This is a genomic window from Neptunomonas sp., assembly GCF_041601355.1.
GTDB lineage: Bacteria > Pseudomonadota > Gammaproteobacteria > Pseudomonadales > Balneatricaceae > Neptunomonas.
The window spans coordinates 1-41,962 of the sequence record NZ_JBFIIH010000015.1 but is presented as its reverse complement, the minus strand read 5'-3'; the positions used below and the strand labels follow the sequence as shown (position 1 = coordinate 41,962).

Genomic DNA, 41,962 nt, shown 5'->3' with positions numbered 1-41,962 from the left:
CAACACCAACAACATTGATGAAACGCTGTTTCGCGGCAAATTACGCATAGAAGCAAGCGACTATCATATGATTGATCTGACTGCTTTTTATGCCAATATTGATAACGGTTATGATGCTTTTTCACTGGATAACACCCGCACGACATTATCTGATGAGCCAGGACATGACCGCCAGGAGACATCTGCTTTTGCGGCTAAATCCACCTGGACCGGGCATGATGCATTTACGCTTGAAACATCACTGAGCTACTCAGATTCTGATCTTGAGTATGGTTACGATGAAGATTGGACAGATGGGGGTTACTACAGTTCATTTGACAATTACATCCGAGATAATAAAACAACTACAGCAGAAGTACGTTTGATTTCTGCACCCGGTGCTGAGATATTTGATGGCACAACCACATGGGCAACCGGTGTTTATTACTACAACCGCTCTACTGATCTGCACCGTGAATATACTTATTTAGTTAATGACTTCACTAGCCAATTTGATACCACTCGGATATCGGCTTATGGACAACTGGAGTCTAAACTTTCTGAACAATATATTCTGTCTAGCGGTCTGCGTATTGAGCATGCTGAATCAGAATACAAGGATAACGATGGCGCATCCTCTAACCCCGACGACATACTCATAGGCGGGCGTTTGGCGCTTGAGTACCTGGCCAATCAAAATACAACCTTGTATGGCTTAATTTCACGTGGTTATAAAGTCGGGGGATTCAATGCCGATATTTCACTTCCTGCAAACCTACAAGAGTTTGATACTGAAACTCTATGGAACTATGAAATAGGTACTAAAGGGAATTGGCTGAATAATCAGTTACAGACACAAATAGCTCTCTTTTATCAACAGCGGGATAATGCTCAGATCAAAGGCAACCGGACTATAACTAACGCTGGTGGCGGTACCAGTTTTTTCGATTACGTCGGTAATGCTGAAAATGCCTATAGTTATGGGTTAGAAGCTGAAGCTCAATGGATGCTCAATTCAAACGTATCTCTATTTGGTTCTCTAGGGCTGCTGAATACTAAACTGGAAGATCCCAAGCTAGACACACCCACTGTAAAAGTAAATGGACGTGATGCGGCTCAGGCACCTAGTTATCAATACACAATCGGTGCCAACTTCAACCATGGCAAAAACTGGTTTTCCGGTATTGATGTAGAAGGAAAAGACTCGTTTTACTTCTCTGACAGTCATAATGAAAAGTCTGAAGCCTACACTTTACTGAACGCTCGTCTGGGCTATAAAACAAAAGACTGGAGTGTCACCTTATGGGGTAAAAACCTCACAGATGAAGATACCTATGTACGCGGTTTTTACTTTGATAATGACGGCCTAGGAAACAAACTTTACACTCAGCTAGGCGCGCCACGTCAACTCGGCATTACCGCAAACATGAGTTTTTAAGATTTAACAGTAAAGCCATTCAACAAAAAACGCCGCTTATATTAGCGGCGTTTTTATCACACGGTTAATCTTAATTAGTACTCATCAATCAGATCATTTCAACCGCTACCGCAGTAGCCTCGCCCCCACCGATACACAGTGAAGCAACACCTTTCGACTTACCTGCATTTTTCAGTGCATATAACAGCGTAACCAGAATACGGGAACCACTCGAACCAATGGGATGGCCCAGCGCACAGGCGCCACCGTTTACATTGACTTTATCAGCATCCAGACCTAGTTCAGAAATAGCCAGCATAGACACCACAGCGAAGGCTTCGTTGATCTCGTAAAGATCGACATCATCTTTGCTCCAGCCTGCTTTTTTCAGCACTTTCTGAATAGCACCAATCGGTGCAATCGTAAATTCTGCCGGCAATTGTGCGTGCGTAGAGTGCGCCACAATGCGTGCCAACGGCTTCAAACCACGCGCTTTTGCATCAGACTCTTTCATCAGCAGTAACGCAGAACCACCATCAGAAATTGAGCTTGAATTGGCCGCGGTAATAGTGCCGTCTTTTTTAAACGCCGGATTCAACGAGCGGATTTTATCCATGCGAGCATTTCCCGGCTGCTCGTCTGTGTCAACAATCCTGTCACCTTTACGTGACTTTACGGTAACAGCGGCTATTTCATCTTTGAAAGCCCCCGTCTCAATCGCTTTTAATGCTTTATTCAACGAACCAATAGCGAAGTCATCCATCGCTTCACGGCTCACATTAAAATCATCGGCACTTTTCTGAGCAAAAGCACCCATCAAACCACCTTCATAGGCATCTTCCAGACCATCAAAGAACATATGATCAATAACTTGCGCATGCCCCATTCGCATTCCGGCACGTGCTTTAGGTAATAAATAGGGTGACTGGCTCATATTTTCCATACCACCCGCCAGCATTATATTCACCTGGCCTGCCATAATCTGGTCATGCGCCAACATCACTGCTTTCATACCAGAACCACACATCTTATTAATAGTGGTCGCACCCGCTGCATCAGGTATACCCGCGGCTCTGGATGCCTGGCGTGCAGGCGCCTGGCCTAAACCAGCAGACAAAACGCAGCCCATAATCACTTCATCAATATCAGCCGCATTGATGCCCGCTTTTTCTACTGCTGCACTGATAGCCGTTGCACAAAGATCCGGGGAACGGACATCACTAAAAACCCCCATCATACCGCCCATTGGTGTTCTGGCAGCACTGACGATAACGACTGAATCCTGACTCATAACTAAACTCCAGCTTACGTAAACGTTAACTATAATAATTAAAAAACCTCGCTATGGATAGCGAGGCTCAAATTGTTTAACTGAAATTGCGTTTAACAATTTTCTGAATTTCACCAACAATACCGCCGCGAAATGCCAGTACACAAACAATAAAGATCAACCCCATGATGATATGCACATAATTGCCAAGCTCGCCTCCAGACAGGAAGTTCTGTAGCCCGACTACTGCAGCCGCACCCACCAGAGGACCAAATATTGTGCCCATGCCTCCTAACAAAGTCATTAATACGACTTCGCCTGACATATGCCAATGTACATCAGTCAGTGATGCCAGCTGGAAAACCAACGTTTTTGTTGAACCTGCCAACCCGGATAGCGCTGCTGAAATTATAAATGCAACCCACTTATAATCATTTACGTTATAACCCAATGATGTGGCACGCGGCTCATTTTCACGGATCGCCTTTAAGACCTGACCAAAAGGTGAATGCACCGTTCGGTTAATCAACCAGAAACCAAACAAGAAAACAGCCAACACGAAGTAATACATATTCAGGTTATCAGAAAGATCGATAAGTCCGAACAAGTAGCCACGGGGAATCCCCTGCATACCATCCTCACCGCCGGTGAAAGGCGCTTGTAAGAAGACGAAAAACATCAACTGGGCCAGCGCCAACGTCACCATCGCAAAGTAAATCCCTTCACGCTTAACCGACAACTTACCGTAAATTGCACCTAACAGAGCAGCAGCAGCAGTCCCCCCGAGAATACCTAACTCAGGAGTAAGACCGGTGTTCATCATCAGGTAGCCGGTCACATAGCCGCCCGTTCCGAGAAATACTGCGTGACCAAAAGACAACAAGCCAACAAAGCCTAACAACAGGTTAAATGCACAGGCGAACAATGCAAAGCACAAGATTTTCATCAACAAAACAGGATACATTACGAACGGAGCAACCAGAGCAACGCCGAATAAACCAATATACAACTTAGATATTTTCATGATCGGGTTCTCCTCAGGCTTCTTTACCAAATAAGCCCGCAGGCTTGATTAACAGAACAATGACCATGACAAGGAAAATGACCGTGTTAGATGCCTCGGGATAAAAGTATTTCGTTAAACCTTCAACAATACCCATACCTAAGCCTGTAAGAATGGCACCACCAATTGAACCCATCCCACCGATAACAACGATAGCGAATACAACAATCAGTATGCTTGAGCCCATGTCTGGAGATACCGAATAGACAGGTGCCGCCATTACACCAGCGAACCCCGCTAACGCCACACCGAAGCCAAATGTAAGTGTCACCATTAACGGCACATTGATACCGAAAGCCTGCATCAGAGCGGCGTTTTCAGTGCCTGCACGCAGATAAGCACCCAATTTAGTCTTCTCAATCATCCACCACGTGGCAAAACAGACAGTAAGCGAAGCAATAATGATCCAGGCGCGATAACTAGGCAGATACATAAAAGGTAATTTAGTCCCCCCTTTCAATGCGTCAGGAATAGCATAAGACAGCCCCGAAGAACCAAACATGTGAGTGAACAAACCTTGTAACACCAGTGCCACTCCAAAGGTGAGCAACAATGAATAGAGATGGTCTTCATTGGCTATCGGGCGAATCAGGAAACGCTCCATCAGAATACCCAAAAGGCCGACCACCAGCGGTACCACGATCAGCGCTGCCCAATAACTAATGCCAAGATAATGCAACCCCAGATAAGCCCCGAAGGCTCCCAGCATATAGATTGCACCTTGCGCAAAATTGATGATCTTCAGCAATCCAAAAATAATTGCCAAACCAAGACTCAGCAAGGCATAAAAAGATCCGTTGATTAAGCCAACCAAAAGCTGACCAAATAAGCCAAACAGGTTGATTCCCAGAAACGTCGCCATATTTCTACCTCAAAAATTCGACCTGAATTACAAAACAGATGCGAACACGTGCCCGCCCCCCATCCTGACTTATGCGTCTTGATGGGGATTCAGTGACATCACTGGCAGGCTATTTTTTATTATTTAAAGTCACATTCAGGCAGGACAGGGGCAAATGCCTTATCACCCGGGATAACGCTTTGAATAGCGAAAATATCATCTGCTGATGTACGCTCAGATCCTTTTTTAATTTTTATCAAATACATATCATGCACCATACGACCGTCAGAGCGCAGTGTTGCATTCTTCGCAAAGAAATCGTCCGGGTTATTTGCCTTCATATGCTTCATGACCGTATCAGAATCATCCGTACCTGTTGCTTTTACAGCATTCAGATAATGCATCGTTGCTGAGTATGCACCGGCATGCGGCATGGCAGGAATTGCACCGTGACGTTCTTTAAAACGAGCGCTCCACGCACGTGACTCATCATCACGATCCCAGTAGAAACCTGTTGTGGCCAACATGCCACCCGCGATTGCCGGATCCAGCGCCTGCGCGTTTGGCGTAAACACCAACAACCCGGCTACGTCCATCATATCTGTTAAGCCAAACTCAGCCGCCGTCTTCAGAGAGTTTACAAAGTCTGCACCGGCATTTGCCAGACCCACTACTTCAGCACCTGATGCCTGGGCCTGAAGGATATACGAAGAGAAATCTGTCGTACCCAAAGGTGCACGTACCGCACCGACAACTTCACCACCTTCGTCCTCAATCACTTTAGTAGCAATATCTTCCAGAGCATGACCAAATCCATAATCGGCGGTAATGAAGAACCATTTTTTCTTACCAGATTGCACCATGGGCTTAACAGTACCATTCGCCAGTGCTGTTACGTTATATGTCCAATGCGCATTGTAAGGAGAACACGATTTAGTAGTAAAAGCATCGCTGGCAGACGCTGCAATCAAGGCTATTTTTTTAGCATTTGTTGTCACTTCAGTAACCGCTCCGGTTACACTGGAAGCAACTAACCCATTGATTACATCAACTTCTTCGTTTTCAACCCACTTACGAACAATGGCAGAACCGACATCAGGTTTGTTCTGATCATCAGCTGACACGACTTCAATTGGCTTACCTAATACAGTACCACCAAAATCTTCAACAGCCATCTCAACAGCTGTCACACAACCTTTACCGCACAGATCGGCATAAACACCACCCATATCCGCCAACACACCAATCTTAACCTTGTCATTTGACAGGTCAGCATGTGCAGCTGTGGAGGTTAATGCCACCGCCATTGCAGCGGATAAAAGTGTTTTGTTCATTGATTTCATTATGACTCTCCTGGTTAGAGCATTTCTTATTGTTATAACTTTAAATAGATATCTGATTAATATCAGACACCCAAATACGTGTTCAGAAGTTCTGTTTTTTCTTTCAGTTCATGCGCATGCACTTGTTCGACGATATGCCCGTGTTCCATCACGTAGTGGCGGTCTGCAATCGGAGCCGCAAAACGAAAGTTCTGTTCGACCAGTAAAATGGTTAAACCACGTTCTTTAAGGGCCATCAGCACTTCTGCTAATTTTTGAACGATAACAGGTGCCAAACCTTCCGTTATTTCATCAAGTAGCAAGATGTTTGCTCCGGTGCGCAATATACGCGCTAATGCCAGCATCTGCTGCTCCCCACCTGACAAACGTGTTCCCTGACTGAAACGTCGCTCATACAAGTTTGGAAACATCTCATAGATTTCTTCAACACTCACACCATCAGAACGCACTGCGGGCGGCAACATCAAATTTTCTTCAACATTCAGGCTGGAAAAGATGCCACGCTCTTCCGGACAAAAGCCTATACCTAAATGTGCTATTTTATGCGCTGGCATATTGATAGTTTCAGTACCATTAATCACAATCGAGCCGGTACGTCGGCCCACCATGCTCATAATAGCTTTGAGGGTTGTTGAACGCCCTGCACCATTTCGACCCAACAAAGTAACAAGTTCACCCTGCCCGATAGACATGTCGATACCATGAAGAATATGAGACTCTCCATAAAAAGCGTGCAAATCATTAATACGGATTTTTTCAGGACGTGTAGTACTCATGCTTGCACCTCATCAGCGGCAACGCCTAAATACGCTTCCTGAACACGGGGGTCAGCAGACACTGATTCATAATCACCTTCGGTCAGAACGGCTCCACGCTGCAGTACCGTTATCTGATCCGCCAGCTTGGAAACGACATGTAAATTATGCTCAACCATCAAAATGGTGCGGTCTTTAGAGACTCGCTTAATCAGGTCAGCAACCACATCAACATCTTCATGACCCATCCCCTGTGTCGGCTCGTCCAGTAACATCAACTCAGGCTCTAATGCGAGTGTAGTCGCAATCTCCAAAGCACGTTTACGGCCATAGGAAAGATCAACCGTTTTCGCACCCGCAAAACCGCCCAGGCCAACCGACTCAAGCAACTCCACAGCCCTGTCATCCAGGCGATCAAGCACTTTATCTGACTTCCAAAAGTGAAAACTATTACCCTCTTTGCGTTGCAATGCGACACGCACATTTTCCAACACACTCAGATGAGGAAATACAGCCGATATCTGGAACGAGCGAACGACACCTCTTCGTGCAATCGCAGCAGATTTCATTGACGTAATATCATTACCATTAAATAGAATCTTGCCTGATGTCGGTGTCAGGAACTTAGTTAAAAGGTTAAAAACGGTGGTCTTACCAGCCCCGTTCGGACCTATCAGCGCATGTATATGACCTCGCTGAATCTTAAGACTCACATCATCTACGGCGGTAAAGCCTTTGAATTCTTTTATGAGATTCTGGGTCTCCAGAACGTAATCTGCACTCATGCGGTACTATGCCTCTTTTGTTCTTATTGTGCATCTTTCGCTGCGCTGAATACTTACTTTTACGTAAGCGCTGTATAGAAATTAGCAATTTCCCTTACTGGAAGCCAAGTAGTACTTTAGTCTAACAGGCCCTGATAAGGGCTCAATTATGATGCTTTAATCAATTAAAAACAAACACTTAACCATTTTAAAAATAATCATGTATAATTTTATTATGACCTTTTTTACTTTACGTTTACGTAAACTTCCGCTAAATTAACTTAAAAGAAAATGTGATACGGAACTATGAACAATAAGGCAACATACTCAATCAGCGAACTGGCAACCGAATTTGATATTACGACACGCAGTATTCGGTTTTATGAAGACCAGGGCTTGCTTTCTCCTCGACGCCGGGGACAAACACGCATTTACAGCCGGCAGGACCGGGTGCGCCTTAAATTAATTTTACGCGGCAAGCGATTAGGCTTTTCGCTTGCTGAAACACGGGAGTTATTTGACCTTTGGGATGAAACCTTGTCCGGTAGCGAGAAGCAGCTAAATCTGCTATTGAATAAGATCCTGGAGCGTAAAGCAGCTCTTGAACAGCAACTCAACGATATCGCAATGGTTCGATTAGAACTTGAAAGTGCCGAAAACCGTTGTAACGAAGCACTTAGGGAACTAACGGACAAAAAACAAAAAAAAGCGAACCTGGGCTGAACACCATCAGACAGGAATAAGCAAAACTAAGGATGTGACAGATGATTTCTCAATACACAGAGTTGAACTTCGGACTTGGCGAAACAATCGATATGCTACGCGAACAGATCAATAGCTTTGCGGCTAAAGAGATTGCACCTCGCGCAGAACAGATTGATCACGACAACGAATTTCCAAACGACTTATGGCGCAAATTTGGTGATATGGGTCTGCTGGGCATTACCGTTAGTGAAGAATACGGTGGTGTTGGCATGGGTTACGTTGCCCATATCATTGCAATGGAAGAGATCAGCCGCGCATCGGCGTCTGTTGGTTTATCTTATGGCGCTCATTCAAATCTCTGTGTAAACCAGATTCATCGCAACGGCACTGAAGAACAGAAACCCAAGTACTTGCCTAAACTGATCAGCGGTGAACACATTGGCGCGTTAGCCATGTCTGAGCCAAACGCAGGTTCTGATGTTGTTTCCATGAAACTCAGCGCACGTGACAACGGCGACCACTATCTGCTGAACGGCAACAAAATGTGGATTACCAACGGCCCTGATGCCCATACTTATGTCATCTACGCAAAAACCGATATCAAAGCAGGCCCTCGTGGTATTACCGCTTTCATCGTTGAACGTGATTTCCCCGGCTTCTCCCGTCACCAGAAACTCGACAAACTAGGGATGCGCGGCTCCAATACATGCGAACTGGTTTTTCAGGACTGCCCTGTTCCAAAAGAAAACATTCTTGGCGAATTGAATGGTGGCGTGAAAGTACTGATGAGCGGTCTGGATTATGAACGCCTGGTCTTATCGGGTGGCCCACTGGGTATTATGCAAGCCGCAATGGATATCTGTGTTCCATATATTCGTGACCGTCAGCAGTTTGGCAAGCCTATTGGTGAGTTCGAGCTGGTACAGGGAAAAATTGCCGACATGTACACCCTGATGAACGCCTCAAAATCTTATGTCTACCTGAACGGTATGGCGGCAGAACGCGGCGAAACCTCACGTAAAGATGCTGCTGGCTGCATACTCTTTACGGCAGAAATGGCGACCAAAATTGCTCTGGATGCTATCCAGTTACTTGGCGGCAATGGTTACATCAACGAATTCCCTACGGGTCGTCTATTACGTGACGCCAAGCTATATGAAATCGGCGCGGGCACCTCTGAAATCCGCCGTATGCTAATCGGACGTGAGCTTTACCTTAACAAGTAACAGCGTTCTGTTAATTAGCTAGTATCCCATCAAATTGAACTAAACAGATTCAGGTGATCATGCATCATCTGAATCTGAAGAGGACAGGATATGTCGATCATCCAATCCAAGGTAAACACACGTGCTGAAGATTTCGTCGCCCGTCAGGAATCGATGCAAACTGCCGTTTCAGATTTACGTGAAAAAGTAAGTGTTATCGAACAAGGTGGTGGTCCCTCTTATCAGGAGCGCCATACGGCGCGCGGCAAGTTACTTCCCCGCGATCGTATTAATACATTAATTGATCCGGGTTCAGCTTTTCTTGAGCTGTCACAAATGGCCGCTTATAAAGTCTATGAAGACAACATTCCAGCAGCCGGCATTATTACCGGTATTGGCCGTGTATCTGGCCAGGAATGCATGATCATTGCCAACGATGCTACGGTAAAAGGCGGAACTTATTTCCCGCTGACGGTTAAAAAACATCTACGTGCACAAGAGATTGCAGAGCAAAATCATCTGCCATGCATCTACCTGGTAGATTCAGGCGGTGCCAACCTTCCGCAACAAGATGATGTCTTCCCTGATCGCGACCATTTCGGACGTATTTTTTTCAATCAGGCACGTATGTCTTCTAAAGGCATACCACAGGTTGCTGTTGTAATGGGCCTGTGTACTGCCGGTGGTGCTTATGTACCCGCCATGGCAGATGAGTCTATTATCGTTCGTAATCAAGGCACGATCTTTCTGGCGGGCCCGCCTCTGGTTAAAGCAGCCACGGGCGAAGTGGTCAGTGCTGAAGATCTTGGAGGCGCTGATGTTCACTGCAAAGTGTCAGGCGTTGCCGACCACTATGCAGAAAACGACCAGCACGCACTACAGATAGCACGTACGTGCGTTGCTAACCTGAACCGAAAGAAAGAGATCAACCTGAACATTAAGCCTTCTGTAGAGCCTCTCTACCCTGCTGAAGAGCTATACGGCATTGTCGGTACTGACCTTAAAAAGCCTTTTGATGTTCGTGACGTGATTGCACGCATTGCTGATGGCTCTGACTTTGACGAGTTTAAAAAGAACTACGGCACCACACTGGTCACCGGCTTTGCACATATCTATGGCTACCCTGTCGGCATTATTGCGAACAACGGTATCCTCTTCAGCGAGTCTGCACAAAAAGGCGCTCACTTCATTGAGCTCTGTTGTCAACGTAAAATACCTCTGCTGTTCCTGCAGAACATTACCGGATTTATGGTAGGCCAGAAGTATGAAGCGGAAGGTATTGCCAAACATGGAGCCAAGCTGGTTACAGCGGTTGCCTGCGCAGAAGTGCCAAAGCTAACCGTATTGATCGGTGGCTCATTCGGAGCAGGCAACTACGGCATGTGTGGTCGGGCATACAGCCCTAACTTCTTATGGATGTGGCCAAATGCACGCATCTCCGTCATGGGTGGTGAACAAGCCGCTGGCGTTATGGCGACGGTTACACGCGACGGCAAAGAGCGTAAAGGTGAAACCTGGTCTGCAGAAGAAGAAGCCAATTTCAAAAAGCCAATTGTGGACACCTACGAACATCAGGGGCATCCTTATTATGCCTCAGCGCGTCTATGGGATGACGGGGTGATTGATCCTGCACAAACCCGCGCCGTTATTGGCATGGGGTTGTCAGCCGCGCTGAATAAGCCCGTTGGTGAAACCCGCTTCGGCATATTCCGGATGTAATGGAGTGACTATTATGAACAATAATAATCGTGTACTCCTGAACATCAGTGAAGACGGCATCGCCGAACTGACACTGAACCGTCCGGAAGTACATAATGCTTTTGATGATGATGTAATCGAACAATTGATCGCTCAGCTTGAAAGCGTTGCCAATAATGAGACTGTTCGCGTATTAGTCTTGCGCTCAAACGGTAAAAATTTTTCTGCCGGTGCCGACCTTGGCTGGATGCGCCGCATGGCGAAAAACTCCCATCAGGAAAACCTGCAGGATGCAGGTCGCCTTGCCAAACTAATGCAACTGCTTAACGATCTGAACAAGCCGACTATCGGCCTGGTACAGGGTGCCGCTTATGGTGGTGCAGTGGGACTGGCAGCCTGTTGCGATATGGTTATCGCGTCTGAAGACGCGCAATTTTGTCTGAGTGAAGTAAAGATCGGACTGATTCCTGCGGTGATCAGCCCCTACGTTGTACGGGCTATTGGCGAGCGTCAATCTCGTCGCTACTTCCTGACGGCTGAACCCTTTTCTGCGGCTATTGCGCAGAATTTCGGATTGGTACACGAAGTCGTTGCTTCTCCTGAGCTTTTTGATGATGCCTGTGCTCGCATTACTCGCACACTCAGCAAAAACAGCCCACAAGGAATGCGTGCAGCAAAAGAACTTATCTTTGCTGTGAGCCATAAAGTTATTGATCAAACCGTTATCCAGGATACGGCCCAACGCATTGCCAATATACGTGTCAGTGCTGAAGGACAGGAAGGCTTGAGTGCTTTTCTTGAAAAACGTAAATCCAACTGGATTCAGGAGTAAGTCACTATGTTCAGCAAGATTTTAATTGCAAACCGTGGCGAGATTGCCTGTCGCGTCATTCAGACAGCTCACCGCCTTGGTATCCGTTGTGTCGCTGTTTATTCTGAAGCCGACCGCAATGCCCGCCATGTAGCCATGGCTGATGAAGCCTTCTTATTAGGCCCTGCACCCAGCAGCGAGAGCTACTTACGTGCTGATAAAATATTACAGATCGCCTTAAAATCAGGTGCACAAGCAATTCACCCTGGTTACGGTTTCTTGTCAGAAAACACAGAATTCGCCAACGCTTGTGAAGCAAACAATATTGCTTTTATCGGCCCTCCTGCATCCGCTATCGCGGCAATGGGTTCTAAATCCGCGGCGAAAGATATCATGCTAAAAGCGGATGTTCCGCTGGTGCCTGGCTACCATGGCGCTGATCAAGACCCCGCCCTACTGAAAGCCGAAGCTGAAAAATGCGGCTTCCCTCTTCTGCTTAAAGCAATTGCTGGCGGCGGTGGTAAGGGGATGCGTGTCGTCACTCATATCGGCGAATTTACTGAAGCACTGGCGGCCGCTCAACGTGAATCACAAAATGCATTCGGCAACCCCGACATGCTGATTGAGCGCTATCTGACCAAACCGCGCCATGTTGAAATCCAGGTATTCTGTGACAAGCAGGGTAACGGCGTTTATTTAGCTGAGCGCGATTGCTCTGTACAGCGTCGTCACCAAAAAGTCATTGAGGAAGCGCCCGCACCAGGTCTCTCAGATGAAACGCGTAAAGCAATGGGTGAAACAGCCGTTGCTGCAGCAAAAGCAATCGACTATGTCGGTGCCGGAACGGTAGAGTTCCTGTATGACGAAGATGGCTCCTTCTACTTTATGGAGATGAACACTCGCTTGCAGGTAGAACACCCTGTAACTGAAATGATCACAGGCCAGGACTTGGTTGAATGGCAGCTACGCATTGCTGATGGCGAGCCCCTACCGCTTCAGCAGGATCAGATTCAGATTCGCGGTCATGCGCTGGAAGCACGTGTTTACGCAGAAGACCCGGATAATGACTTCCTGCCGGTCACGGGTACCCTACACTATCTGCGCACACCGGATGAAAACGCGCATGTACGTGTCGACACGGGTGTTATCGAAGGTGATGACGTCAGCGTTTACTATGATCCGATGATTGCAAAATTGATTGTCTGGGATGAAGATCGTGAACAGGCGATCAATCGTATGGTGCATGCGCTTGAGTCTTATCGCATTGGAGGCATGAAAACCAATATCCGCTTCCTGCGTCAACTCGCAGATAGCAAGCCATTCCGTGATCAGGAACTGGATACCGGCTTTATCGAAAAGCATAACGACCTGCTCTTTCAAAAAGACAAAACCGACATTCAAAGCCAACTCGCACTTGCCACCAGCTATGTACTTGAAACCGAGCGTCAGACTCAGCCTAACAAAGACGATCCTGACTCCCCCTTCAATTTACAAACCAGCTGGCGTTTGAATGCTAACTACTCGCGTCCGATGGAATGGGTAGTCGGCGAAGACCATTATCAGGTCAGCATAGTTGAGCAACAAAACGGTTATGATATCACTGTTGATAACGTCACCTTCAAAGTCTCTGCTACCTTAAGTGATGACCATCTTCAGGTTGTTATTAATGGTCACCGCCTGAGTATTCACGGACATCTGTCAGGTAATGATATGACCCTGTTCCGTGAAGGCCACCAGTTCCAATGCCAACTATTCCGTCATACCTTTGATGAAAGTGATCAATCGGCAGGCGGTTCACTGACTGCACCAATGAACGGCGCTATCGTTGCAGTATTCGCTGAAGCAGGTCAAATTGTTAAACAAGGCGAAACCCTCGTCATCATGGAAGCTATGAAAATGGAACATAGCATCCGGGCACCTCATGACGGCACCGTCACAGAAGTGTACTTTGCAGTCGGCGACTTAGTATCTGATGGAGCAGCACTGGTGGCTGTTGCACCGGTCGAGGAGGCATAAAATGGGATTACCCACCAAAGCACGTATTGTTGAAGTCGGCCCACGCGACGGACTGCAAAATGAATCGGGCCCGGTGATTGCCACGGCAATTAAAGTCGAGCTGATCAACCGCCTTGCTGATGCTGGCATTAATCATATCGAAGCGGCCAGCTTTGTTTCTCCAAAATGGGTTCCGCAAATGGGTGATGCTGCCGAAGTGATGGCAGGTATTACGCGTAAAGCGGGGGTGACCTATGCTGCCCTCACGCCTAACCTGAAAGGCGCCGAGGGAGCAATTTTAGCCGGTGCGGATGAAGTGGCTATTTTTAGCGCCGCTTCTGAGTCCTTCACCCAAAAAAACATCAACTGCTCGATTGCTGAGAGCCTCGAGCGTTTTGTACCGGTTATTGAAGCTGCCAAGAAAAACAACGTCCGTATTCGCGGTTATGTGTCTACCGTACTCGGCTGTCCTTATGAAGGCGAAATTGATCCGGCTCAGGTCGCTGCAGTCGCCCGTGAACTGCTTGACATGGGCTGCTATGAAATCTCATTAGGCGACACCATCGGCGTTGGCACACCGGTTAAAGCACGAAAAATGCTGGCCCGGGTTGCCCATGAAGTGCCTGTGAAGCAACTCGCCGCGCATTTTCATGACACCTACGGTCAGGCATTAGCCAACCTGTATGCTGTCATGCAAGACGGCATCAGTGTTATCGATACCTCCATTGCAGGCCTGGGTGGCTGTCCGTATGCGAAAGGAGCCTCAGGCAATGTTGCGACAGAGGATGTGGTATACATGCTGAATGGATTAGGTATCGAAACCGGCATAGATCTGGAAAAACTGGTACCGGTAGGTAACTGGATTACACAGCAAATCGGACGCGCCAACGGCTCCAAAGTTGGGCTCGCCCTTGGCTGTGAAGAATAAAAATATAAAAAAGCATGAGGCAAAGTAACATGAGTCAACCAAAGCAGATTACCGCACTTGACCTGCCGATTCCCGAGCATAAAGACCTACCGGAAGAATTTCAGAAATACTTCGCAAAATGCGAAGAAAAACTGGGCATGGTTCCTAACGTGCTGACCGCTTATAGCCAGAACGTTGCTCAACTTGACATATTTGCACGCTTTTACAACGAACTGATGTTTGGCGAAAGCGAACTTACCCCGCTGGAAAAGGAGATGATAGCGGTGGTTGTCTCTTCACAAAACCATTGTTACTACTGCCTTACTGCGCATGGGGCTGCTTTACGCGAGTACTCTGGTGATCCGGTTTTAGGAGAGCTTATGGTAATGAATTACCGTGCAGCCGACTTGCAACCCCGGCACCTCGCCATGCTCGATTTTGCTTATAAACTCACCTGCCAGCCTGACCAGATTATTGAATCGGACCGGCAAGCACTGCGTGAGGCAGGATTCAGTGATCAAGGCATCTGGGATATTGCTAATGTTACCGGCTTCTACAATATGACCAACCGAGTGGCCAGTGCAACGGAGATGCAGCCTAACCCGCAATACCACGCCAGCCATCGCGGCACCCGAAACTCATGAACTACCTGATAACAACAAGATTGCAGGGATTTTATTATGACTATTAAATTGCCAAGTTACACCAGCGGCATTTCCAGCAAACCTCTGCTGGGAATGACTATCGGTGAAAAACTTGATGAGATTGCAGCGACCTATCCAGACAACGATGCATTGATTGTTCGTCATCAAGGGCTACGTTACTCATACAGCCAATTAAAAGAAGCTGTCGACCAGGCAGCCCGTGCTTTTATCGCCATCGGTGTTGAACGGGGTGACCGCATAGGCATGTGGGCACCGAACTGTGCCGAATGGACTATTACCCAGTTTGCTACCGCCAAAGTGGGTGCAATTCTGGTCAACATCAATCCTGCTTATCGGCTTCACGAACTGGAATACGCGTTAAATCAGTCTGAAGCCCGCTTCATCGTGACAGCGAATACCTTTAAAAGCTCAAATTACACAGAAATGCTATTTGAACTGGCACCAGAACTGAAGGCATCTGCAGAAGGTAAGCTCAAATCAATGAAGCTTACAAGCCTTGAAGGCGTCATCAATTTAGCCGATGAAAAATTTCCCGGCATGTGGCGTTGGACTGACTTTATCGGCATGGCTGACAACGTCAGTATTGAGCAAGTTGATGAAGCACAAAGCCAACTGCAGTTTGATGATGCTATCAATATTCAGTACACCTCCGGCACAACAGGTTTCCCTAAAGGGGCCGCCCTCTCTCATCACAATATTCTGAATAACGGATATTTTGTTGGCGAAAGCATGAACCTGACCGACAAAGACCGCATTGTTATTCCTGTGCCTCTGTATCACTGTTTTGGTATGGTGATGGGTAACCTGGGTTGCATGACTCACGGCTCTGCGATGATCTATCCAGATGAGGCTTTTGACCCTAAAACTGTGCTGGAAACCGTTTCCGAAGAAAAAGCCACAGGGCTTTATGGTGTACCCACGATGTTTATCTCAGAACTGGACCACCCGGACTTCAGCCAGTATGACCTGAGTTCGCTTCGCACCGGCATCATGGCTGGATCTATCTGCCCTGCTGAGGTCATGAAAGCCGTTAACACCAAGATGAACATGAAAGAAGTTCAGATCGCCTATGGTATGACCGAAACCAGCCCGGTTTCATTGCAGACCTCTGCTGATGACCCGTTCGATAAACAGGTAACCACTGTTGGCCGTACTCAACCACATTTGGAAAGCAAGGTGATTGACCCTGCCACCGGTAATATCCTTGCGCGTGGTGAGATTGGTGAACTTTGTACCCGCGGCTACAGCGTCATGCTCAAGTACTGGAACAATCAAGAAGCCACAGACAAGGCGATAGACGCTGCCGGATGGATGCACACTGAAGATTTAGCAACAATGGATGATGAAGGCTATGTTCAGATTGTAGGCCGTATCAAGGACATGGTGATTCGCGGTGGTGAAAACGTTTATCCCAAAGAGGTTGAAGAGTTTTTGTACACCCACCCTGACATCTCAGATGTACAAGTAACCGGCGTACCGGATAAAAAATACGGTGAAGAGCTGATTGCCTGGATTAAATTACATCCAAAGGCAGATACCGTCACTGAAGAACAGTTACGTACTTTTTGTAAAGGAAAAATCACTCACTTTAAGATTCCGCGTTACTTTAAGTTTGTAGATGAGTTCCCGATGACGGTTACCGGGAAAATACAGAAGTTCAAAATGCGTGAAATATCTATCGCGGAGCTGGGTCTGGACGACATCTGACATCTGACATCTGCCGAAAAAAAGCCCCGAATAATCGGGGCTTTCACATTTATACAGGTGATTTATCATTAATAGATAGAAAGTTATAAGCGTCTTGCGCGATACGAACGGCCTTTCATCTTTCCTTCGCTGATTTTTTTAAGCGCAACTTTTGCAACATCCTGATTCACAGCCACATAGGATTTATTATCCATCACCTGGATTTTACCGACCTGTTTGCCATCAATGCCGTTCTCACCGGTCAATGCACCTAAAATATCTCCGGCACGAATTTTCTGTTTTTTACCGCCATCAATCTGGATCGTCGCCATGGCTGGTTTAAAAACCGGCTTATCCAAGACGCTATCAGAGGGCAAGGATTCGACGCTGATGCGCTGTCCGATGTAGTCTTCAAGACGAGCAACTTTATGCGTTTCTTTATCGCTGAACAAGGTACAGGCAAAACCCTTGCGCCCTGCACGCCCGGTACGACCAATACGATGTACATAAACTTCTATATCACGTGCTATCTGATAATTAATAACGGCATCCAACGCGTCAATATCCAAACCCCGTGAAGCCACATCAGTCGCCACAAGAATTGATACGCTTTTATTCGAGAAGCGTATCAATGTCTGGTCACGATCACGCTGCTCTAAATCCCCATGCAATGCTACCGCGCTAAAACCGTAATTGCAGAGTTCGTTAGCGACTTCCTGAGTTTCTATTCTGGTATTACAGAAAACCACGGTCGATTCAGGACGATGTTTTAATAACAACAAACGCAGTGCTAACATTCGCTCGGATTCATCATTGATCTTAAACAGATGCTGCTGAATACTGCTATCGTCATGCGTAGACGTCACCTGAACCATTTCCGGATCAGTCATGATGCGCTGCGCAATAGACTCAATCTTTTTAGGGAAAGTGGCACTAAACAACATCGTTTGGCGCTGGGCAGGCATCTGATCAATAATCGCATCCAGCGCATCCTGGAAGCCCATCTCGAGCATTCTGTCTGCTTCATCCAGTACCAAAGTTTCAACATGCTCAAGATTGAGTGTTTTGCGGTTGATATGGTCCTCAATACGGCCCGGTGTTCCTACGATAATATGTGCACCATGTTCTAAAGACCCTATCTGCGGGCCTAACGGAGTACCGCCACACAGCGTCAGTACTTTAATATTGTGAATGGTACGTGCCAGCGTACGCACTTCCTGAGCCACCTGATCCGCTAACTCACGCGTAGGACAAAGCACCAGTGCCTGAATTCTGAAGCGTTTAACATTGAGCTTTTCCAGCATACCTAACACAAAGGCAGCTGTTTTTCCTGAACCGGTTTTTCCCTGCGCTATAACATCCTTGCCTGCCAGAATATGCGGCAGACTCTGTTCCTGTATCGGCGTCATTGCCGTATAGCCGATTGAATCAAGGTTCTGAAGTAGTGCAGGTTTTAACTTAAGGGTCGAAAATTCTATTGAGCTCAATGTGCTGTCCTGTACAAGGTCGGTTTTGTAGTAAAGATGACCAAAATGACGCGTATAATAACAGATCCGCAAATCTTCCGCTGACTAATAGATTTCCCTGTTAGGTTTTAATAAAAAGATACTCATCCATAAAGTCTCCGTCTCTTTGTTCTGAGCGATAATATTGAAGGGACAAATCAGCAGATAGCCCCAGATACTCCTCTGGTTTGAGACAAAAACGTTCGGAAAATCCTTTCTCCTTATGTTGCAGCAGATTAAAACTATTCAGCATCAACCGCCCTCCTCTGGTCAATAACGCGGGCAGGCACAGAAAAAGCGCCGGCGTTGGACGAAATCGATTGATCACTATGTTGTCATACTGACCTAAAGCAGCCAACGAGGCTGTGACATCAAGGTCAAATTGAACAGTCCGAATGCTCAACTGTTCGGCTTGTGCGCAGGCATTCAGACGCTTAAGTCCCTCTTCTGCAATATCGACAGCGGTAACTGCAAAGCCTTGCCTGGCTAAAAACACAGCAGAACCTCCATCACCCGACGCAAGGTCCAGGACCGAACCCGGTTTTAACGAAGACCAGCCGAGTTCCAGGGCTACCGGGATTGATGATAACGCCCCTGATTTATCCGCATAGCGACGGTTCCACTTTTCCCGTACTGATGTCATAGTTACTCCTGAGTTGAGCTGCCTTACGACTAATTTTGAGTGACTAATTACACAATTACTAATACACAGTTACTCAACTGTAATTTTCGTAATCTTATCTTTAATCAACTGCCCGAGTTGTTGGGTGCCTGGGCCTGCATAATGACCATCACGATAGATAAGATAAAGTTCTACCGAGCGCTCTCCACCTGAAACCAGTGATAAGGGTTTTAACACCCCTTGCTCAAGCTCATTCTGAATTTTCAGCACCGGATACCAGGCGTACCCTAACCCCAATACTGCACAGCGAACCGACGTATTAATATGACTTAAGGTCAAACGCTGCTGCGCGCCCAACCAACCCGCGTCCGTACCCCGGCTACCCGAATCCTTAACCACCAGTTGACGATGTAAACGTAAATCCTGGTAATCCAGTGTCCGGCCAACCTGATGCAAGGGATGATCAGGTGCCGCTACCGCTCTAAAGGTCACTTGCATCAATGGATCACCTAAAAAACCCGGCGGAATGCGCCCACTGATAACAATATCAGCTTCTTTTTTTAATAAAGCCTCATCTGAACCGCTAAGCACGGTTTCCCGCAACTCCACTCGCGTCATCGGATTCTCAGTCATAAATGCCTGCACTGCCTCCAATAACAACCATTCCGGAAACAGTGTATCCATCGCAATCTTAATTTCTGCCTCCATGCCCGCTGAGAATTTCAGCGCCATTGACTCCATCTGCTGCGCCTCTTCCAACAACACTTTTGCCCGACGATAAAGCGTCTGACCCACCGGGGTTAACACAGCCTTGCGTCCTGCTATCTTAAACGCACGCAGGCCCAGACTAGCTTCCATCTTTTGAATCGCATAGCTGATAGATGATTGGCTCTTATTCAAGACTTCAGCGGCAGCGGCATAGCCACCACTCTCAACGATTGCGACCAAACATTGCCATTGCTCAAGCGTTACCATTTTATAAGCGTCGTATAAATATGCGTCATAGATATATCTATTAATTAGATTGAATTGAACTGATTTTACCTGTTTTTAATCTTTTTATTAAATATAAAATAGACGCTATAACGTAAAACACTCTCATTAGACAGTACGAGAGCTTTGCACAAGCCGACATTAATATAGGGATAAACATCATGGCAACACTTCTACATATCAAAAGCAGCATCTTTGGTGACGGCGGAAAATCCAGCCAACTCGCAGCAGATTTTATTAAAAAATGGCAGGAAACAGAGCCTCAGGGCCAGGTGGTTACCCGCGATTTAATCAACAACGCCACCCCGCATCTTGATGCGGATATTGTGACTGCATTGATGACTGCTGAAGCAGACCGTTCAACAGCACAACAAGAAGTAGCAACGCATTCTGACCAATTGATCAATGAAATCCGTCAAGCCGACCTGATTGTAATAGGCGTGCCTATGTACAATTTTGGTATCCCTTCTCAAATGAAAGCTTATCTTGACCAGTTAGCTCGTGCCGGTGTTACCTTCAAGTACACCGACAAAGGCCCAATTGGCTTACTGGATGACAAACCCGTCTATCTGTTTGCCACGCGTGGCGGACTGTATCGTGATTCAGGCGCCGATTTTCAGATCCCATTCATGACGCAGTTTCTCAACTTTATTGGTCTGAAAGATATCGACATTATTTACGCTGAAGGTCTTAACATGGAGGCGATGGCGGATACTTCGCTGGCGGCAGCAAAACAACAGATTGCTAATGCGATCAATTAATTAAACAGGAGAACATGATGGGACTGTTGATTAACGGTACATGGCACGATCAGTGGTATGACACAAAAACAAGTAACGGTGAGTTTGTCCGCAAGGAATCACAGTTCCGTCACTGGATAACGTCCAACAGTTCTTCTGATTTTCCTGCAGAGGCAGATCGTTATCATCTGTATGTTTCACTCGCCTGTCCTTGGGCGCATCGCACGCTTGTGATGCGCGCCTTAAAAGGCCTGCAACATATCATCACTGTCGATATCGTTGATCCTTTAATGCTCGAAAACGGCTGGAGCTTTAGAAAAGATTCGCTAGCTGACGGAGATACCCAACTAAGCGCTAACTATCTTTATCAGATCTATACCCATGAAGATCCTGACTACAGCGGTCGCGTTACTGTACCGATCCTCTGGGATAAAAAACAACAGCGAATTGTAAATAACGAATCTGCCGACATTATTCGGATGCTTAATTCAGCCTTCGATAATCTGGGTGCAACAAAAGGCGATTACTACCCTCTTGCTCTCCGCTCCCGGATTGATGAACTTAACAGCTGGATATATGAGACCGTTAATAACGGCGTTTACAAAGCTGGTTTTGCGACGACACAGGCGGCCTATGACGTGGCCGTAAGCGCACTTTTTAAATCATTAGATAGTTTAAATGAGCGCCTTAGCACACAGCGTTATCTTCTTGGTGATCAGATGAGCGAAGCGGATATTCGCTTATTCACCACATTAATACGCTTTGATCCGGTGTATGTCAGCCATTTTAAATGCGACCTCAAACGTATCGCCGATTACCCGGCCCTGTCGGGATATTTAAGAGATATCTATCAGACAGCGGGTATTGCTGAAACGGTCGATTTTGATCATATAAAGCAGCACTATTATTGCAGCCATACGATGATCAACCCGACGGGCATCATCCCCATCGGACCAGCCTATGACCTCAACGCAACACATGGGAGAGCTTCATTATGAATACCTCACTACAAACAAGGGCTGTAGCCCGACTTATCCAGGCCATTGATAGCCAGGATGGAGCAGGTGTAAAACTCAAACGCAGTCTGGGCCGCGGTGCTACGACGCGTGTCGATCCTTTCCTGATGCTGGATGCCTTTTCGTCGGCTAATCCTGATGATTATATTGCAGGTTTTCCGCCACACCCGCACCGCGGCTTTGAAACGGTTACTTACATGTTAGATGGCCACATGATCCATCGCGATCACATGGGCAACGAAGGCGACTTGCGTGCCGGTGGCGTACAATGGATGACGGCAGGCAGAGGTGTGATTCATGAAGAGCGCCCGAAAATGAGCGAAGGGCTGATGCGCGGATTCCAATTATGGATCAACCTGCCCGCCAGTGAGAAGATGAAACCCGCCGCCTATCAAAATATTGAACCCGAGGAGGTTCCGGTAGTAACACTCAATAACGGCAGTATCATTAAAGCTATCGCCGGAACACTAGCGCTTGAAGGGCAGACTATTTCAGGGCCCATCAATAGCGGCAGCACTCAAGCCATCTATCTGGATGTCCGTATCCCTGAAGGACAAAAAATAACACTACCCATAGCAAACCATTTAAGCGCTTTTGTTTACTTGTTTGAAGGCAGTGCCGCGATTGGCGAACAAACGCTGACCGGGAACTCAGCCGCTGTATTAACTGCAGGCGACCTGGTAAGTATCAGTGCCCCTGACCAGCCAACCAGGTTTTTATTGATCGCGGGAAAACCCATTGGAGAGCCGATTGCTCAATATGGCCCGTTTGTTATGAACACTATGGAAGAAGTTGAGCAAGCCATGCAGGACTACCAAAACAATACGCTAACCGATTAAAAACCGCGCAATAAATAAAGGGCAGCATTGGCTGCCCACTTTGCATTAATGTGTAGCTTTCTCTCCCCAAATCGTTTTCAAGCGCTGATCACGACCGCAATTCCAACGATAGGCTTTATAGCGCAGAGGATTATTTTTGTAATAATCCTGATGGTAGCTTTCATTACCCTTAATCGGATAAAAAATTGAGGCATCTAAAATAGGGGTAACCACAGTCTGATTTGGGAACTGTGCAACGACTTCTTTTCTGGAGGCTTCAGCTAGCGCTCGCTCTGTATCGTTAGCGACAAAAATGGCACTTAAATAACTATGTCCTTTGTCACAAAACTGACCACGCGCATCGAACGGATCAATGTTCACCCAAAAATGCGCTAACAGTTGCTGATAGCTCACTTTGTCAGGCTCGTAGGTAATCTCTACCGCTTCATAGTGACCTTCGTGGTTACCATTGTATGTCGGGTTTTTTAAGACGCCTCCCGTAAAACCTGAAACAACATCAGTGACACCCTCTAGCTTTTCAAAGTCAGCTTCCATACACCAAAAACAGCCTCCTGCTAATACGGCTTTATCAGCCAATACAGGTGAGCCGTATGACAGCAAGCCCGAAACTACCGCAAGTAATATCAGTTTATTTTTCATGTAACCTCTCAGAAAGCTCAGCTCCTTATAATGACTGCTATCACTTCATCTATAAAGGCTAGTATCAATAACAAGCATCAATAATGGACATAAATAACCAACTAGCGGCATCGATATAAAAAACCGATTAACCAGCCGACATATCAAATGAGACAATAATTATCGGGAGTTGTTACCTGACAGAACAAAGATTCATCTAATTACTCGCATACAATTTTCAGATCTTCGCTATCAAAATTTATAATGTCACCTGATATTATTTTTTTGCGTTTGCGTGTTTCAACTTCACCATTCACCTTGACCAAGCCTTGCTCTATTGCTGATTTTGCTGCACCACCGCTGGGAGCAAGGCCTTCGAATTTTAGTATTTTATATAGTTCAACTGGTTCTGTTGTAATCTCTACTTCTCTCATTAATGTTCCTTATTGTTCACGCTAAAAATAGTAAGAAGTTACTTACGCTCCACTGAAGCTACTGTTTCTGTCTGGAAATCTGCTGGCATAACAATTTTCAGCAACGCTTTGTATTAACTCAGCTTGCTTACAGCCGACCTCACTAACCCGTTTATCTCTTCATTCTTAATACATGATTTTTCAAGATCAAAATTCTCATAAAAGTCAGGCAAAGCATAGCTGGCCAACACTGTCCCGCCAAAAAAGGGGGCTGAGTTTACCGCTTGTGCCAGCACACTTGCACCGCCTCTCGCGCCTGGAGAAGTAGAAAACAGTATCATTGGTTTATTCTGAAAAACTTTCGGATTGATTCTTGAGCACCAATCAAACAAATTTTTGTAAGCAGCTGAGTAAGAACCATTGTGCTCAGCGAAAGAGATGATCAAGGCATCACTGCCTTGGATTTTAGCTAAGAAGTCTTTCGCAAGTGCCGGGTGACCCAGCTCCTCTTCCTTATCCTGACTAAACAGAGGCAGTTCAAAATCATTTAAATCCAGAATATCAATGTCTGCAGAAGTTAGTAAGGAAGCCGCATAAGTGGCTAACTTTTTATTGATAGACTTTTTGCTACTGCTAGCCGCAAACACTAAAACTTTCATAATGAACCCCATAATCTGGTATGAATGAACCCCTGAGTGCTACATACCAGACAATGTAATACTCAGCGTCTTTTAAATCTCTTAGCTATAATATTTAGCGGCATTACTTAATTATGTTTAGTTGTATTTTTTAACTATTTTTAACTATTTTTTAATTGTTCTTGAATTACAGGGGACAGGCTGCGCCAGCATGCCATTGATAGATAGCAAGTTCCGGGGTCAGTCAGCTAACATCTGACAAAAGGATTAGTGAACTCCTCACCGGCTAAAAACTCTGATTTAAAAGCAAATATATAGTTGAGCTCAGATAGAGTGATACTAATCAAGAATCTACCAAGGAGTCTGCTGCTAATCGTGCCAAAATAGTATTTTTTAATTTTTCTATTCGCTTGAGATTAGCGCCAAAATCACTATACCCCACTCTGGAAGCTGATCGAAAATGAAGTAGCTTGTCCTGACTGTCAAAACGTAGTTCAACATCATCAACAAAACCAAACAGGGTCGACTGGAATGTGGCGGCCAGATAGAAAGGATGCTCCCGGTGGCTGTCATCATCCGTTTGCACAGTGCCGCCGAGTTCAATAACAGCTTGCTTGGCTATGCGAATAATATCCTCAGCCGCGGGCTTCAACGCGGCATCAACAACATCCACACTGACCGGCAAATCACTGATAACTGTGTAGTTAATGGGTAAGACAAAGTGCGACTGGTCATCAGGATATTCACTGCAGACACAATTCGGTTTTTGCTCGCACGCTGCCAATCGAGCGTCAATTAAGCCAATAGGATTGCCTTTTTTAGACAGATACCCCAAAACAAAAAAATAGACAATGATGAGGGTAAAAACCACCACGATTATTGAGAGTACGAGCTTCATCGTCGGGTATTCCTAGCGTTGTTGAGTGAACAAAAAAAGATATTCATATAAAAAACAGATAGATGTTTAAAGATATTAATGTGAAAAGACGCTGATGAAACATAAGATTTAAGAGTGTACCCCTATTACTCGCTACTGAGAAGCTCGCAACCATTGGAGATCCTCGTCATGGATGATAGACCGTTACTGAATCAACCAATCCAATCCATGGTGATCAGACAGATAGATGATAAAGGAGTTATCAAAAGGTGCCTCCCAGAGGATAAGCAGCCTGATTGTGAGTAATTTACCACTCAAGCGCCTGAGAAAGTTTTTGTTGCGACCACCGATACATGAATCAGCATAAAGCTTGAAGAGCCAACGTACTGAACTGAACGGACCTCAATATACGGTTCCACATTTTATTCACATTCTGAGCGATCTGATGAGTTATTCTGATCTCAAATCAATGTTCGAAGATACAAAGATGAATAGTGGAATATCCGGAGCCTATATGGTGCCCCCTCAGTCACAATCTACCAATAACTCTTCTTCATTGTCTTCTGATCAGTGCCAGCTAATTGAAGATACGCTGGGTTCGATCACAGACATCCTCAAGGAGACTGCAGCGGAAGGGAAGCTGATCAATGTGACTGCGTAATTCACAAAGACGACAGCTAATAATGAAAGGCCTCAAATGACTTTTTTGCAAAATTTAATAGATTGATAAAACACTAACAGGAAATGATCATGCGTAAACAATTATTCGTTGGAATCATGGCAGCCGTAATCGGTGCCGGCACACTAGTCACAGGAACAGCTTTTGCAGGCGGTTGTAGCGATCAAGATAACAAACACAATAACCGACCAGAAATGATGCAATACCACAATAAGGGTGACCGTTCAGATATGAAAGGCAAACCTGATGCTTGTGGTAAGAATATGCCTGTAACGCTTCACGATTTAAACCTGTCTGAAGCTCAGCAGGACCAACTGAAACAACTAATGCGTCAACAGCGCAACAATATAATCGCACTAAACGACGCTAAGCAAGATATGCTGGAAGACCTGCGAGATTTAGATGTACAAGCAGCAGACTATGATGAGCAAGTTGAAGCGTTAGTTGTTATGGCCCAAAACCAGGCGGCACAGCAAATGCGAATTAAGACCGATGAAAGCCGGAATATTTTTGAAATTCTGACACCTGAACAGCAAAGACAAGTATTGGAACAGTAACGCTAAACCTACCTAAAGCCTCCTATCAGAATTTGGCCCGTTTGCACGTCAATTCATTCTGATAGGAGATTCAGCTGACAAATCTTCAATATCACGATAGCTAAGATTGAAACGTTAATTGAAACAAAAATGCTACCAAACTGCATGCCGGATGATGACTGGCGGGAAGTGGTGACGTTTATGCTTATTTTGAGATGGTTTCATTAGCTAAACGTACCAAAGGTCATGGAAGGTGTTTCTACAAAGAGTGTCTTACGTAAAGGAAGACCTGGACCTGAAAGTAGATTGAATTAAGTAAACTGTCCCCGTAATTCAGGGTAGTTTAATCACATAAACCGGCGAGTCTATGTGGCGGATAAGTATACCGATATCAACGCCATCATAGCTGGCAACTCTGAAACGGCCAAAGGTTTGCTCTACGTTTGTTGGATGATGGCTTGTCTTTGCCGCATGCGCAATTGGGTTGAGCTGGTTGGTCGCAGCAGTGATGTCTTCCCAGCTATAGGTTTCCCTATTTTGCTCTGCTACGTTGCTTCCGCCGTTTTTTCGAATGCAAAAAAGCTCACCTCCGTTGGAGGCTGAATAGTAGATCATGGCGTTCAGTGCAGGGGCGTACTCCAGAGATGCATAAGGGTGAATGGCAGGAGTAGAGCTGCTGATCAGAAGGCGTATTGGCTCTTCAGGGGCAGCAGGGTTTATCGATAGCAATCTTCTTTTTTTGTGCTCGGCTATGATCAGGCGGTCTTGCGTCGGATCATAGGCCATAGCGTTATGGTCGGCACTGTTTGCTAGTTTGCTGGTCTGGCAAGTGCCCCAGGTGCCGAACGTACCATCCTTATTCTCACCGTCCGGTGAATACCCGATGAAGGTATTGCCGTCATCGCCAGAGTTGCCCCAGAGTATCCGGCGCATAGGGTCCCATGCAGTCCAGCCTCCTGATTTTAGTTTAGCTTCGGGGTGTTTAGGGCCATGTCTCCAGCGAAGAGTGTCGAGGTTCAGTATATGTGGGATGGCAATCGCTTCTACCTCAGGACCCAATTGTCGCTGTCCCTTCAGTAAAATGTAGTCATTTCCTACCGGGTCATATTGCACGTACCCATAGGTATGAGGCGGTAATGGAGTGCCGTTGGGGTAACATGCATCTTCATAAATTGCCCCGGCGCCATATTCGTTCATTTTACCGCTGACATAACCATCCGAGATCCTGGACCACTGCCGGGTCGCCAGGTTGAAAGCATGTACGTCTGATCCAAAATAATCATTATGGCCGCCCCCAAAAATTATCATGCTGCCACTGTCGCCAAAATAATCGGCAAAGACTGCTCCATTCCAGGTTTCTGTTATCGACCAAAAATCACAACGGCCACTCCAGGGGGCTTTGGCGTAACGTCCCAGTAGTCGCCTTGCGCGCATCTCCAATGACCGTGAAGGATTGAGGTTTACGTCTCTGGCTGGGTCGCCGTCTTCCAGATATCTTGTGCCTGTAGGTGTCGGCGCCAGCCCCAGGTCAGGGTGGTCTCCGGAAAGGCGGTACCAGTGTCCGGTTTCCATGCTGCCCACCCAGGTGGGAGTTGTTTTTTTACGTTTTGCGCTAAGATTCGTCATCAACAGGTTGTTCTTTTTGTCCATGGTTAAGGGTTTCGGTCAACCCCACCCTTTGTTTTGGAAACTTTGTTTTGGAAACTTTGTTGTGGAAGCTTTGTTGCAATCTTGTCATAAACTGTCACTGATCTCACGTCCTTTGAGGAAGATACTATTCGCCATCTGGATGAACGCTTCGGTCGTTTACGGAAGTCCAACTCTTCAATTTAAAATGGCAGCTATTTAAGTCGCTTCCGACGCTAAGCGGTCATTCTCAAAGAATTTTAATCGCACCAATTGCTCCAAAGTCAATAATATTCCTGTATTCTTCACTCTCAATAACTCACTAGATGAAGGAAAAATCATGTCGCTTCGGATCAATGATGTTGTCCCTGATTTCTCGGCTGAAACCGATTTAGGTGCTATTAATTTTCACGAATGGATTGGTGATAGCTGGGCTATTTTATTTTCTCACCCTAAAGACTTCACGCCGGTATGTACAACTGAGTTCGGTGCGGTCGCACAACTGAGTGCAGAGTGGACAAAACGCAATACTAAGGTGATTGGCGTATCTGTTGATGGTGTTGAAGACCATAAAAAATGGAAAACGGATATCGAACAGGTTGCTGGTGCTAAAGCCGGCTTCCCGATTATTGCGGACGAGAGCCTGCAGGTTTCCAAGCTTTTCGACATGTTGCCCGCAGAAGCATATTTGCCGGATGGGCGGACACCAGCAGATAGCGCTACCGTGCGCGCTGTATTTATCATTGGTCCTGATAAGCAACTTAAGCTGTCTATGACCTATCCGATGAATGTCGGCCGCAACTTTGCAGAGGTACTGCGTGCTTTAGATGGTTTGCAAACAGCCGCTAAAAATGGCGTTGCGACACCGGCTAACTGGGTGGTTGGTGAAGATGTGATTATCCCACCAACAGTGAGCAATGAAGATGCAACAGCTAAGTTCGGCGACTTTGAAACCGTGTTGCCATACTTGCGTAAGACCTCTTTGAAGTAGCCGTATAAGGTAACAACGTTAATTACTTTATCACGAGCCTGCCCAAGCAGTGTTAGCTGCAAAACGTTGCTAACACTGGACTGGGTCAGGGCTCGCAGGGCGCTCTTGCAGTCACCGCATAGCAGCGTCATTACCCTCTGCACTAACAATTCGGCGCGCGTTCCCCGTCCGGTGATTCATCCCTTTGTCCGGTAACACGAGTAAACTAGTTACACCGTGATTAACCATGACATAGCACTATTTGTCTTTTGTATTTGTCATATTGTTTATTGCTACTACCAATATTGCCCCAAGCAACACTACCCCTATTGTAGATAAGGAACGCCAAACTAAACCTGTGTCACCTATATAGCCCCATATACCTAAAATAGAGACTGTAGTGCCGAGTAAAATAGAAATCAGACCAACGATTAAAGCCACTTTATTTAAAATCATAACTACCTACTTTTATATGTCGCGCATTTTGACTGCCGGTGCGACACATTGAATTCTGGAGGCCGGTGGGCGAAGCTCATGGTCGACTAAAACCCAAGGTGAGCTCACTATGCCAAAGAAATAAACCCGACGAAGAATGATACTAGGTTTATCAGGGGGTGACATGGATTCGATACTTTCCATTAGGTGCCAGCACTCCATTTAAACGCCAACCAACACAATGCAACCAACTAGTTTGATAATAAACGTACTAATGCCGCAGGTACGCTTGTTTGCCAGGGTTGAAAACCTGTCTATGTGGTTTCATCCCCATAAGGCAATACTTAGTTGAGTTTTACCGCTAAATAGGTCACTTGGCCATCCGATGATTGCGGTAAGAAAAATAACCCGCCGTAAGCGAAATATTGGGTGTTCTCAATTTTCACCGGTTTAGCACCATCAGGCAGCGCTGAATAATGTTTACTAGCTTCATAACTCTCACTACTCGCCTGTGCACCACTTATCGGCGCTTCAACAATCACGTAATTGTTGCCTGAACGTTGGTAATAAACACCTTCAACCACATAGTAGGTTTCAGCATCGAAAAAGAGGGTATCAGGGTGAGAGGGAAGCGAGTGAATAATCAGGCCCGGGGGCGGAAGTACCACGCTATAGTCATCACCCATATGGTGATAATAAATTCCGGCGTGATAGCGGTATTCGACTCCACGATGGCGAATGGCAATAGCCTCTCTGGGTAATATATGCAGGCGATGGCCCGGCGCATAGCGAGGTACCGAGAGTGCAGCAATAGCCACACCAGCCGCTACGCCAAGGCCCAGAATCAGTGCCGGACCTCCCCCGTGCCCTCCCCCTCGCGGCATCGGACCGGCACATGCGCTCAACAAGGTTATTGAGCAAATGATCGGTATCCAACGTAATTTCATAATTCATCGTCCTCGTGCTTCTTAAATAACGGCAAAATGCTGACTTGATATCTACTATGGGTGACATACCCGAACGAAAACTGACTAGCTACTGCTTTTACCGAAGCTTTACGAGTCCTGATATTACCTGGCTGTTGTTATGCTTTGAATGATGGCTTAATTCAGCATAATCCAAAGCATGGCGTGGAGTATGGAGATAAAGTGAAGTTTTCAAAATAAGTAAAGAATTTACATCTTACCTTTGCAGAAGCAATTTATAACCTACGCCATCGGTAGAGAGGGTAACTTCCGGATCCTGGATGATCTGTTGTATTTTCGGTGTGAATTTTTGATACGTCTGCTTCAGGTCATTGCAGCCTTAGCAGTATTCATACAACCAGGTACAGATTTGGCAGAGGAGTTGTTCAGAAAAAGAAAAAAGTGAAATCACAACGCCTATCATCTCAGCAAGGGGTATCAGCGGTCTGAGTGTAGGTCGTTGTATAGTTTTTTTAAAAAAATTATTCTAAATTGTTGAATATAATACCTTCAATACCCCTGAATCATCAGCATCTGGCATCTCTGGCCTACTGCTCAAATTTATAGTATTCACGATTCAAATAAGCAGCTACATCACTGACATCTTCCGGAAACCAGCCGACATCCAGGTTGGTATTACACCCTTCAACCATCGCTTCCAACTTCGCAAAAGTTGTCGCCTTACGATCTTCCCGTTGGTAAAAAGATGCTTCATGACAGGTCTCACAATTAGCATCTGTGTATTGTTCGCCACGGATCGTTCGTTCGAGTTCAACTTCATGATACAGCTCAGCACCATTATCAGCATCACCCGCGTATACGTTGGAAATACTAAGAAAGAGCATCGTAATCAGGACATTTTTTTTCATGTCTGCCTCCTTGTGGCTCATCATCTTGTAGAGCTTTAGCAGTTACACACCATCTAATTGCCCCAGATGGCTGATAAAGTCTTCAGGGCCTGTAAAACCAACCAACATTAAATGCGGCTGCATCACACCTGATTGATTATAAAAAATCAAAGCAGGCGGCCCAATAACACTATAACTTTTACTCAGCGCTTTAGCATCTTCATCGTTAGCCGTAACATCAACCTTTATACGCACAAAATTTGCCAGTGCTTGTTTCACCTCAGCGTCTGCAAAGGTGACATGATCAAGCTCAACGCATGTAATGCACCAGTCAGCATAAAAATCGAGCATCACGGGTTTACCTGTCCGTTTAGCATCCTGCAAAAGCGGCTCCAGTTGAGCAATTGATGTTACAGTAATAAAACTCATTTCACTCGGTTGAGTATTTGCTGCTGAAGCAGATGAGAATCCCTTAAGGGGATAGAGCAAGCTGTTACCGCCTGACAATACACCTAAGAGCAATGCGGAACCGTAAAGCAGCAACATTATTCCCACGCCTTTCCATAGCTTGAGCCAACCTTTCGCACCCTGCGGCAATGAATCTAATGCACGCATGTAAATAGCGGAAATAATTAAAACAACCGCGGTTAGCCCCATAGTAACAACCACTGACACAACACGATCCAGCATCCAGACAGCCATCAATAGTAAAGCGACACCAAAGCCTGCTTTTATAGAATCCATCCAATGCCCTGCTTTGGGTAATAATTTACCCGCGGACGCACCTATTAATAGAATCGGCACCCCCATTCCCATGCTCAATGTAAACAAGGCAAGCCCTCCCATCACAGGATCGCCCGTCTGACCAATGTAGATGAGCGCTCCGGCTAAAGGTGCAGCCATACAAGGGCCGACAATAAGCGCCGACAGTAGTCCCATAATCGCGACACCTGAAACCGTACCGCCTTGCTGATGATGGCTGGTGTTATTCAGCTTACTTTGCCAGCTGCTGGGCAGTTGCAATTCATAAAAACCAAACATCGACAATGACAAGAGTACAAATATCAGACTGAAAAAACCAATGATCCAGCTATTCTGAAAAGCAGCCTGTAGATTCTCACCAAACAGGCCGGCCAACACACCTGCTATCGTGTAAGTAACAGATACGGCCAACACATAGATCAGCGACAGAAAAGTGGCGCGCCGTGTGGTAATTCTGTGGCCATGCCCGGCAATAATACTGGAGATAATCGGTATCATGGGAAATACACAAGGTGTCAATGAGAGTGCTAACCCGGCTATAAAAAACGCACCCAGCGTTAACAGTAAACTGTCACCCGACAGCATCCGGGCAAACTGATCTTGTTCACTGACTAAAACAGGCGCAACCGGTTGCTCTATTTGAGTTACTTTCTGTGATGATTCAGGCAGCGGGGTTATTAATAGCGGATTTGCCAATGTGGTTTGAGTATTTTGGATATCAGCAGGAACATCGGCGACGTCGAGTGTTGTTGTCACGGGAGGGTAACAAATCCCGCCTTCCCAGCAACCTTGATAGGTTATTTTCAGCGAGCCATCGCTTGGCGAACCGGTCAGGCTGCGCAGTTGCAACGCGACATCTGCATTGTTATGAAATACTTCAACCGTGCCAAACAAGGGATCATCTTTGGTATCAGTTTTACTATTTACACGACTGATAACTTCCAGCGTGTCGGAAGGACTGATGGTTATACGATCCCGGTACAGATAGTAACGTTCTTGAATATCCCAGTGCAGTGTTATTTTTCCGTTATCACCTACCTCAGGAATGAAAATATACGCTTGTTCGACCGGTAGCGGACCATCGTTAGACTGGCCTGCTTCATTTTTTTTATCAAAAAATCCGGCATGTGCCTGGGATGCAATTAATATAAGCATCCACAGTATTGTCAAAATTTTCAAAACAGATTTTGTTACGCTCAACACTGCAGAGCTACTCCTGAATCAATATAAGATAGGTTATGGACTACATCCGGTCCATTGAGTTCTATATAAGAGTATGATTTATAAAATATATTCAAATCCATCTAACATGACTCATAACAACAATCAGACTGCATTATATCACTCATACCGGCTTATATCTTTTCCGCTTTCATTCCAAGTTAGCACGCAACAGCCCTTATAAACGTCATGACTTTATGGTAAAAAGATGCCTACTTATGATTGCGTTCTTATGATCACTTTACCCAGCCAAGATATCGGCTTGTACCGAATAGCTTCAGGAAAAAAGCACCATGACAGATAACCGCGTAGAAAACCTTAATGTCGAATCTCATTCGGTCCTGATTACACCCGAAGATCTGAAAAGAAAATTACCGATCAGCGAAGCTGCTGCATCGTCTGTAATGGAAGGCCGTCAGGTCATCCGTGATATTCTTGACGGCACCGACAAACGTATTTTTGTGGTAATAGGCCCCTGCTCTATACACGATGTAGATGCTGCGCTTGAATACGGTAAGCGTCTTAAAAAATTATCAGAACAGATAAACGATTCTGTCTATATCGTCATGCGCGTCTATTTTGAAAAACCTCGTACCACTGTTGGTTGGAAAGGATTAATTAACGATCCTCACCTGAATGACTCGTTTGATATCGAGGAAGGTTTACACATTGCCCGTAAGCTGATGTTAGACCTGTCAGAGATGGGACTGCCGTTAGCTACCGAAGCGCTCGACCCTACCACGCCGCAGTATTTACAGGATCTGATCTCCTGGTCCGCTATCGGGGCACGTACGACTGAATCACAAACACATCGGGAGATGTCTTCGGGTTTATCTTGCGCGGTTGGATTTAAAAACGGTACTGATGGCGGCTTAACAGTTGCCACTAATGCACTCAAGTCAGTTAAGCACCCGCATAATTTTCTTGGTATCAGCCCTGATGGCCAGGTATCGATCATTCGTACGAAAGGAAACCAGTACGGACACATTGTACTGCGCGGCGGCGACGGCAAGCCAAACTATGATTCAGTCAGTGTTTCAATCTGTGAACAGGCATTGGAAAAGTCCGGTCTGAAGAAAAACATTATGATCGATTGCAGCCACGCTAACTCCAGCAAGGATCCGGCACTACAGCCCCTTGTTGCAGAGAATGCAGCCAATCAGATCCTTGAAGGCAATAAATCGATTATCGGCCTGATGATCGAATCAAACCTGGAATGGGGCGCGCAGTCTATTCCCGAAAATCTTGCGGATCTGAAATATGGTGTATCTGTTACAGATGCCTGCATTGACTGGCCTGCCACTGAAAAATGTTTGTTGGATATGCACAACAAATTAAAAGATGTACTGCCTAATCGATAGAACACTCAAATCAAAAACAACAGGGCCTTTATGGCCCTGTTTTTACACATAAGTCAGCCCCCCTTTTTTTAAATTTAAGAGTATTTTTAACGGCACTTAAATTTACAATCGAACTCTAACGATGGAATAATATTAATAAATTTGTTTTATAGGGAGATCAACTATGAACACTTTATCGATTGATGGCTGGTGCAAACCCAGCGATAACGGAAAATCTGTTCCCATTGGTATGTTTCATTTTACGGTCGATGATGAAAGCCACTTGAAAATGGAGCGCGCCGAAGAGCAACTGCAGGAGTCTCAGGAGAAGGAAGTATACATTGATGTCGATATGAATATCATCGAACTGGAAACGCCTGAAGGCTGCGGTAACTTATCCGATTGCCGGCTGCGTGTTTACCTTACCCCTGAAGATCAGCGTGGTCATTTCCACTTGGTTGGTCATCGCGCAAGTGATGGAGAACTCGTCTATACCAATGCTGTTATGGTTGATCAGCTAGGTTAACAAAGAGGTTAACAAAGAAATACTTTTAGCTAACGTTGCAATTCACCGGCTGCCATAGAAGCGCCGTGGAACTGGCAGTCCGGGTGAATTTTCCTTGTTATGAGGGTTCTTCGCTCACCCAATGAATAGTAACCTTTCTATTACCCCAATCTTTGGCTTTATTGATATCTTTACCCATATAAATATCTATTTTTTGTCGCCATCGCTTATTCATTTTATCAAGTACCTTATACTTTCCCTCCAGCCCCTCTATTGAAACCTCGACGCCAGGCCTGAGCCCCTTTTTAATGAGGTCTCTCGACACTGCAATTGCCTTCATTCCCGGCTTAAGAGTATCTCCCCATGCAGCAAGCGAAGGCGTCGAGTCTGTTTCATTGGGGTGTGAAGTATAGGCTGAAGCGGTTACTTCTAAGGAGTTTGTTTTATCACTACACCCAGACAAGAAATATATCGCTGGCAAGATTATAAAATAACTAAACCTTCTCATATTTTGCACGCAGTTGTTTTTTCATAACAGCTTATTTTATGGAGTATGGGCCTCTACTACGTTGATGCCCTATTTGGTTCTCATGTAAAACTACCATAGGTATTATCATTATTCCCCATATTTAAGGGCGAAGGGACTGGTTATTTGGGCCGGACTTTACAGTTCATCAGTGACCGTAAGAAGGTGTTGTTAGCCCTTGTGAATAATATTTCCGGCTTACCCATACGCAGTCGATTTTAAGTCTTTGACTCTATTCCTATATCATCCAGGCACAAAAAAACCCCATCATTTCTGATAGGGCTTTTTTTAAAACCAGCTTAAATTAAGCAGTTTTTTTAGCAGCCGCCTTTTTAGCAGCAGGAGCTACAGCGTCCTTGTTTTCAGTCAGGATAGCCTGAACTTCAGCAAAGTAAGCCTTGGTATTTTCAGCAGATGCTTGTACTTCTGTCTGCAGAGCTTCAAGGTTGGCCTTAGCTTCTTCAGATTTTACGGCTACAAAAGCAGTCAGCGCTTCAACGTCCTTAATTTCTGAAAGGGCTTTGAAATCAGCTTGTGCCTTAGCAATTTGCTTCTCAGCAGTCGCTTTCTGCAGCTCGAATGCTTTAGTAAAGGTTGCTGTGTTTAGTTCGATCAGCTTCTGAACAGGAGCGCCAAAAGCAGAGAAGTCAGCAGTAGGAATATTATTGAACATGATTTATACCCATATAGAAAAGTAGTTGATGGATGAATAGTATAGCGTTCCATGTTGCAGTGCAACATTTTTTATACTTACTACTCACTATTTTTATTAACTATCTGAAATTAATAGATATATTTAAATTAATTTTTTTGTGCGGATGCTTACATTATATAGTGCAGGAAACGTGCTGAGGTTTACAGTTTTATTGTGCTATCACTGCAGTCACAATAACTCAGGCCAGCGAAAACTCAGGATAAGTCAGGTTGGCCAATCCGCAAAAGATTACACATCGCTAATAAAGCTATCTTCAATCGGCTCATCCAGCAGCCATACACTGAAGACGATACCAAACAACGGCGTCATAAAAGTAAAAACGCCCAACTGTGATGCTGAATACTGACGAATCAGCCAGAAGCCCTGCTTTGTAGGTACTACGGCTGATTTGTGCGACCTATTTTGTGCGACCTATACAGTGCTGAAACGCTATTGTGTTGCTCGGTATCGCCAGAAAAGAGCTACAGCGACTATGCCTACGGATCTTTTCCGCTTCGAACATAAAAAATATCATCATTAACGGGCGCTGACGCTGGCTTCTGTCCAGAGGCTTTTCTTTTCAAGCAAGCTTTTCTCAATGCTTAACAGCTTAAGCAGAAGAACAACGCCAATCATCACCACAGCGGCAGACAGGCATAGCCCAATATCATAGTTACCAAAAGCTTCGGCAAGATATCCGGTAAGTACCGGTGCAATGATTTGTGCAGCACCATAAGCCAATGTCATTGTGCCCATGAATTTAGCCGGGTTACTTGGATAAAACTTGCCCGCCATCGTCAATATCAGACTGACACAGGCGATAAAAGTACCACCAAACAGCAGCGCACTTAATATAACAACAGGTAAAGTGTCATTTATGGCAGGGAGAATAATTCCTATCGCTTGTAGGATATAGGCGACTAATAGCGCTCTGAGATAACCAATAATTCTCGCAATTCTATCCCATAAAAGAGCTGCCGGGGTAGCCGCTAGCCCAACCAATAGAAAAGCCAATCCCCCCTGCCCTTGCAAGCCTTCAGCACCCTCTACAATATCCACAATAAAGGTGGAGCTGACGACATAACCATAACCGGCACAAAAATAGGCCAACAACATTATCGATGTAAAAGCTTTACCCGGAGGGTTATCTTTTGCAGCAACCCCTGCCTGACCTGCGGCAGAAGGATGGGGCATCCATAGCCATGCCGGAATCGCGACTACCGCCGCCATCACAGCTAAAGCCAGCCACTGTTGCTGCCAGTCGACTGATATAGTCAGCATACCTTCTACGAGTAATGACGTAACAATGATGCTTACTCCGGCACCAGAAAAGTGAATACCTAATTCAGCACGGTGATTATTACTAACCAACCATTTTAATATCAGGCCTGAGGCAATAATCAAACCTCCTGAGGCACAGATTCCGGCAATAAATCGCAGCACAGCCCAAGTAACCATATCAGAAGTCACCACCATCGCGGCTGAGGTGATAACGCTCAAAATAAGATAAAGCCGGTGCAAGTTGTACTTGTAGTTCAGGTTGTGCATGCTGGCAGCAAGCAGGACTCCTAACATATAGCCCATAAAGTTAGTGGTAGCTAACCAGCCTCCACCGGACTCCGTCAGGCCCGCGCTATCCTGCATTATGGGCAATAACAAACTATAGGAGAAACGTGCGACACCAACAGTCACAATTAAACTGCAGATACCTGCAAAATACACACGGCTTTTTGTCAGCTGCGTTAACATGCTTTCACCTTGTTGTTGAAAGATCATTAACCGACTCTACGCTGCCCTGCTAAGATTAAAAATTGAATCATTTAGAACCAAAGCTTCTGATTATGAGAACTATATGGAAATTTTGACACTGAAGACTTTTAAGGCGATTGTTGATGAAGGAGGTATTAAAGGCGCTGCTGATAAGCTACATACGGTCCAGTCCAACATCACCAGCCGCATTAAAAAGCTGGAAAGGGAACTGGATACAAAGCTTTTTATTATAGTCGGAAGAAAGCTACAGCTAACACCAAGTGGCCAGCAGCTTTGTGAGTATGCCAATCAGATTCTACAGTTAGAATATCAGGCAACGTCCGCCATTTTACGTGATAAGGGTAGTTATGAATTAAGAGTCGGCATGCCAGAAACATTTGCTGCCGTACATATGCCTCTGGCACTCAAACAACTTAAACAGAATCATCCGCAGATTCGAACGAAAATTTATACTGATACCAGCGACAGGCTAGTATTTGCTGTCCTGGACAACAAAGTTGACTGTGCAGCGTTGGGTAATGCCCCTACACATGAAAACCTAGTTGTCATACCTATATTACAAGAAGAACTGGTACTAGTGACGCCTCTGGAGAGCGATTATGATCCTGTATTGTTTGTCCGGGATGAAGGTTGTGGCTACAGAAAATGCGCTCTTACCTGGAAGCAGGAAGCGGGGCACGCTAGTGATAATCTAATGGTCATGAGCAGTGCTGATGGTGTTTTAGGCCGTATCTCTGCTGGGTTGGGCTACACCATTATTGGTAAAAATATGGTGGTTGGTAGCCGCTATGAGAAGTCCCTTGTTATGACGCCAGTTAGCCATGGACAAAAACATGTTCAGTTATCAATTGTCTATCGTAAAAACAGTCCATTAGAGGCAGGAACACTCACCCTTGCAAAGCTTTTAACTAAGTAATTGTGCCATTTTCGACACACTCTTTATCTAAGTTAGCGTCTTGTGTTTATCCTTTGAGTCCACAGCACAAAGCAGACAATTAATCACGGATATTGCAAATTCTGTTGGCATTTAGCTGGCAATATACAAGCGTAATAACTGGCTTCACGTCCCTACTTCGACGCTAGCTTTTTTTGCAGGGAAACAATATTCACGGCTGATTTGTGCGACCTGAACACTGTAAGATTCATACCAGTGCTTACGCCCCAGTTGTTGCGCGATCTGATGTTCAGCATGTGATTTCCAATGTCTGATGCTCGCTTCGTCCGGCCAGTACGAGAGTGCAATCTCATTGTTGCCTTCGGTAACGGCAGCAAACTCTATGCAGCCAAATTGTTCAATTGCCAACTCACGCATACGGTTTGCCACGATAAAATATTCTTCGTCCGTTTCCCGTGTTTTTGCACGGAAGATCACAACATACATAATTACATTCACTCTAATAAATCCAGGCCAGCTTGAACGACTAGTTTGAACGACTAGCTTGCAAAAAAGACCAAACGTAGCTCATTTCAATCAGGTTTAATAGCATAGGTAAAAGAACAGCAACCTAAAGAAATTATCGCTACCGGGTATATTACCTTTCACCTGCAATTTTGAATCTGCTAAACTTTTATCGTTTCCCGGTACTTTTAATACACAGCTCCGGGAACCGCTCTGAATACACAAACCTATTTACACTACCCTAACTGAACTGCCCTAAATACTCAGCTCTCTAAAAGGACCCCTATCTCGATGTTTTCGACACTTGCCAGTATTAATCGCTCTTGTTATTTTTGGATCGCGATGATTGTTACCTGCTTATGCATGGAGTCTATAGCGCTTTATTATCAGTACGCTCTGGACTACGGCCCTTGCGTACTGTGTGTTCAGGTCCGTGCCTGGGTGTTAGGACTATTAGTAATCTCTGTTTACGGCTTGCTGGTACGTAAAAATAAAATACCCTTGATGATAGCCAATTTAATCACCTTATTTTTTGCAGCAGGAGTGCTGGAGCGTTCCTATACAACACTAGGTATCGAACGCGGCTTTATCGAAGGTAGCTGCACACTGAACTCTGGATTTCCTTCCTGGCTGGCGCTGGATAAATGGCTGCCGGGTGCATTTGAACCCTGGGAAGCCTGTGGTTATACCCCTGAGCTATTGTTTGGCATTACGATGGCAGAAGGCCTTGTTGTATTGGCCGTGGGCTGGGTTATTATTTTGCTGCTTATGCTGATCAGCAGTGTAAAAAAGTAACCTGTATTGAGTTCTGATTAAGCCCTCTCCCCTCACAGCCCCCTCACCGCCGCAAATTGTGAGGGGGCTGTGAGGGGAGTTATGATGGGGGTTCTGATGGGAAGCAGTAATCTTTTCCACTCCCCTGATAAGCCTGCGATTAATTTCCATTGGCTTGGCGGGTCCTGATTGAAGATCATCAAAATTCCAGTCAAGCCAATAGCAATGATATGGCCCAATTAAACAGATCAACGCAGCCTTAAAGCCTAATAAACGAAATCTTAAGCAGTCAATTTTATTGACACTGAAATTGTTAAGCGTTATTAAATTAACTATCTGCCAGTCAAAAACCGCGCTACTTTGTCATTGTTTTTCTTTAACGCAGACCAAGCACAAGCGGCAGAGATACGTTAGAAAAACACATTTACAATGTGCGTAAATGGACGTTAGCAATGAAGGCCCGAAGAACAACATCCTTTATTCTCCCATCAGACAAGCTAAATAGCTTGATTCACAGCCTGCAACAAGCAGGGTATCAGGTTGTCGGTCCGGTCATTGTTGATCAGGCCATTATTTACGACCAGATCAAATCAGCAGACGACCTCCCGCAGGGCTGGACGGATGAGCAGGAAGCCGGTCGTTACCGCCTCAAACGCCGACAAGACGCTGCGTATTTTGGCTATAACGTCGGCCCGAATTCCTGGAAAAAATACCTGCAACTGCCTCGCCGACAGGTCTGGCAAGCGCATAAAACAGCCGATGGCATCGAGATTGAGCCGATCAATGCTGCCATCACCCCACTTGCATTTCTGGGTGTTCGTAGCTGTGAGCTACATGCAATAGCTATACAGGATCGCGTCTTTCTATCGGGCGAATATCATAATGAAGATTATAAACAGCGCCGCCAATCGATTTTCACAGTCGCGGTGAACTGTACTCAGGCAGCCGCTACCTGTTTTTGTACATCAATGAATACCGGGCCAGCCGTATCCTTGCCGTGCGATTTGGAAATCACCGAAATCATAAACGATGACGATCATTATTTTTTATTACGCAGCGGATCAGAAAAAGGCCAGCTAATCCTGCAGCAGCTGCCAGTTACTCCTGCAACCTCAGCCCACCAGCAGCAACAAAAAGCAGCCATAAATCAGGCAGAAAAGCAGATGTCAGCGGGCCCCAGAGTGTTTGACAGTAGCGACCTACAGGCACTGCTATACCGTAATTATGAAAACCCTCTGTGGAGTGATATTGCCCAGCGCTGCCTGTCCTGTGCCAATTGCACCATGGTTTGCCCGACGTGCTTTTGCTCATCCGTTGAAGACACTACTGATCTGAGCGGTGATCACGCGGAACGATGGGAGCAGTGGGATTCATGCTTTACCGCTGACTTCAGTTATATCCATGGTGGCTCAGTTCGCCCCGACACGCGTTCACGCTACCGCCAGTGGATGACTCACAAGCTGGCAACCTGGCATGAGCAGTTCAATACCTCCGGCTGCGTCGGTTGTGGTCGATGCATCGCCTGGTGCCCGGTTGGCATTGACATT

General features: G+C 45.7%; 42 protein-coding genes. 20 read left to right on the top strand and 22 right to left on the bottom strand.

Features of this window, described 5'->3' with window-relative positions; genetic code table 11:
* Positions 1-1,417 (top strand): TonB-dependent receptor (locus tag ABY436_RS04290; RefSeq protein ID WP_372737789.1); only part of this gene is annotated, 1,417 nt, incomplete at its 5' end.
* An 88-nt stretch (positions 1,418-1,505) separates the two neighbouring features.
* Here the strand turns inward: ABY436_RS04290 and ABY436_RS04285 are convergent.
* The 6 genes from ABY436_RS04285 to ABY436_RS04260 form a co-directional block, all read right to left on the bottom strand.
* Positions 1,506-2,687 carry an acetyl-CoA C-acyltransferase gene (locus ABY436_RS04285; RefSeq protein WP_372737788.1) on the bottom strand — a complete coding sequence of 394 codons (1,182 nt, stop codon included), beginning with the start codon at positions 2,685-2,687 and terminating at the stop codon, positions 1,506-1,508.
* Positions 2,688-2,763: 76 nt separating this feature from the next.
* Positions 2,764-3,690 carry a branched-chain amino acid ABC transporter permease gene (locus ABY436_RS04280; RefSeq protein ID WP_372737787.1) on the bottom strand — a complete coding sequence of 309 codons (927 nt, stop codon included), beginning with the start codon at positions 3,688-3,690 and terminating at the stop codon, positions 2,764-2,766.
* A 13-nt stretch (positions 3,691-3,703) separates the two neighbouring features.
* Positions 3,704-4,591, bottom strand: a complete 888-nt coding sequence (locus ABY436_RS04275) for a branched-chain amino acid ABC transporter permease (RefSeq protein WP_372737786.1) — start codon at positions 4,589-4,591, stop codon at positions 3,704-3,706.
* Positions 4,592-4,710: 119 nt separating this feature from the next.
* The gene (locus ABY436_RS04270; RefSeq protein WP_372737785.1) at positions 4,711-5,913 is read right to left on the bottom strand and encodes an ABC transporter substrate-binding protein; all 1,203 of its coding nucleotides are present in this window, start codon (positions 5,911-5,913) and stop codon (positions 4,711-4,713) included.
* Between the two features lie 62 nt (positions 5,914-5,975).
* Complete coding sequence (locus ABY436_RS04265) at positions 5,976-6,689, bottom strand: ABC transporter ATP-binding protein (RefSeq protein WP_372737784.1); 714 nt, start codon at positions 6,687-6,689, stop codon at positions 5,976-5,978.
* Positions 6,686-7,453: an ABC transporter ATP-binding protein gene (locus tag ABY436_RS04260; RefSeq protein WP_372737783.1), complete on the bottom strand. Its 768-nt coding sequence runs from the start codon at positions 7,451-7,453 to the stop codon at positions 6,686-6,688. The genes ABY436_RS04265 and ABY436_RS04260 overlap by 4 nt, the downstream gene beginning before the upstream one ends.
* A 285-nt stretch (positions 7,454-7,738) precedes the next feature.
* On the opposite strand from ABY436_RS04260, the gene ABY436_RS04255 reads away from it, so the two are divergent.
* From ABY436_RS04255 to ABY436_RS04220, 8 genes are all read left to right on the top strand, one after another.
* Positions 7,739-8,155 (top strand): MerR family DNA-binding transcriptional regulator, encoded by a 417-nt coding sequence (locus tag ABY436_RS04255; protein ID WP_372737782.1) that lies wholly within the window; start codon positions 7,739-7,741, stop codon positions 8,153-8,155.
* 41 nt (positions 8,156-8,196) lie between these two features.
* Entirely contained in the window at positions 8,197-9,363 is a 1,167-nt protein-coding gene (locus ABY436_RS04250; protein WP_372737781.1) for an isovaleryl-CoA dehydrogenase, read from the top strand.
* 90 nt (positions 9,364-9,453) lie between these two features.
* Positions 9,454-11,061 (top strand): carboxyl transferase domain-containing protein, encoded by a 1,608-nt coding sequence (locus ABY436_RS04245; protein WP_372737780.1) that lies wholly within the window; start codon positions 9,454-9,456, stop codon positions 11,059-11,061.
* Positions 11,062-11,074: 13 nt separating this feature from the next.
* On the top strand, positions 11,075-11,872 hold the full coding sequence (locus ABY436_RS04240; RefSeq protein WP_372737779.1) for an enoyl-CoA hydratase/isomerase family protein: 798 nt from the start codon (positions 11,075-11,077) through the stop codon (positions 11,870-11,872).
* A gap of 6 nt (positions 11,873-11,878) precedes the next feature.
* Positions 11,879-13,867, top strand: a complete 1,989-nt coding sequence (locus ABY436_RS04235) for an acetyl-CoA carboxylase biotin carboxylase subunit (RefSeq protein WP_372737778.1) — start codon at positions 11,879-11,881, stop codon at positions 13,865-13,867.
* Position 13,868: 1 nt separating this feature from the next.
* Positions 13,869-14,774 carry a hydroxymethylglutaryl-CoA lyase gene (locus tag ABY436_RS04230; RefSeq protein WP_372737777.1) on the top strand — a complete coding sequence of 302 codons (906 nt, stop codon included), beginning with the start codon at positions 13,869-13,871 and terminating at the stop codon, positions 14,772-14,774.
* Between the two features lie 29 nt (positions 14,775-14,803).
* Positions 14,804-15,397, top strand: a complete 594-nt coding sequence (locus ABY436_RS04225) for a peroxidase-related enzyme (protein WP_372737776.1) — start codon at positions 14,804-14,806, stop codon at positions 15,395-15,397.
* A 36-nt stretch (positions 15,398-15,433) separates the two neighbouring features.
* Positions 15,434-17,125 carry an AMP-binding protein gene (locus ABY436_RS04220; protein ID WP_372737775.1) on the top strand — a complete coding sequence of 564 codons (1,692 nt, stop codon included), beginning with the start codon at positions 15,434-15,436 and terminating at the stop codon, positions 17,123-17,125.
* Positions 17,126-17,208: 83 nt separating this feature from the next.
* Here the strand turns inward: ABY436_RS04220 and dbpA are convergent, their stop codons facing one another.
* The 3 genes from dbpA to ABY436_RS04205 form a co-directional block, all read right to left on the bottom strand.
* Positions 17,209-18,591, bottom strand: coding sequence for an ATP-dependent RNA helicase DbpA (gene dbpA, locus ABY436_RS04215; RefSeq protein WP_372737774.1), 1,383 nt, complete (start codon positions 18,589-18,591; stop codon positions 17,209-17,211).
* Positions 18,592-18,691: 100 nt separating this feature from the next.
* Positions 18,692-19,252: a class I SAM-dependent methyltransferase gene (locus tag ABY436_RS04210; RefSeq protein WP_372737773.1), complete on the bottom strand. Its 561-nt coding sequence runs from the start codon at positions 19,250-19,252 to the stop codon at positions 18,692-18,694.
* Between the two features lie 69 nt (positions 19,253-19,321).
* The gene (locus ABY436_RS04205) at positions 19,322-20,206 is read right to left on the bottom strand and encodes a LysR family transcriptional regulator (RefSeq protein ID WP_372737772.1); all 885 of its coding nucleotides are present in this window, start codon (positions 20,204-20,206) and stop codon (positions 19,322-19,324) included.
* 179 nt (positions 20,207-20,385) lie between these two features.
* Here ABY436_RS04205 and ABY436_RS04200 point away from each other — a divergent pair, with 179 nt between their 5' ends.
* The 3 genes from ABY436_RS04200 to ABY436_RS04190 are packed head-to-tail and all read left to right on the top strand — an operon-like array spanning position 20,386 to position 22,819.
* The gene (locus tag ABY436_RS04200) at positions 20,386-20,985 is read left to right on the top strand and encodes an FMN-dependent NADH-azoreductase (RefSeq protein WP_372737771.1); all 600 of its coding nucleotides are present in this window, start codon (positions 20,386-20,388) and stop codon (positions 20,983-20,985) included.
* A gap of 17 nt (positions 20,986-21,002) precedes the next feature.
* Entirely contained in the window at positions 21,003-21,962 is a 960-nt protein-coding gene (locus tag ABY436_RS04195) for a glutathione S-transferase family protein (protein WP_372737791.1), read from the top strand.
* Positions 21,959-22,819 (top strand): pirin family protein, encoded by an 861-nt coding sequence (locus ABY436_RS04190; RefSeq protein WP_372737770.1) that lies wholly within the window; start codon positions 21,959-21,961, stop codon positions 22,817-22,819. Before ABY436_RS04195 ends, ABY436_RS04190 begins: the two co-directional genes overlap by 4 nt.
* Positions 22,820-22,864: 45 nt before the next feature.
* Here ABY436_RS04190 and msrA read toward each other — a convergent pair whose 3' ends face one another.
* From msrA to ABY436_RS04170, 4 genes are all read right to left on the bottom strand, one after another.
* Positions 22,865-23,458 (bottom strand): peptide-methionine (S)-S-oxide reductase MsrA, encoded by a 594-nt coding sequence (gene msrA / locus ABY436_RS04185; protein ID WP_372737769.1) that lies wholly within the window; start codon positions 23,456-23,458, stop codon positions 22,865-22,867.
* Between the two features lie 200 nt (positions 23,459-23,658).
* Positions 23,659-23,871, bottom strand: coding sequence for an RNA-binding S4 domain-containing protein (locus ABY436_RS04180; protein ID WP_372737768.1), 213 nt, complete (start codon positions 23,869-23,871; stop codon positions 23,659-23,661).
* Between the two features lie 113 nt (positions 23,872-23,984).
* Positions 23,985-24,509: an NADPH-dependent FMN reductase gene (locus ABY436_RS04175; RefSeq protein WP_372737767.1), complete on the bottom strand. Its 525-nt coding sequence runs from the start codon at positions 24,507-24,509 to the stop codon at positions 23,985-23,987.
* 322 nt (positions 24,510-24,831) lie between these two features.
* Positions 24,832-25,386, bottom strand: coding sequence for a DUF1499 domain-containing protein (locus ABY436_RS04170; RefSeq protein WP_372737766.1), 555 nt, complete (start codon positions 25,384-25,386; stop codon positions 24,832-24,834).
* A gap of 466 nt (positions 25,387-25,852) precedes the next feature.
* On the opposite strand from ABY436_RS04170, the gene ABY436_RS04165 reads away from it, so the two are divergent.
* Together ABY436_RS04165 and ABY436_RS04160 are read left to right on the top strand one after the other, a co-directional pair.
* Positions 25,853-26,026 (top strand): hypothetical protein, encoded by a 174-nt coding sequence (locus ABY436_RS04165; RefSeq protein ID WP_372737765.1) that lies wholly within the window; start codon positions 25,853-25,855, stop codon positions 26,024-26,026.
* An 89-nt stretch (positions 26,027-26,115) separates the two neighbouring features.
* Complete coding sequence (locus tag ABY436_RS04160; RefSeq protein ID WP_372737764.1) at positions 26,116-26,601, top strand: Spy/CpxP family protein refolding chaperone; 486 nt, start codon at positions 26,116-26,118, stop codon at positions 26,599-26,601.
* Between the two features lie 312 nt (positions 26,602-26,913).
* Here the strand turns inward: ABY436_RS04160 and ABY436_RS04155 are convergent, their stop codons facing one another.
* Positions 26,914-28,206 (bottom strand): hypothetical protein, encoded by a 1,293-nt coding sequence (locus ABY436_RS04155; protein WP_372737763.1) that lies wholly within the window; start codon positions 28,204-28,206, stop codon positions 26,914-26,916.
* 340 nt (positions 28,207-28,546) lie between these two features.
* Here ABY436_RS04155 and ABY436_RS04150 point away from each other — a divergent pair, with 340 nt between their 5' ends.
* Positions 28,547-29,197 (top strand): peroxiredoxin, encoded by a 651-nt coding sequence (locus tag ABY436_RS04150; protein ID WP_372737762.1) that lies wholly within the window; start codon positions 28,547-28,549, stop codon positions 29,195-29,197.
* Between the two features lie 237 nt (positions 29,198-29,434).
* Here ABY436_RS04150 and ABY436_RS04145 read toward each other — a convergent pair whose 3' ends face one another.
* The 4 genes from ABY436_RS04145 to dsbD form a co-directional block, all read right to left on the bottom strand.
* Entirely contained in the window at positions 29,435-29,632 is a 198-nt protein-coding gene (locus ABY436_RS04145; RefSeq protein WP_372737761.1) for a hypothetical protein, read from the bottom strand.
* A gap of 323 nt (positions 29,633-29,955) precedes the next feature.
* Positions 29,956-30,558 (bottom strand): DUF6515 family protein, encoded by a 603-nt coding sequence (locus ABY436_RS04140; RefSeq protein WP_372737760.1) that lies wholly within the window; start codon positions 30,556-30,558, stop codon positions 29,956-29,958.
* A gap of 566 nt (positions 30,559-31,124) precedes the next feature.
* On the bottom strand, positions 31,125-31,445 hold the full coding sequence (locus ABY436_RS04135; protein WP_372737759.1) for a hypothetical protein: 321 nt from the start codon (positions 31,443-31,445) through the stop codon (positions 31,125-31,127).
* Between the two features lie 42 nt (positions 31,446-31,487).
* A complete protein-coding gene (dsbD, locus tag ABY436_RS04130) occupies positions 31,488-33,389 on the bottom strand; it encodes a protein-disulfide reductase DsbD (RefSeq protein WP_372737758.1) in 1,902 nt (633 codons plus the stop codon).
* A gap of 311 nt (positions 33,390-33,700) precedes the next feature.
* Here dsbD and ABY436_RS04125 point away from each other — a divergent pair, with 311 nt between their 5' ends.
* Positions 33,701-34,768 (top strand): 3-deoxy-7-phosphoheptulonate synthase, encoded by a 1,068-nt coding sequence (locus ABY436_RS04125; protein ID WP_372737757.1) that lies wholly within the window; start codon positions 33,701-33,703, stop codon positions 34,766-34,768.
* Between the two features lie 163 nt (positions 34,769-34,931).
* A complete protein-coding gene (locus tag ABY436_RS04120; RefSeq protein WP_372737756.1) occupies positions 34,932-35,273 on the top strand; it encodes a hypothetical protein in 342 nt (113 codons plus the stop codon).
* Between the two features lie 97 nt (positions 35,274-35,370).
* Here the strand turns inward: ABY436_RS04120 and ABY436_RS04115 are convergent, their stop codons facing one another.
* From ABY436_RS04115 to ABY436_RS04105, 3 genes are all read right to left on the bottom strand, one after another.
* Positions 35,371-35,760, bottom strand: a complete 390-nt coding sequence (locus ABY436_RS04115; protein ID WP_372737790.1) for a 3D domain-containing protein — start codon at positions 35,758-35,760, stop codon at positions 35,371-35,373.
* A 322-nt stretch (positions 35,761-36,082) separates the two neighbouring features.
* Positions 36,083-36,451 carry a hypothetical protein gene (locus tag ABY436_RS04110; protein WP_372737755.1) on the bottom strand — a complete coding sequence of 123 codons (369 nt, stop codon included), beginning with the start codon at positions 36,449-36,451 and terminating at the stop codon, positions 36,083-36,085.
* 558 nt (positions 36,452-37,009) lie between these two features.
* Positions 37,010-38,221 carry a YbfB/YjiJ family MFS transporter gene (locus ABY436_RS04105; RefSeq protein ID WP_372737754.1) on the bottom strand — a complete coding sequence of 404 codons (1,212 nt, stop codon included), beginning with the start codon at positions 38,219-38,221 and terminating at the stop codon, positions 37,010-37,012.
* Between the two features lie 103 nt (positions 38,222-38,324).
* Here ABY436_RS04105 and ABY436_RS04100 point away from each other — a divergent pair, with 103 nt between their 5' ends.
* Positions 38,325-39,158, top strand: a complete 834-nt coding sequence (locus ABY436_RS04100; protein ID WP_372737753.1) for a LysR family transcriptional regulator — start codon at positions 38,325-38,327, stop codon at positions 39,156-39,158.
* A 144-nt stretch (positions 39,159-39,302) separates the two neighbouring features.
* Here ABY436_RS04100 and ABY436_RS04095 read toward each other — a convergent pair whose 3' ends face one another.
* On the bottom strand, positions 39,303-39,635 hold the full coding sequence (locus ABY436_RS04095) for an antibiotic biosynthesis monooxygenase (protein WP_372737752.1): 333 nt from the start codon (positions 39,633-39,635) through the stop codon (positions 39,303-39,305).
* A 297-nt stretch (positions 39,636-39,932) separates the two neighbouring features.
* On the opposite strand from ABY436_RS04095, the gene ABY436_RS04090 reads away from it, so the two are divergent.
* Positions 39,933-40,436: a disulfide bond formation protein B gene (locus tag ABY436_RS04090; RefSeq protein ID WP_372737751.1), complete on the top strand. Its 504-nt coding sequence runs from the start codon at positions 39,933-39,935 to the stop codon at positions 40,434-40,436.
* Between the two features lie 431 nt (positions 40,437-40,867).
* Positions 40,868-41,962: 4Fe-4S dicluster domain-containing protein (locus ABY436_RS04085; RefSeq protein WP_372737750.1), on the top strand; the 1,095-nt coding region annotated here is incomplete at its 3' end.

Coding starts and splice junctions, on each gene's coding strand:
- ABY436_RS04225 (WP_372737776.1), top strand. CDS start 14,804: ATGAGTCAACCAAAGCAGATTACCGCACTTGACCTGCCGATTCCCGAG.
- ABY436_RS04125 (WP_372737757.1), top strand. CDS start 33,701: ATGACAGATAACCGCGTAGAAAACCTTAATGTCGAATCTCATTCGGTC.
- ABY436_RS04180 (WP_372737768.1), bottom strand. CDS start 23,871: ATGAGAGAAGTAGAGATTACAACAGAACCAGTTGAACTATATAAAATA.
- ABY436_RS04150 (WP_372737762.1), top strand. CDS start 28,547: ATGTCGCTTCGGATCAATGATGTTGTCCCTGATTTCTCGGCTGAAACC.
- ABY436_RS04270 (WP_372737785.1), bottom strand. CDS start 5,913: ATGAAATCAATGAACAAAACACTTTTATCCGCTGCAATGGCGGTGGCA.
- ABY436_RS04135 (WP_372737759.1), bottom strand. CDS start 31,445: ATGAAAAAAAATGTCCTGATTACGATGCTCTTTCTTAGTATTTCCAAC.
- ABY436_RS04090 (WP_372737751.1), top strand. CDS start 39,933: ATGTTTTCGACACTTGCCAGTATTAATCGCTCTTGTTATTTTTGGATC.
- ABY436_RS04240 (WP_372737779.1), top strand. CDS start 11,075: ATGAACAATAATAATCGTGTACTCCTGAACATCAGTGAAGACGGCATC.
- ABY436_RS04195 (WP_372737791.1), top strand. CDS start 21,003: ATGGGACTGTTGATTAACGGTACATGGCACGATCAGTGGTATGACACA.
- ABY436_RS04250 (WP_372737781.1), top strand. CDS start 8,197: ATGATTTCTCAATACACAGAGTTGAACTTCGGACTTGGCGAAACAATC.
- ABY436_RS04220 (WP_372737775.1), top strand. CDS start 15,434: ATGACTATTAAATTGCCAAGTTACACCAGCGGCATTTCCAGCAAACCT.
- ABY436_RS04175 (WP_372737767.1), bottom strand. CDS start 24,509: ATGAAAGTTTTAGTGTTTGCGGCTAGCAGTAGCAAAAAGTCTATCAAT.
- ABY436_RS04260 (WP_372737783.1), bottom strand. CDS start 7,453: ATGAGTGCAGATTACGTTCTGGAGACCCAGAATCTCATAAAAGAATTC.
- ABY436_RS04230 (WP_372737777.1), top strand. CDS start 13,869: ATGGGATTACCCACCAAAGCACGTATTGTTGAAGTCGGCCCACGCGAC.
- ABY436_RS04165 (WP_372737765.1), top strand. CDS start 25,853: ATGAATAGTGGAATATCCGGAGCCTATATGGTGCCCCCTCAGTCACAA.
- ABY436_RS04235 (WP_372737778.1), top strand. CDS start 11,879: ATGTTCAGCAAGATTTTAATTGCAAACCGTGGCGAGATTGCCTGTCGC.
- ABY436_RS04265 (WP_372737784.1), bottom strand. CDS start 6,689: ATGAGTACTACACGTCCTGAAAAAATCCGTATTAATGATTTGCACGCT.
- ABY436_RS04255 (WP_372737782.1), top strand. CDS start 7,739: ATGAACAATAAGGCAACATACTCAATCAGCGAACTGGCAACCGAATTT.
- ABY436_RS04190 (WP_372737770.1), top strand. CDS start 21,959: ATGAATACCTCACTACAAACAAGGGCTGTAGCCCGACTTATCCAGGCC.
- ABY436_RS04200 (WP_372737771.1), top strand. CDS start 20,386: ATGGCAACACTTCTACATATCAAAAGCAGCATCTTTGGTGACGGCGGA.
- ABY436_RS04100 (WP_372737753.1), top strand. CDS start 38,325: ATGGAAATTTTGACACTGAAGACTTTTAAGGCGATTGTTGATGAAGGA.
- ABY436_RS04115 (WP_372737790.1), bottom strand. CDS start 35,760: ATGAGAAGGTTTAGTTATTTTATAATCTTGCCAGCGATATATTTCTTG.
- ABY436_RS04155 (WP_372737763.1), bottom strand. CDS start 28,206: ATGACGAATCTTAGCGCAAAACGTAAAAAAACAACTCCCACCTGGGTG.
- ABY436_RS04245 (WP_372737780.1), top strand. CDS start 9,454: ATGTCGATCATCCAATCCAAGGTAAACACACGTGCTGAAGATTTCGTC.
- ABY436_RS04160 (WP_372737764.1), top strand. CDS start 26,116: ATGCGTAAACAATTATTCGTTGGAATCATGGCAGCCGTAATCGGTGCC.
- ABY436_RS04145 (WP_372737761.1), bottom strand. CDS start 29,632: ATGATTTTAAATAAAGTGGCTTTAATCGTTGGTCTGATTTCTATTTTA.
- ABY436_RS04110 (WP_372737755.1), bottom strand. CDS start 36,451: ATGTTCAATAATATTCCTACTGCTGACTTCTCTGCTTTTGGCGCTCCT.
- ABY436_RS04285 (WP_372737788.1), bottom strand. CDS start 2,687: ATGAGTCAGGATTCAGTCGTTATCGTCAGTGCTGCCAGAACACCAATG.
- ABY436_RS04275 (WP_372737786.1), bottom strand. CDS start 4,591: ATGGCGACGTTTCTGGGAATCAACCTGTTTGGCTTATTTGGTCAGCTT.
- ABY436_RS04140 (WP_372737760.1), bottom strand. CDS start 30,558: ATGAAATTACGTTGGATACCGATCATTTGCTCAATAACCTTGTTGAGC.
- ABY436_RS04170 (WP_372737766.1), bottom strand. CDS start 25,386: ATGAAGCTCGTACTCTCAATAATCGTGGTGGTTTTTACCCTCATCATT.
- msrA (WP_372737769.1), bottom strand. CDS start 23,458: ATGAAAAATAAACTGATATTACTTGCGGTAGTTTCGGGCTTGCTGTCA.
- ABY436_RS04205 (WP_372737772.1), bottom strand. CDS start 20,206: ATGGTAACGCTTGAGCAATGGCAATGTTTGGTCGCAATCGTTGAGAGT.
- ABY436_RS04105 (WP_372737754.1), bottom strand. CDS start 38,221: ATGTTAACGCAGCTGACAAAAAGCCGTGTGTATTTTGCAGGTATCTGC.
- ABY436_RS04120 (WP_372737756.1), top strand. CDS start 34,932: ATGAACACTTTATCGATTGATGGCTGGTGCAAACCCAGCGATAACGGA.
- ABY436_RS04210 (WP_372737773.1), bottom strand. CDS start 19,252: ATGACATCAGTACGGGAAAAGTGGAACCGTCGCTATGCGGATAAATCA.
- ABY436_RS04280 (WP_372737787.1), bottom strand. CDS start 3,690: ATGAAAATATCTAAGTTGTATATTGGTTTATTCGGCGTTGCTCTGGTT.